50 protein-coding genes (1 of these 50 running past the window's edge) are annotated in these 57,671 nt (G+C 58.9%); 18 read left to right on the top strand and 32 right to left on the bottom strand.

The window, feature by feature from the left end; translation table 11 throughout:
• The 4 genes from AAFX04_06015 to AAFX04_06000 form a co-directional block, all read left to right on the top strand.
• On the top strand, positions 1–1,060 hold the 3' portion of the coding sequence (locus AAFX04_06015; GenBank protein ID MEO1044976.1) for a type III PLP-dependent enzyme. The gene continues 131 nt to the left of window position 1, outside the view; 1,060 of the gene's 1,191 nt are visible here — the last part of the coding sequence; the start codon falls outside the window, past its left edge; the stop codon is at positions 1,058–1,060.
• 92 nt (positions 1,061–1,152) lie between these two features.
• Complete coding sequence (locus AAFX04_06010; protein ID MEO1044975.1) at positions 1,153–1,578, top strand: MAPEG family protein; 426 nt, start codon at positions 1,153–1,155, stop codon at positions 1,576–1,578.
• A gap of 31 nt (positions 1,579–1,609) precedes the next feature.
• Positions 1,610–2,047, top strand: coding sequence for an MAPEG family protein (locus AAFX04_06005; GenBank protein ID MEO1044974.1), 438 nt, complete (start codon positions 1,610–1,612; stop codon positions 2,045–2,047).
• A 95-nt stretch (positions 2,048–2,142) separates the two neighbouring features.
• Positions 2,143–3,102, top strand: a complete 960-nt coding sequence (locus tag AAFX04_06000; GenBank protein MEO1044973.1) for a carbon-nitrogen hydrolase family protein — start codon at positions 2,143–2,145, stop codon at positions 3,100–3,102.
• Here the strand turns inward: AAFX04_06000 and AAFX04_05995 are convergent.
• The 7 genes from AAFX04_05995 to AAFX04_05965 form a co-directional block, all read right to left on the bottom strand.
• Positions 3,099–4,310 (bottom strand): class I SAM-dependent RNA methyltransferase, encoded by a 1,212-nt coding sequence (locus AAFX04_05995; GenBank protein ID MEO1044972.1) that lies wholly within the window; start codon positions 4,308–4,310, stop codon positions 3,099–3,101. The genes AAFX04_06000 and AAFX04_05995 overlap by 4 nt on opposite strands.
• A complete protein-coding gene (locus AAFX04_05990) occupies positions 4,310–5,773 on the bottom strand; it encodes an NAD(P)H-hydrate dehydratase (protein MEO1044971.1) in 1,464 nt (487 codons plus the stop codon). The genes AAFX04_05995 and AAFX04_05990 overlap by 1 nt, the downstream gene beginning before the upstream one ends.
• Positions 5,763–6,134: a hypothetical protein gene (locus tag AAFX04_05985; protein MEO1044970.1), complete on the bottom strand. Its 372-nt coding sequence runs from the start codon at positions 6,132–6,134 to the stop codon at positions 5,763–5,765. Before AAFX04_05985 ends, AAFX04_05990 begins: the two co-directional genes overlap by 11 nt.
• A gap of 69 nt (positions 6,135–6,203) precedes the next feature.
• Positions 6,204–7,925: a dihydroxy-acid dehydratase gene (ilvD, locus tag AAFX04_05980; protein ID MEO1044969.1), complete on the bottom strand. Its 1,722-nt coding sequence runs from the start codon at positions 7,923–7,925 to the stop codon at positions 6,204–6,206.
• Between the two features lie 74 nt (positions 7,926–7,999).
• The gene (locus AAFX04_05975) at positions 8,000–8,749 is read right to left on the bottom strand and encodes an N-formylglutamate amidohydrolase (GenBank protein ID MEO1044968.1); all 750 of its coding nucleotides are present in this window, start codon (positions 8,747–8,749) and stop codon (positions 8,000–8,002) included.
• A gap of 1 nt (position 8,750) precedes the next feature.
• Complete coding sequence (locus tag AAFX04_05970; GenBank protein ID MEO1044967.1) at positions 8,751–9,608, bottom strand: 4-(cytidine 5'-diphospho)-2-C-methyl-D-erythritol kinase; 858 nt, start codon at positions 9,606–9,608, stop codon at positions 8,751–8,753.
• A gap of 50 nt (positions 9,609–9,658) precedes the next feature.
• Entirely contained in the window at positions 9,659–11,314 is a 1,656-nt protein-coding gene (locus AAFX04_05965; GenBank protein MEO1044966.1) for an electron transfer flavoprotein-ubiquinone oxidoreductase, read from the bottom strand.
• 172 nt (positions 11,315–11,486) lie between these two features.
• On the opposite strand from AAFX04_05965, the gene AAFX04_05960 reads away from it, so the two are divergent.
• The 4 genes from AAFX04_05960 (at position 11,487) to AAFX04_05945 (ending at position 15,771) form a co-directional block, all read left to right on the top strand.
• On the top strand, positions 11,487–12,308 hold the full coding sequence (locus AAFX04_05960; GenBank protein ID MEO1044965.1) for a uracil-DNA glycosylase family protein: 822 nt from the start codon (positions 11,487–11,489) through the stop codon (positions 12,306–12,308).
• Positions 12,283–14,052 (top strand): lytic transglycosylase domain-containing protein, encoded by a 1,770-nt coding sequence (locus AAFX04_05955; protein ID MEO1044964.1) that lies wholly within the window; start codon positions 12,283–12,285, stop codon positions 14,050–14,052. The genes AAFX04_05960 and AAFX04_05955 overlap by 26 nt, the downstream gene beginning before the upstream one ends.
• The gene (moaB, locus tag AAFX04_05950) at positions 14,042–14,569 is read left to right on the top strand and encodes a molybdenum cofactor biosynthesis protein B (protein MEO1044963.1); all 528 of its coding nucleotides are present in this window, start codon (positions 14,042–14,044) and stop codon (positions 14,567–14,569) included. Before AAFX04_05955 ends, moaB begins: the two co-directional genes overlap by 11 nt.
• 131 nt (positions 14,570–14,700) lie before the next feature.
• Positions 14,701–15,771, top strand: coding sequence for a PA0069 family radical SAM protein (locus tag AAFX04_05945; protein ID MEO1044962.1), 1,071 nt, complete (start codon positions 14,701–14,703; stop codon positions 15,769–15,771).
• On the opposite strand, the gene AAFX04_05940 is transcribed toward AAFX04_05945, so the two are convergent.
• The 7 genes from AAFX04_05940 to AAFX04_05910 all read right to left on the bottom strand — a co-directional run bounded on the left by AAFX04_05940 (position 15,768) and on the right by AAFX04_05910 (position 24,402).
• Positions 15,768–16,304 carry a hypothetical protein gene (locus AAFX04_05940; protein ID MEO1044961.1) on the bottom strand — a complete coding sequence of 179 codons (537 nt, stop codon included), beginning with the start codon at positions 16,302–16,304 and terminating at the stop codon, positions 15,768–15,770. The two genes, AAFX04_05945 and AAFX04_05940, sit on opposite strands and share 4 nt — an antisense overlap.
• 3 nt (positions 16,305–16,307) lie before the next feature.
• Positions 16,308–17,915 (bottom strand): long-chain fatty acid--CoA ligase, encoded by a 1,608-nt coding sequence (locus AAFX04_05935; GenBank protein ID MEO1044960.1) that lies wholly within the window; start codon positions 17,913–17,915, stop codon positions 16,308–16,310.
• Between the two features lie 86 nt (positions 17,916–18,001).
• Positions 18,002–21,523: a DNA polymerase III subunit alpha gene (gene dnaE / locus AAFX04_05930; GenBank protein MEO1044959.1), complete on the bottom strand. Its 3,522-nt coding sequence runs from the start codon at positions 21,521–21,523 to the stop codon at positions 18,002–18,004.
• 88 nt (positions 21,524–21,611) lie between these two features.
• Positions 21,612–21,935, bottom strand: coding sequence for a hypothetical protein (locus tag AAFX04_05925; protein ID MEO1044958.1), 324 nt, complete (start codon positions 21,933–21,935; stop codon positions 21,612–21,614).
• Between the two features lie 52 nt (positions 21,936–21,987).
• Positions 21,988–22,491, bottom strand: coding sequence for a glutathione peroxidase (locus AAFX04_05920; protein MEO1044957.1), 504 nt, complete (start codon positions 22,489–22,491; stop codon positions 21,988–21,990).
• The gene (locus tag AAFX04_05915; GenBank protein ID MEO1044956.1) at positions 22,488–23,171 is read right to left on the bottom strand and encodes an ABC transporter ATP-binding protein; all 684 of its coding nucleotides are present in this window, start codon (positions 23,169–23,171) and stop codon (positions 22,488–22,490) included. The genes AAFX04_05920 and AAFX04_05915 overlap by 4 nt, the downstream gene beginning before the upstream one ends.
• Positions 23,164–24,402: a lipoprotein-releasing ABC transporter permease subunit gene (locus AAFX04_05910; protein ID MEO1044955.1), complete on the bottom strand. Its 1,239-nt coding sequence runs from the start codon at positions 24,400–24,402 to the stop codon at positions 23,164–23,166. Before AAFX04_05910 ends, AAFX04_05915 begins: the two co-directional genes overlap by 8 nt.
• Before the next feature lie 515 nt (positions 24,403–24,917).
• Here AAFX04_05910 and AAFX04_05905 point away from each other — a divergent pair.
• A complete protein-coding gene (locus AAFX04_05905; GenBank protein ID MEO1044954.1) occupies positions 24,918–25,421 on the top strand; it encodes an Hsp20 family protein in 504 nt (167 codons plus the stop codon).
• A 151-nt stretch (positions 25,422–25,572) separates the two neighbouring features.
• Here AAFX04_05905 and AAFX04_05900 read toward each other — a convergent pair whose 3' ends face one another.
• The 4 genes from AAFX04_05900 to tpiA form a co-directional block, all read right to left on the bottom strand.
• Positions 25,573–26,262: a Crp/Fnr family transcriptional regulator gene (locus AAFX04_05900; GenBank protein MEO1044953.1), complete on the bottom strand. Its 690-nt coding sequence runs from the start codon at positions 26,260–26,262 to the stop codon at positions 25,573–25,575.
• A 171-nt stretch (positions 26,263–26,433) separates the two neighbouring features.
• A complete protein-coding gene (locus AAFX04_05895) occupies positions 26,434–28,068 on the bottom strand; it encodes a CTP synthase (protein MEO1044952.1) in 1,635 nt (544 codons plus the stop codon).
• Positions 28,069–28,192: 124 nt separating this feature from the next.
• Positions 28,193–28,609, bottom strand: a complete 417-nt coding sequence (secG, locus tag AAFX04_05890) for a preprotein translocase subunit SecG (GenBank protein ID MEO1044951.1) — start codon at positions 28,607–28,609, stop codon at positions 28,193–28,195.
• Positions 28,610–28,724: 115 nt separating this feature from the next.
• The gene (gene tpiA / locus AAFX04_05885; protein ID MEO1044950.1) at positions 28,725–29,474 is read right to left on the bottom strand and encodes a triose-phosphate isomerase; all 750 of its coding nucleotides are present in this window, start codon (positions 29,472–29,474) and stop codon (positions 28,725–28,727) included.
• 238 nt (positions 29,475–29,712) lie between these two features.
• Between tpiA and AAFX04_05880 the strand changes: the two genes are divergently transcribed.
• The 6 genes from AAFX04_05880 (at position 29,713) to lexA (ending at position 36,428) form a co-directional block, all read left to right on the top strand.
• Positions 29,713–31,656, top strand: coding sequence for a SurA N-terminal domain-containing protein (locus tag AAFX04_05880; GenBank protein MEO1044949.1), 1,944 nt, complete (start codon positions 29,713–29,715; stop codon positions 31,654–31,656).
• Positions 31,656–33,218 (top strand): anthranilate synthase component I, encoded by a 1,563-nt coding sequence (gene trpE / locus AAFX04_05875; GenBank protein ID MEO1044948.1) that lies wholly within the window; start codon positions 31,656–31,658, stop codon positions 33,216–33,218. The genes AAFX04_05880 and trpE overlap by 1 nt, the downstream gene beginning before the upstream one ends.
• A gap of 5 nt (positions 33,219–33,223) precedes the next feature.
• Entirely contained in the window at positions 33,224–33,859 is a 636-nt protein-coding gene (locus AAFX04_05870) for an aminodeoxychorismate/anthranilate synthase component II (GenBank protein MEO1044947.1), read from the top strand.
• Positions 33,856–34,848 (top strand): anthranilate phosphoribosyltransferase, encoded by a 993-nt coding sequence (trpD, locus tag AAFX04_05865; GenBank protein MEO1044946.1) that lies wholly within the window; start codon positions 33,856–33,858, stop codon positions 34,846–34,848. The genes AAFX04_05870 and trpD overlap by 4 nt, the downstream gene beginning before the upstream one ends.
• Positions 34,845–35,639 (top strand): indole-3-glycerol phosphate synthase TrpC, encoded by a 795-nt coding sequence (trpC, locus tag AAFX04_05860; protein MEO1044945.1) that lies wholly within the window; start codon positions 34,845–34,847, stop codon positions 35,637–35,639. Before trpD ends, trpC begins: the two co-directional genes overlap by 4 nt.
• Before the next feature lie 87 nt (positions 35,640–35,726).
• Complete coding sequence (lexA, locus tag AAFX04_05855) at positions 35,727–36,428, top strand: transcriptional repressor LexA (GenBank protein MEO1044944.1); 702 nt, start codon at positions 35,727–35,729, stop codon at positions 36,426–36,428.
• 27 nt (positions 36,429–36,455) lie between these two features.
• Here the strand turns inward: lexA and AAFX04_05850 are convergent, their stop codons facing one another.
• On the bottom strand, positions 36,456–38,666 hold the full coding sequence (locus AAFX04_05850) for a ComEC/Rec2 family competence protein (protein MEO1044943.1): 2,211 nt from the start codon (positions 38,664–38,666) through the stop codon (positions 36,456–36,458).
• A gap of 101 nt (positions 38,667–38,767) precedes the next feature.
• On the opposite strand from AAFX04_05850, the gene gltX reads away from it, so the two are divergent.
• Both gltX and AAFX04_05840 read left to right on the top strand, forming a co-directional pair.
• Positions 38,768–40,150, top strand: a complete 1,383-nt coding sequence (gltX, locus tag AAFX04_05845) for a glutamate--tRNA ligase (protein MEO1044942.1) — start codon at positions 38,768–38,770, stop codon at positions 40,148–40,150.
• A gap of 35 nt (positions 40,151–40,185) precedes the next feature.
• Complete coding sequence (locus AAFX04_05840) at positions 40,186–41,472, top strand: citrate synthase (GenBank protein MEO1044941.1); 1,287 nt, start codon at positions 40,186–40,188, stop codon at positions 41,470–41,472.
• Between the two features lie 182 nt (positions 41,473–41,654).
• Here AAFX04_05840 and AAFX04_05835 read toward each other — a convergent pair whose 3' ends face one another.
• The 4 genes from AAFX04_05835 to AAFX04_05820 all read right to left on the bottom strand — a co-directional run bounded on the left by AAFX04_05835 (position 41,655) and on the right by AAFX04_05820 (position 45,705).
• Positions 41,655–43,091: a HAMP domain-containing sensor histidine kinase gene (locus tag AAFX04_05835; GenBank protein ID MEO1044940.1), complete on the bottom strand. Its 1,437-nt coding sequence runs from the start codon at positions 43,089–43,091 to the stop codon at positions 41,655–41,657.
• Positions 43,073–44,086: a hypothetical protein gene (locus tag AAFX04_05830; protein MEO1044939.1), complete on the bottom strand. Its 1,014-nt coding sequence runs from the start codon at positions 44,084–44,086 to the stop codon at positions 43,073–43,075. Before AAFX04_05830 ends, AAFX04_05835 begins: the two co-directional genes overlap by 19 nt.
• A gap of 34 nt (positions 44,087–44,120) precedes the next feature.
• On the bottom strand, positions 44,121–45,299 hold the full coding sequence (locus AAFX04_05825; protein MEO1044938.1) for a hypothetical protein: 1,179 nt from the start codon (positions 45,297–45,299) through the stop codon (positions 44,121–44,123).
• A gap of 94 nt (positions 45,300–45,393) precedes the next feature.
• Complete coding sequence (locus tag AAFX04_05820) at positions 45,394–45,705, bottom strand: Hpt domain-containing protein (protein MEO1044937.1); 312 nt, start codon at positions 45,703–45,705, stop codon at positions 45,394–45,396.
• 125 nt (positions 45,706–45,830) lie between these two features.
• On the opposite strand from AAFX04_05820, the gene AAFX04_05815 reads away from it, so the two are divergent.
• Positions 45,831–48,131 carry a hypothetical protein gene (locus AAFX04_05815; protein MEO1044936.1) on the top strand — a complete coding sequence of 767 codons (2,301 nt, stop codon included), beginning with the start codon at positions 45,831–45,833 and terminating at the stop codon, positions 48,129–48,131.
• A 28-nt stretch (positions 48,132–48,159) separates the two neighbouring features.
• On the opposite strand, the gene AAFX04_05810 is transcribed toward AAFX04_05815, so the two are convergent.
• Genes AAFX04_05810 through AAFX04_05770 form a run of 9 tightly spaced genes read right to left on the bottom strand, consistent with a single transcriptional unit; the run spans position 48,160 to position 57,619 of the window.
• Positions 48,160–48,468 (bottom strand): DUF1467 family protein, encoded by a 309-nt coding sequence (locus AAFX04_05810; GenBank protein MEO1044935.1) that lies wholly within the window; start codon positions 48,466–48,468, stop codon positions 48,160–48,162.
• Between the two features lie 14 nt (positions 48,469–48,482).
• On the bottom strand, positions 48,483–50,135 hold the full coding sequence (locus tag AAFX04_05805) for a ribonuclease J (GenBank protein MEO1044934.1): 1,653 nt from the start codon (positions 50,133–50,135) through the stop codon (positions 48,483–48,485).
• A 10-nt stretch (positions 50,136–50,145) separates the two neighbouring features.
• Entirely contained in the window at positions 50,146–50,940 is a 795-nt protein-coding gene (locus AAFX04_05800; GenBank protein ID MEO1044933.1) for a type III pantothenate kinase, read from the bottom strand.
• Positions 50,940–51,719, bottom strand: coding sequence for a biotin--[acetyl-CoA-carboxylase] ligase (locus AAFX04_05795; GenBank protein MEO1044932.1), 780 nt, complete (start codon positions 51,717–51,719; stop codon positions 50,940–50,942). The genes AAFX04_05800 and AAFX04_05795 overlap by 1 nt, the downstream gene beginning before the upstream one ends.
• Complete coding sequence (gene nuoN, locus AAFX04_05790; GenBank protein ID MEO1044931.1) at positions 51,685–53,151, bottom strand: NADH-quinone oxidoreductase subunit NuoN; 1,467 nt, start codon at positions 53,149–53,151, stop codon at positions 51,685–51,687. The genes AAFX04_05795 and nuoN overlap by 35 nt, the downstream gene beginning before the upstream one ends.
• Entirely contained in the window at positions 53,151–54,707 is a 1,557-nt protein-coding gene (locus tag AAFX04_05785) for an NADH-quinone oxidoreductase subunit M (GenBank protein ID MEO1044930.1), read from the bottom strand. The genes nuoN and AAFX04_05785 overlap by 1 nt, the downstream gene beginning before the upstream one ends.
• Before the next feature lies 1 nt (position 54,708).
• Positions 54,709–56,700: an NADH-quinone oxidoreductase subunit L gene (nuoL, locus tag AAFX04_05780; GenBank protein MEO1044929.1), complete on the bottom strand. Its 1,992-nt coding sequence runs from the start codon at positions 56,698–56,700 to the stop codon at positions 54,709–54,711.
• A gap of 5 nt (positions 56,701–56,705) precedes the next feature.
• Complete coding sequence (nuoK, locus tag AAFX04_05775) at positions 56,706–57,011, bottom strand: NADH-quinone oxidoreductase subunit NuoK (GenBank protein ID MEO1044928.1); 306 nt, start codon at positions 57,009–57,011, stop codon at positions 56,706–56,708.
• On the bottom strand, positions 57,008–57,619 hold the full coding sequence (locus tag AAFX04_05770) for an NADH-quinone oxidoreductase subunit J (protein ID MEO1044927.1): 612 nt from the start codon (positions 57,617–57,619) through the stop codon (positions 57,008–57,010). Before AAFX04_05770 ends, nuoK begins: the two co-directional genes overlap by 4 nt.
• Between the last annotated feature and the right edge of the window lie 52 nt (positions 57,620–57,671).

The raw sequence follows: 57,671 nt of genomic DNA, 5'->3' as shown, positions 1-57,671 counted from the left end.
CTATGCGGTGAAGGCCAATCCATCACCGGAACTGCTCCGGCATCTTTGGGAAGCCGGCATCACCCATTATGATGTCGCCTCGATTGCCGAGGTCCGGATTGTCGCGGCAACACTGCCACAGGCGGTGCTGTGCTTCATGCATCCGGTCAAGACACGCGAGGCGATCCGCGAGGCCTATTTCACCCATGGTGTCCGCATTTTCGCGCTCGATGGCGAAGATGAGCTGGCCAAAATTCGCACCGCAACCGATGATGCCGATGACCTGACGCTGTGTGTACGCATCCGCGTTTCTTCCGAGCATGCCGAACTCAGCCTCGCCGCGAAATTCGGCGCTATGGGCGATGAAATTACTCCGCTACTACAGGAGACGCGGCAGGTCGCCGACACACTCGGCATCTGTTTCCATGTCGGCAGTCAGGCCATGACGCCGCATGCCTATGTCCAGGCACTGGAGCGTGTGCGCGCGGCGATTGTCGATGCTTCGGTTACCGTCGACATTGTTGATGTCGGTGGCGGTTTTCCGTCACTCTATCCCGATATGACACCGCCGCCGCTGCGCGACTATTTCGCGATTATCGACCGCACCTTCGAGAGCCTTCCGATCAGCTATTCTGCCGAATTGTGGTGCGAGCCAGGCCGAGCCCTGTGCGCCGAATATAACAGCCTGATCGTGCGCGTCGAACGCCGTCGTGGCCAAGAACTCTACATCAATGACGGTGCCTATGGCGCGCTTTTCGATGCCGCGCATATCGGCTGGCGCTTCCCGGTAAAGGCGCTGGGCAATGACAGTAGCGAGCTGACGGCATTCAGTTTTTTTGGTCCAACCTGCGATGATCTCGACCATATGGCTGGGCCGTTCCTGCTGCCTGACACCATTGCCAGCGGTGACTATATCGAAATCGGCATGATCGGTGCCTATGGCGCAGCGATGCGCACCGCGTTCAACGGCTTTGGCGACACGCTGCAATATGATGCCGAGGACGAGCCGATGGCCAGCCTCTATGACGGCAGCGAAACCGGCCCCCTCTCGGCCGACAATGTCGTCAGCTTTTCGCGGTAAACCGGCTCTGGCAACGGTTAATTCGGTTGCAATTGACAATCTATCGCCTTTGACGCACTCAGGGCGACCTTGTCCCTGCGGAGTATCGCGATATGAATACCGCCCTGCTTGTTCCCGCCACTGTTCTTGTGCTGTGGACTCTCGTCATGCTGTTCTGGATGGCCGGAACCCGCCTGCCTGCCCTCAAGAAGATGGGTATCGACATGGCCGCCAAGCCCGGTGGACGGGGGCCGGATGTCGACCCGGTGGTGCCGCCGCAGGTCGCTTGGAAATCGCATAATCACACCCATCTCATGGAACAGCCGACACTTTTCTATGCCACTATCGTGATCCTCACATTGTCCAATGGCGTATCGGATCTCACCATCGGGGTAAGCTGGGCCTATGTCGGACTGCGCATTGTCCACAGCCTGTGGCAATCGCTGGTCAACACCGTGACGGTCCGATTTCTGCTGTTCCTCGCATCGACCTTCTGCCTGATTGCCCTGGCGCTCACCGCCCTGCTCAACATGCTTTGACAGCCCTTTTATCGAATTTCGGGAGAGAATAATGTCCGGATTTATCCTGCAACCTGTTGTCGTTTTGCTCGGCTGGACCATGGTCATGTGGCTGTGGATGTATGCCACCCGCTTGCCGGCAATGAGCAAGGCCAATATCGATGCCGCCAATCTGGTCGGCGGAATTGGCGCTGACCTTGATCAGGTGCTTCCCGCCGAAGTTCAGTGGAAAGCGCATAATTACAACCATTTGATGGAACAACCGACCATCTTTTATGCAACCGCTATCGTGTTGCATCTGGTTGGCCTGGGCACCGGGCTCAACCTGATGCTGGCCTGGGCCTATGTCGGCCTGCGCATCGTCCACAGTCTGGTCCAGGTCACGGTCAACCGGGTTGTAGTGCGGTTCGCCATTTTTGCCTTGTCGAGCCTGTGCCTGATCGCGCTGGTTGTCCATGCCGGAATCGCGGTGCTGATATCGCATGGCTAGAATGTTCTTTCTGCAGGCGTAACATTCTGGCTCCGGTAGCGAACAAAGGGTAAGCTACACGCACTTCTGCCCCGCTCCGGCTACAAGGAATGATCATGCCAAAGACCGTTACCGCCGCCATTGTCCAGGCCGCACCGATACCGCTGGCCATCGGCCATGGCATCGACCAGCTGGTCGAGCATGTTTCCAGTGCGGCGAAAAACGGGGCGCAGATTGTCGCTTTCGGCGAGACTTTTCTCGGCGGCTATCCACTATGGCTCGATGAAGCCTCGGATGCTGCTTTATGGGATCATCCCGGCACCCGGGCGCTGCACCGGATCATGCTGGAAAATGCGATTATCGAGGGCGACGAGAGGCTGGCGCCATTGCAGGAGCTGGTTGACCGTCATGACGTCATGGTGTCAGTCGGGGCACATGAACGCCGCCGCAATAGCCTGTATAACAACCAGATACTGTTCCGCCCGGGACAGGCATCACTCAGCCATCGCAAGCTGGTGCCGACCCATGGCGAGCGGCTGATCTGGATGCGTGGCGATGGCTCCACGCTTGATGTGCATGGCACCAGCGACGGCACCATTGTCGGCAGCCTGATCTGCTGGGAGAATTGGATGCCACTGGCGCGCGCAGCGATGCACAATCAGGGCGAACATATCCATGTCGCCGCCTGGCCGACGGTGCGCGAAAGCTATGCCATTGCGTCGCGCCACTATGCCTTTGAAGGGCGCTGTTTCGTCCTCGCCGCAGGCACGATCCAGCATCGCGACGATCTGTTTGAAGGCCTCGAACGCGTCGGCGGCAATGCCGAGGCGGCAGCGCTGTTCGCACAGATGCCCGAAGGTCAGTTGCAGAGCGGCAATAGCCAGATTGTTGCACCCGATACCGAGGTCATGGCCCAGGCAGGCAGTCAGAGCGAGATCATCACCGCCGAGCTCGATCTGGACCAGATTGGCGAGGCACTGACCTCACTCGACACCGATGGCCATTATTCGCGACCCGATGTCTTCGAACTCAGCGTCAACCGGCGGCCACAGGATGGCGTTGTCTGGTCCGGCTAAGGTGCACTGCGGGTAAATCGAGCGGCCAGCTCGACATGGGTCGACCACAGAAACTGACCAACCGGCTGCACCAGCTCCAGAATCCAGCCAGAATCGCATAACACCCTGGTATCACGCGCAAATGTTGCGGGATTGCAGCTAACATAGACCAGTTTCTTCAGGTCCGATTGCGCAATCTCCTTGACCTGCTCCTTCGCCCCGGCACGCGGCGGGTCAATTATCACCGCATCGAAACGCGATATTTCCCTGGCGCTCAACGGTCGACGGTAGAGGTCGCGATGCTCCGTGAAAATAGGCAGACTGGCACGATTGGCAGCGGCTTTGAGCGCCAATAGCGCATCGCGCCCGGCTTCGGCGGCATAGACTTTGCGGCCATCGGCCAGATTCAGCGCAAATGTGCCGATGCCACAAAACAGATCGGCAATGATCCGGGCATCGCCTATTCCCTGCTGCACTGCCGCGACCAGCGCCGCTTCGCCTTCGATTGTGGCCTGTAAAAAGCTACTCGGCGGTGTGTTGACGGCATGCCCGGCAAAGCTGACCGTCACTGGCTCGGGCTCGTAAAGTGTTTCCCAGCCATCGCCGCGATCGATCACCAGTCGCGCCAGATTCTGTTGGGCAGCGAAACCTGTCAGGCTCTCATATTCGTCAAGACTGTCAGGATTGATATTCTTCAACGCACAGTCAATGCCTTGATCAGCGATATTCAGGTGGAGTGTCAGATTAAGGCGGGGATCAGTCCAGCCCTGCAACAACACGCGCAAAGCCATAACGCAGGCGAACAGATCGGGGTGCAATACCGGGCACTCGGCAATGTTGATCACCCGGTGTGACTGGGCGGTATTGTAGCCGAGATGCAGCGTTTTGCCATGACGAATAGCGCGCAACGATGTGCGTCGGCGGCTGAGCGGCAGCGATATTTTCGGTTCGGCGACAGAGACGTCGATTAACCGCTGCGCCGCCAGCGTATTGGTTACCCTGTCATGCAGAAAGACGGCATAGCTCTGCTCATCGACATGCTGCAGCGAGCAGCCGCCACACAGATCATGATGACGGCAGGGCGGCACGACATGATGCGTGCCATGATCAAGGCCGCCATCATCCCTAACCCGATCACCTGGCGCAGCCCCGGGAACGTGCCGTCCTGACGCGGTGACGCCGTCGCCGCGCGCCGCGAGGCGGATCACAAGGCTGTCCTCTTCGCCCATCAGATTGCGTCTTTCTCCAGACACAATGCTGTTGCAGATGACAGCGCATGGGCAAGCTGCGAAGCCGTAAAGGGCGGTGGCAACAACTGCGCCGCCTTGCTGTGTAGCCATTGTCCCTGTTGCGCCGCCTGATGCGGTTTGCTGCGCGCCGTCGCCAGTCGTGCGGCAATAACTCCAGACAGGACGTCGCCGCTGCCCGCGACAGAGAGCCATTTGCTGCCAAAGGCGTCGATGACAACGGCTTCATCGGGTGCCGCCATGACGGTCAGCGGCCCCTTATGCAGCAGCGCACAGCCAAGCGCATCGGCCAGCATCCGGGTCCGTTCAATCTTGCCCGGCCCTTTTTCGTTGCTCTTTCCATCGAACAGCCGTGACAGCGCGCTGAACTCTCCGCCATGCGGCGTCAGGACGGCACGTCCGGCCATCGTCGCGATATGGTCGTGATTGAGCAGATAGAGCGCATCGGCATCGATGACCAGCCTGGCACCCGCCTCAAGCGCTGCTTCGAAACGCTGTGCGGCACAGTCATCACGCCCCAGCCCGGGGCCGATAACAATCGTGCCAATGCGCGGATCCGCCAGTAATTCATCCAGAGCGACGTCATCTTTGGTGTCGCGCCAGATGATATCGGTGGGCAACTCGCCCGGTGCAGAGCCTTTTCCGGCAATCAAGACATAGCCTGCGCCGGCATGTGAGGCCGCCTTTGCCGCCAATATCGCGGCACCAACCATAGCGCCAGCGACAATCACGACCATGCCACGGCGATATTTATGGCTGTCGGCTTCCGGACCGCTAAATACCGGCCTGGCCAGCGTAACAGGCGCAGTTTCAGGCAATGTGACTGGCAGAGGCACAAGTGATAGTTCACCGCAGATATGCGATCCATATCCTTCAAAATGGGCATATTTATACGCACCGAGTGTGATTGTATGATGATAATGCACCATACTTTCCCTGTCGGCGCCATTGTCGCTGTCTATGCCGCTCGGCAGATCGATAGCGATGCGCCGCTGGGCCCGCTTCAACAACGGTGACGCCATGGCAACCAGTTCCGGAGCAAGGTCGCGATCCTGTCCGGTACCGAACAGTGCATCGACGGCCTGCGGCCTTGGCGTCGCCGCATCCAGCGGTACCGTTTCGCCCTGATAGCGTTTGGACGCCCACAAGCCTGCCTTGCTGCTCGGTTCGTGCATCGCCGCAACCTGCACATCCACACCCTTTTGGCGCAGATATTCGGCAATGACATAGCCATCACCACCATTATTACCGGGACCGCAAAGGACAAGCGTGGGCGTTGTGCCACCAATGCGCCAGATGATTTCGGCGGCACCTTCGCCCGCCTGTTGCATCAGTTCCTCGACCGACACGCCGCTGTCGAACACTGCCTGTTCAGCCGCCTGCATCTCGGCCACCGAGACAATCGCGCGACCGTGCAGATCGCGGCGCAGATGATCAGCCGTCATCTTTGTCTTTATCGGCTACACGCGCAGGCAACTGATAGCGGTCATTCTCGACCTGAACCTCGATACGGTTTTCGCCGATAATGGTGACTATTGCATCATCGGCACCATCCGCCGCCACAAGTGCGCGGCCATCGGTCACCACGAGAAACCGCCGGAATCCGCCATCGGGATGGCGGAAGATCATCTGCTTGCCTTCATCATTGCTCAGCCGCTCGATATCGCAGCTGCGGGTGAATTCCTCCACGCCGCCAAGAGCACATGACAATGTACCGTCATCTCTGGCCACTGCCGCGGCGGCGCTATCGTTACTGGCATCGCTGCCACCCCCGCCATTATCCGTCACTTCAGTACCACAGCCCATGATCAAAGCACAAAGCACTGACACAGCAAGAATCTTCTTCTCAAATGCCATTATACCCGCTGTCCCCCATCAGATATCCGCATAGACATGCCGCTCTTCGGCAGCCCCCGGATGCGTTACCGCGCCATCGGCAGCGGGTCCAACATTTTGCGCATAGCGCCACAACGCACCCGAACCATAGTCATTGGGATGTTCCTGCCAATGCTGTCGCCTTTGCGTCAGCTCTTCCTCATCGACATGCAGATCGATGGTGCCGGCTTCGGCATCGATGCTGATCGGGTCGCCATCCTGAACCAGCCCGATCGGTCCGCCCATCGCAGCTTCCGGCCCGACATGGCCAATACAGAAACCGCGCGTAGCGCCGGAAAAGCGGCCATCGGTAATCAGCGCAACCTTTTCCCCCATGCCCTGGCCATAAAGCGCCGCAGTCGTCGCCAGCATCTCGCGCATGCCGGGGCCGCCGCGCGGTCCCTCATTGCGGATGACGATAACACAACCCTCGGCGATATCCCGCGCCTCGACCGCAGCAAAGGCATCCTCTTCACACTCAAAAACCCGGGCCGGGCCGGAGAAGCTGAGCGTCTGCATTCCGGCGATCTTCACAATCGCCCCCTCGGGTGCCAGCGAGCCCTTCAGCCCCACAACACCGCCGGTCGGCGTGATCGGCGTCTTGACGTCATAGATCACTTTCTGGTCGGGATTCCAGCTGACCTCATCGATATTCTCGCCCAGCGTCTTCCCTGTCGCGGTGATACAATCCGGATGCAGCAGATTTTCGCGCATCAGGCTCTTCATCACCATATAGACGCCGCCGGCCTCGTGCAGATCACGCGCGACATAGCGACCGCCAGGTTTGAGATCGGCAATATAGGGGGTTTCGCGGAACATCGCCGCAACGTCTTCAAGGCCGAAGCGGATGCCCGCCTCATGCGCCATGGCTGGCAGATGCAGCGCTGCATTGGTCGACCCACCAGTCGCCGCAACCACACGTGCGGCATTTTCGAACGCCTTACGAGTACAGATGTCGCGCGGACGCAGATCATCGGCGAGCAATTGCATCACCTGCTCGCCAGCGGCGCGGGCGATCTCTTCGCGCGATTTATAGGCTGCAGGCACCATATTGCTGCTTGGCAGGGACAAACCAATTGCCTCACCGACACAGGCCATGGTGTTGGCGGTAAACTGGCCGCCACAGGCGCCGTGACCGGGGCAGGCAACCTTTTCCAGCGCAATCAGCTCGGTCAAAGGGCAATTTCCGGCAGAATGCTGGCCCACCGCCTCAAACACATCAACCACAGTGACATCCTCACCGCGATAGACACCGGGCAGGATCGATCCGCCATAGACGAAGATCGCCGGAATATTGAGCCGCAGCATCGCCATCATCATGCCCGGCAGACTCTTGTCGCAGCCGGCAAAACCGACCAGCGCATCGTAACAATGGCCGCGCACCGACAGTTCGACCGAGTCGGCAATCACCTCGCGGCTGACCAGCGAGGCCTTCATCCCCTGATGCCCCATGGCAATGCCATCGGTGACGGTAATGGTGTTGAACCGCCGCGGCATACCGCCCCCGGCATTGACACCCTCACGGCATACATCCGCCTGGGCATCGAGCGTGGTGTTGCACGGGGCACTGTCATTGCCCGCCGAGACCACACCGACAAAAGGCCGGGCAATCTCTTCCTCGGTCAGACCCATGGCATAATAATAGCTGCGGTGCGGTGCGCGTTCCGGGCCGACCGAGACATGGCGGCTGGGCAGCGTGTTTTTGTCGAATGTCTTGCTCATAGTGGCTATCCTAAGCAAGGCAGTGATGAAAAAACAGCGCTAAAGCGTATGGCATAGCACATTAGCCTATCCGCTTACGCCTCTAGCAACAGCGCCTGCACTATCGCCTCGGCCATGGCACCGACATGATCCGCCATGACCGCCCGGCCAGCGGCATTGGCAAGCCGGTCCTGGCGTATCTCCAGACCGAGACAGGCAATGCCATTGCGATCGCCATGACGAGATATCGAACTGTTATAAATCTTCCCCGAATAGGGCAGCTGATCACCAACCGGGATATCGACCGAATGAAAATAATCCAGCGCCACTTGTCCTGCACGATCATCATCATCATACATGATCCCGATATGCCAGGGTCGGCTCTGATGCTGCTGACTGTCGAGCTTCGATGCAAAACTGTGCAAGAAGATCAGTAGCTTCGGGTTGATACTGGCGATGATCTCGCCGATTCTTCGATGATAGCTGTCATAATAACGATCAAGCCGTGCTTCATGCGCTGTCTCGTCGAGCCGGTTGCCGGGAATTTCCACCGCATCGCTGGCATGGGGAATGACATCGGGATCATCGCGATGGCGGTTCAGGTCGACCACCAGCCGCGAAGCGCGGGCATTGGCGACGGCACAGCCAAAACGCTCGGCCAGCAGCATCGAAAGCTGTTCTGTACCGAGATCGACTGCACGGTGCGTCTGCATGACATAGGGCGCCAGACCCAGTTGAATATTGTCGGGCACATGGTTCGAGGCATGATCGCCAATGATCAACAGCGATTCCAGCAATGCGCCCTTCCGTGCCGCCATATGCTCAACCGGTTCAAAATGTGCCATATCAGCCGCTAAAGTCATGATCGACACTGTGGGTTGCCAGCATCCAGTATTCGGGAAAGCGCGCGGCTATATCAGCCGCCGCGCGGTCCCTGACGACGGCATCACGATAAAGGGCAAAGCAGGTCGCACCAGAGCCCGACATACGCACCAGTTCTGCGCCGGTTATATCAAGCGCCTCCAATATGCCGGTAATGGCCGGGCACTGGTTTATGGCTGATGGCGTCAGGTCATTGCGTGTGGTGCCGGATAATTCCGCTATGCTCGGCTGCGTTGGCAAAGGACCGCGATCCTCTCGGTCCCAGCCCTGGAACACTGCCGGCGTTGACACCGTTTGTAGCGGGTTAACCAGCAATATCGGGGTGCGATTGGGCAGGATCGAGGGTGCAAACGTCATCACGTCACCTACCCCGCTCGCAACGCAATAGCGACTATGGATACAGGCCGGGACATCTGCACCCAGCCCGGCGCCGAGAGCGGCAAGCCGCTCCAGCGCCCAGTCTAGCCGCCACAACCGGTTAAGCAGCCGCAGCGCCGCCGCCGCATCGGCCGAGCCGCCGCCAATGCCCGAGGCAACCGGCAGGTTCTTCTCCAGCACGATATGCGCCCCGGATGCTATATTCGTCTCTTCAGCGAGCAACCGCGCCGCGCGCAGCACCAGATTATCGGCAGCGACCGGCAGCCCGGCACCAAAGGGACCTGTTATTGCGAGCGACAGATCGTCAGCGGGCCGCACCACCAGCCTGTCGCCATCGCCGAGAAAACAGAAAAGCGTTTCCAGGTCATGATATCCATCGGCACGGCGCGCCCGCACATGCAGCGCCAGGTTCAGCTTGGCAGGCGCTATCTGGCTTAATTCCACGGTAATTTCCTGTCGCTGGGTCGCTGTCCCGGACTATCCGCAGCCATAGGCTACATATTGGGATAGTTGGGCCCGCCCCCGCCTTCGGGTGTCACCCAGTTGATGTTCTGGGTCGGATCCTTGATGTCACAGGTTTTGCAATGGACGCAGTTCTGGGCATTGATCTGGAACCGCTTCGACCCGTCATCCTCTTCAACGACTTCATAGACACCCGCGGGGCAATAGCGCTGTGCAGGCTCGTCATAGAGCGGCAGATTGTGCGCAATCGGAATCTCCGGGTCCTTGAGCTGTAGATGCACCGGCTGGTCTTCTTCATGGTTGGTGTTGGAGAGAAACACCGAGGAAAGCCGGTCAAAGGTGATCTCATTATCCGGCTTGGGATATTCAATCGGATGCGCATGTTCCTTGCGCACCAAATAGCTGTGATCGGGCTTGTGTCCCATGGTGAACGGCACCCTGATACCGAGATGCTCGAGCCACATGGTGATGCCAGCAAAGAAAGAGCCGAGCAGATCATCAAATTTCTTCACCAGCGGCACGACATTGCGCACCTTGCTGAGTTCGGTCTTGACCCAGCTATTCTCGAACGCGTCGGTATAGGCGGTCAGCTCATCGCTGCTGCGCTGCTGTTGAATAGCGCCAAAGGCGGCTTCTGCCGCCATCATGCCCGACTTCATCGCCGTATGCGTGCCCTTGATCCGCGGTACGTTCAGAAAACCGGCGGAACAACCAATCAGCGCACCACCCGGGAAGGTCAGCCTGGGGATGGACTGCAAGCCGCCATCATTGATCGCACGCGCGCCATAGGACACGCGCTTGCCACCTTCGAGGATCTTGCGGATATCCGGATGCGTCTTCCAGCGCTGCATCTCCTCAAACGGTTTGAGATGCGGGTTCCTGTAGTTGAGCCAGGTGACATAGCCAAGCGCGACCTGGCCATCAGCCTGGTGGTAGAGAAAGCCGCCGCCATTGGCGCCAGCGCCGAGCGGCCAGCCCTGAGCATGAATCACCCGGCCGGGAACATGCTTTTCCGGCGCGATGTCCCACAATTCCTTGATACCAAGACCATAGACCTGCGGTTCACAATCCTTTTCCAGATCGAACTGCTTCTTGAGAAGCTTTGTAAGATGCCCGCGCACACCTTCTGCAAAGAAAGTATATTTTGCGTGCAACTCCAGTCCTGGCTGATAATCCGGCTTCTGGCTGCCGTCACGCGCAATGCCCATATCGCCGGTTGCAACGCCCTTGACCGACCCATCCTCATTATAGAGGATTTCCGCGGCAGCGAAGCCGGGAAATATCTCGACACCCAGCTCTTCCGCCTGTTCCGCCAGCCAGCGGCACATATTGCCCAGCGAGCCTGTATAAGTGCCCTTGTTGTTCATGAAGGACGGCAGCAGAAAGTGCGGAATCTCGAACTTGCGGGTCTTGGTCAGCACCCAGTGCTGGTTATCGGTAACCGGCGTTTCGGCCATCGGGCAGCCCTTGTCGCGCCAGTCTGGAATAAGTTCGTCGAGCGAGCGCGGATCGATCACCGCACCTGAAAGGATATGTGCCCCGATTTCCGAACCTTTTTCCAATATGCAGACGTCGATTTCACTTTCCGCCTCGGCGGCGAGTTGCTTCAGCCGGATCGCCGCGGACAGCCCTGCCGGGCCGCCACCGACAATCACTACGTCATAAGGCATGGACTCGCGTTCGCTCATATTCACTCCCAATTGCCGCCGGAACAGGTGGCAGAAATATCTTATATGTGGTGCGCAATTGCGCTGAACTCAACAATCCGATAGCGAAAAGGAGCGGCTTGACCAAGAGGGTTGTCCCTTCCCTTACGGCAAGGCCTGCTGAAACCGAGAAGCAAAGCGTCCCATCGCCCCTATGACCGAGAATTCTGCCCCTGACCCGTCCTTGCTGACAGCCGATGCGCTGCAAGGCTATTGGCGCTGGTGGCAGGACCTGGGTGTCGATAGCGGTTTTACCGAGACACCCGGTGGGTGGCTGGACGAGCCGGTTAGCGGAACCGCGACTAAAACAACCGAACCCAGGAGCACGTCGCCATCGGCTGCTGCTGCACCAAAACGTGCCCCTAAAGGTGATGCAGCCCCTCCTGCCCCGGACGATAGCAGCATTGCCCTTCCCGAAAGCCTTGAGGCGATGCTGCCATGGTGGGTCGAGAGCGAGGCATTGCAGACCCGCAGCGGAATTGGCCCACGCCTGCCACCGACATTGCGAACAGAACCCAAATTGCTGCTGGTCAGCGACATGCCCTGCGAGGATGACAGCGATGCACTGTTTTCGGGCAGCAGCGGCGCCATGCTCGATGCGATTATGCAAGCGATTGGTCTGTCCCGCGAACAATGCGCTTTTGTCAGCATCCTGCCACAATATTGTGCCGATCCCGAAGCAGAGCTTGCGGCCAGACCGCTCTGGCGCAAATTGGTGGCGCACCAGATGGTGTTGCTACAGCCTCAAACTGTCATGCTATGCAGCAAAATCGCCAATATTGCCGTTACTGGCAATGATCTCGCCGAAAACCGACGTTCGTTACGATTTATTAACCATGATGGCAGCAATATGCCCGCCAGTGCCAGCTTTCACCCGCGCATATTGGCGTCCAAGCCGGCAATGAAACGCGCCGCCTGGAGAGACTGGCTCAGACTGAAGGGGCAGATGGATGTTCAAAGCACTGGCCGGAATTAGTGTCGTCACCCTTGCCGTAAGCCCGGCACAGGCCGAGACAGCGGCGAGCGCACCATCCAGCTACGACTATTATGCATCGGCCGATACCGTCGATCACAACATTCTGTCCCGGACTGAAGAACAGCGAGCCCGCGACTTTTTTATCGCGCTTGATGCCCGTAACTGGCGCCGCGCACAGCAGCTGGCCGATGCCGCGCAAGACGACCTGCTGTCACCGATATTGCGCGCCGAACTCTATCTCGCCGCGCATTCGCCGCGTGTCGAACTCGAACCGCTGATCACGCTGCTAGGCGAAGCGCCCTATATCCCGCAAGCTGATCAGATCGGTCGCCTCGCCACCCGACGCGGTGCGACGCAACTCGGCATCGACGATGCCCGCCGCCGCCTGTCCTATCGCCCCGGTCCGCCTGTGCGCGGCAAGCCGCGACCGGTAAAAGGCGCCAAGGCACTGCACCGGCATCATGCAGGTACCATTCTTGACGCGATCAAGAATGACAATCCCGATCAGGCCATGGCCTATTTCCGCTCTGTTGAAAAAGACATCAGCGAACAGAGCCGTACCGAATGGCTGCAGCGTATCGCATGGTCCTATTATATCGAGAATCAGCCGGCAAAGGCCTTTGATGTTGCCGGTCAGGCGGTGCGGGGTTCCGGCCCATGGCTCGCCGACAGCTACTGGGTCAAAGGCCTGGCGGCATGGCGCCTGGGTCATTACGCCCATGCCGAATATGCTTTTCACCGCACTGGCACCTTCGCCGATAACCCCGAACTGGTAAGCGCCGGCTATTATTGGGCTTCGCGCGCCGCCATGCGTGCGGGACAGCCGCACAAAGTCGAACCAGCACTGCGCGCCGCTGCCCAGCAAAAGGATGCGCTCTACAGCCTGTTGGCGCGTGAAGCGCTGGGCATGTCACTGGCGGCTCCAGCAGGATCGGCAAAACTTACCCGGGCCGACCGCGAGGCACTGGAGGGCAGCCGCAACGCCAAAATGGCGATGGCGCTGGCCGATATTGGCCGTGGCTCGCTTGCCGATGAAATCATCCGCCATGAAGCGCGCCGTGCCCATGGCGTCGATCATGCGCTGCTGGTCAAGCTCGCTGGTCATATTGGCATGCCAACGCTACAGGCATGGCTCGGCCATTATGCACCGGCCAATGCCCGTCTCGGCGACCAGGCCTATTTCCCGACGCCAAGCTGGACCCCGGTCAATGGCTGGAAAGTCGATCCGGCGCTGGTCTATGCCCATGTCTGGCAGGAATCGGCGTTTCGCACCGATGCCGTCAGCCCGGCCAATGCTCGCGGCCTGATGCAGCTGCGCCCCGGCACCGCATCCGACATGGCACGCGCCTACAGCCTTGACATCAGCACCGCCGACCTGACCAAGCCCGAGGCCAATCTGGCGCTGGGCCAGCTCTATCTCCAGTCGCTGAGCAAGAAACCCGAAACCCAGGGTCTTCTGCCCAAGGTCATCGCCGCCTATAATGCCGGCACCACCCCGGTGAGCCGCTGGAACGAGGAAATCAAGGACCAGGACGACCCGCTGCTCTATATCGAATCCATCCCCTATTATGAGACCCGCGCCTATGTCGGCATCGTGCTGCGCAATTACTGGAAATATGAGGCCCAGGCCGGCATTTCCTCTCAAAGCGCTTATGGCCTGACCCAGGGCCTGTGGCCGCGCTTCCCGGATAAGGACGCAGCCAGGATCGCCGGGCTTGATGGAGAACAAGACGGTGGCGATTGACGAGAAGAAGCGCTTTATTCCGGTCAATATCGCGCTGCTGACCGTTTCCGACAGTCGTACCCCAGATACCGATACATCGGGCGACATATTGGCCGATCGCATCATCAACACCGGTCATCACCTCCAGGCACGCGCAATCGAGAAAGACGACAGGAGCAGGCTGGTGGCACGGCTGCACAACTGGATCGACGACCGCATGATCGATGCAGTCATCACCACTGGCGGCACCGGCCTTACCGGACGCGACGTCACCCCCGAAGCGCTCGATCAGGTCAAGGACAAGGATATTCCCGGCTTTGGCGAGATGTTCCGCTGGCTCAGCTATGAGCATATCGGCACATCAACCATCCAGTCGCGCGCCTGCGCGGTGCTTGCCCGCGGCACCTATATCTTTGCACTTCCCGGCTCCAACGGCGCTGTGAAGGATGGGTGGGACGGCATCTTGCGTCATCAGCTAGATAGCCGCTACCGGCCCTGCAACTTTGTCGAACTGATGCCGAGACTGATGGAAGAATAACAGTATCAGACCATTTGTTCTTGTTATGTTCTGATTGACCCTGTATCCCTCAGGGAATGGCAAAACCCGTTCCCGACCCTCATACTGGCAATAGAAAGCCCGCAACATCCCGACCCGACCCAAACCGGGCGGTGCACAAGGGTCGTGGTGCCGCGAGCAATATCGTTTCGGCGCGATTCGATGATCGGCAAGTCGAAGCCGATGGTGACTGGCGTGACGAACAGGCGTTGATCGACGGCGCACCGCCGCGACCGGCGACTCGTGTCACCGTCGAAAAACCCCGTAAGATCATTACCTTCAACAAGTCTCCCGATATTCCTTTTGATCGTTCAATCAACGCCTATCGCGGCTGTGAGCATGGCTGCATCTATTGCTATGCCCGTCCGACACATGCCTATCACAATCTGTCACCCGGCCTTGATTTCGAAACCCGGTTATTTGCCAAGCCCGATGCTGCCGATCTGTTGCGCACGGAACTGGCCAGGCCCGGCTATAGCGTCGCGCCACTGGCGATCGGAACCAACACCGATCCCTATCAACCGATTGAGGGGCGTTATCGCATTACCCGGTCGGTATTGCAGGTCTGTCTCGAAACGCGTCATCCGATTGGCATCACCACCAAATCGAGCCGGGTCACCGATGATATCGATCTGCTGAGCCAGCTGGCACGGATGCAGCTCACAGCCATCGCCATTTCCATTACCACGCTTGATGGTAAGACAGCGCGGATCATGGAGCCACGCGCTCCTGCTCCCCATAAGCGGCTCGAGGCCGTACGTCGGCTGACCGGTGCCGGGGTGCATACCAATGTCAATATCGCCCCGGTCATTCCGGCGATTACAGACCATGAGATAGAGACCATTGCCCAGGCCGCAGCCGAAGCTGGCGCCAAGGGACTGTCTGCCATTCCGGTACGGCTGCCGCACGAGGTTGCGCCACTGTTCGAGGAATGGCTCGACGCGCATTTCCCCGACCGCGCCCAAAAGGTGATGCACATCATCCGGTCGCTGCGCGGCGGTCGCAAAAATGATCCGCGTTTCTTCAACCGCTTTCGCGGGCAAGGCGCATGGGCCGAATTACTCGCCCAACGCATGGCGGCAGTGCGGCACAAATACCGTCTGAACCAGAGCCGCTACACGCTGCGCACCGATTTATTCATTCCTCCGCACGGCCATGGCGCACAGGGGGATTTTGGTTTTTAGCCCTGCCCTGCTGTCAGTTTTACCAGCCATTTTTTCGCCCTTCCGGCAACCGACTTGCGTGTCTCGGATGAAAGCCGTTCCAGCTGGGGTATCAGCCATGCCCTGAGCGCATTGTCCGATTGCGACCATTTGCCCAGAGTCTCCATACTGTTGTTCAGCACGATCCAGTCCGGATGATGGACAAGGTTGCGCTGCATGATCGCTTGAGCACTGGCATGTTGCTGCGTAGTCATGTCTTCGCGCAGGCAATCAAACAGATGCGCCAATGTCCATTGGGCCGAGGCCTGATCAAGCGCGCCGATCTCCTTCAGCAGACGGTCAATATAGGGCACGACCAGATCATGCCGTTCCTTCTCGACCCGTTTGATGGCGCTGGAAGTGCGTAGCCTGACGACTTCGTCGCTACTCTGATAGCAGCGGAAAAGCTCTTCAAACCTTTCCGGCGCGGCCAATAGCTGCTCGACGACCTCAACCGTTCTGCCCAGTGAATTGGGATGGCCGCCTGTGAGCATATCCTCAAAGGCTTCGGACAACAGCTAACCCTCTACGGTCGACAGGACATGATCCTTGAACTGCTCTCGCAGTGCGGTTTTGAGGATTTTGCCGGTCGCCGTGTGCGGCAGTTCCTCAACGAACACCACATCATCGGGCATCCACCATTTGGCGATCTTGTCTGAAAGATAGGCCTTGATGGCATCAGGCTCTAGCACAGCGCCGTCATTGGGCACCACGATCAGCAACGGCCGCTCATCCCATTTCGGATGGGGCAGGCCGATGGCAGCCGCCTCGGCGACACCGTCCATGCCGACAGCTGCATTTTCCAGTTCAACCGAGCTGATCCACTCGCCACCGGATTTGATGACATCTTTCGAACGGTCGGTAATCTGCATCACATTATTCGGGTGGATCACCGCGACATCGCCGGTATCGAACCAGCCATCCTCGGTGAGGGCATCCTCTTCGCCCTTGAAATAGCGCTTGATGATCCATGGCCCGCGTATCTGCAGCCGCCCGCTGGACTCGCCATCGCGCGGCTGGAGATTGCCTTCATCGTCGACCACACGCAGCTCTACACCGAAAGGTACCTTGCCCTGTTTGGTGACAACATCGAGCTGCTCTTCCAGGCTTAGCTCATCCCAGCCCGGCGAGGGCGCCCCCATGGTGCCGATCGGCGAAGTCTCGGTCATGCCCCAGGCATGGTTGACGCGGCAGCCCATTTTCATGATCCGCTCACACATGGCACGCGGCGCGGCCGAACCGCCAATAGTCACCACCTTGAGATGTTCGGGCGCTTCACCGGTTGCATCCATATGCTGGAACAGTGCCAGCCAGACGGTCGGCACCCCGGCGCTGTGGGTCACTTTTTCGCGGTTCATCAGCATGGTCAGAATCCTGGGGTCATTGACCGCCGAATAGACCAGCTTCAGCCCGACAGAGGCAGCAGCAAAGGGAATACCCCAGGCAGCGGCGTGGAACATCGGCACCACGGGCAGCGCCACCGAGGCCGGCGAGAAATCGAACACAGCGGGCTGGATCTCGGCCAGCGCATGGATAACGGTCGAACGGTGCTCGTACAGCACGCCCTTGGGATTGCCGGTGGTGCCGCTGGTATAACAGAGCATACAGGGTTCGCGCTCATCGCCGGTGACCCAGGCAAAATCATCATCCTGGATGTCGAGAAGTGCTTCGAAGCTCTGGACATCGGCACCGGCAGGCGGGTCGTAACAGACATAATGTTCGATGGTGGTCCAGCGGTCCTTCATTTTGTCGATGATCGGCTGGAACATCGCATCATAGAGCAGCACCTTATCCTCGGCATGGTTCATGATATATTCGAGCTGATCCTCGAACAGCCGCGGATTGACGGTGTGGATCACCCCGCCCATGCCGATCGCGCCATACCAGCTTACCAGATGGCGGCTATGGTTCATGCCCAGCGTGGCGACGCGATCACCCTTCTCCAGCCCCATGGCGAGCAGGGCCTTGGCCAGGCGGCGGGCATCGCGCGCCACAGCGCCCCAATCGGTTCGGCTTTCACTGCCATCGGCCCAATAGGATATGATCTCCCTGTCGCCATGCTCGCGTTCGGCATGGTCCAGCAGGTGCATCACCCGCAAATCAAAATCCTGCATTGCGCCCAGCATCATCATCTCCTCACATTTATGGAATTATCGGGCCGCACTTTATCGCTTCCGCTATGCGGCGCAAGTAAGGTCTGGAGCGGCTGCTTTCAGGAAACCGCTTCGGGCCGTGCTGAGCGGATTGCGGCCAGGCTGATATTGTCGAAGCCGGGAAAGCGCCCCAGCTCCTCGACCAGCTCGCTGTCGAGGCGGAAGCGCCGCCCCAGCACCATTTCCACCGCCGGCAGGTCAGGCTGGATCAGCCGCGCCGAAACCTCGCCACGCCCGGCGCCGCGCCGATCCAGTATCTCTGCAAGCCGTGTCAGTGTCGCCGCCTCGCGGGTCTCGAAGCTGAGCTTGAGCCGTGCCGCAGTCTGAAGCCCGTCCAGCGGCTGCGCCGAGCGTACGGTCGCGCGAGGCGGCTGGTCGGGGCTGTTGCTGTCGAGCTCGACATTCAGCAGCACACAGGCGCCTTCTTTGGCCCAGTCGACGAACTGCGGCACCAGATGTTCCTCGAAACAGCTGGCGGAAAACTGTCCCGAACTGTCCGAAAGGTCGAGCATCACAAAATCCTTGCCGCGCCGCGTCTGGCGACGATTGGCACCTTCGACCAGCACCGCCAGCGTTGCCGGGCGGCGCTCGCCTTCCTTGAGCGACAGACCGTCAATCACTGCGGCAAAAGGCCGCGCGCCATTGGCGCTCGTAACAACCTCATAATGGCTGACCGGATGTGCCGAGAAGAAGAAACCGAATGCTTCCTTCTCCTGCGCCATGCGCTCACCCGCCGACCAGTGCAGGCTGTCATCCAGCTTGAGCGTTTGCTGGGTCGCATGATCATCCTCACCAAACAGCGCCGCCTGACCGCTGGTACGCGATTCCTCGGCGGCACCGGCAATAGCCAGCACCGTATCGGCCAGTGCATGAACCGCCGCGCGGTTATGGGTGATCTGGTCGAAAGCACCGGCGGCAGACAGGCTTTCCAGCTGGCGACGGTTGACCAGGGTCGGGCTGATGCGCCCGGCAAAATCGCCCATATCCTCGAACCAGCCGGCATTTTCGCGCTCGGCGATTACCGCCTGCATCGCCTTGCTGCCGACGTTTTTCAGGCCCGCCAGCGCATAGCGCACGGCGAGGCCGTCATCGCCCTTCTGCACCGAGAATTCGGCTTCGGAGCGGTTGATACAGGGCGGCAGGCAGGCGACCGCATTCTTGCGCATATCATCGACAAAAATGGCCAGCTTGTCAGTCTGGTGCATATCGAAGCACATTGAGGCGGCATAGAATTCATGCGCATGATGCGCTTTCAGCCAGGCCGTCTGATAGGCAAGCAGCGCATAGGCGGCGGCATGCGACTTGTTGAAGCCATAGCCGGCAAATTTGTCGATCAAGTCGAACAACTCATTGGCCTTGTCCGCCGCTATGTCATTATGTTCGGCGCAGCCTTTGACGAAAATCTCGCGCTGCGCATCCATTTCGGACTGTTTCTTTTTGCCCATGGCGCGACGCAGCAGATCGGCGCCGCCCAGCGTATATCCGGCCAGGATCTGCGCCGCCTGCATGACCTGTTCCTGATACACGAAAATGCCATAGGTTTCCTTGAGCACATCCTCTAGCAGCGGATGTGGATAGGCGATCTCTTCCTCGCCATTTTTGCGGCGACCAAAGAGCGGGATATTGTCCATCGGGCCAGGGCGATAGAGCGAGACAAGAGCGATAATATCGCCGAAATTGGTCGGTTTGACCGCAGACAGTGTGCGGCGCATACCCTCGGATTCCAGCTGGAACACGCCGACAGTATCGCCGCGCTGGAGCAGCTCATAGACTGCCGGATCATCCCATGTCAGTGCATCAAGATCGACCATGACGCCACGCCGCGCCAGCATCTCGACCGCCTTGTGAAGGACGGAAAGGGTCTTCAGACCAAGAAAATCGAATTTGACCAGCCCTGCGGTTTCGACAAATTTCATATCGAATTGTGTCACCGGCATATCCGAACGCGGATCGCGATAGAGCGGCACCAGCGCATCGAGCGGTCTATCGCCAATCACCACACCGGCGGCATGGGTCGAGCTGTGGCGGGGCAGGCCTTCCAGCTGCATCGCGAGATCGAAAAGACGCTTCACATCCTCTTCCAGGCGATATTGGTCCACCAGTTCCTGCACCGGGCCGTGCGATGATCCGTCCTTGTTGGTTCCGCCCTTGAGTGCGCGGTCCAGTTTCCATGGATCGGTCGGATGGTTGGGCACCAGCTTGCACAAGCGGTCGACCTGGCCATAGGGCATTTGCAGCACGCGACCTGTATCGCGCAGCACCGCCCGCGCCTTCAGTTTACCGAAGGTGATGATCTGTGCCACCTGGTCCTTGCCGTACTTCTCCTGCACATAGCGGATCACCTCACCCCGCCGGGTTTCGCAGAAATCGATATCGAAGTCGGGCATCGATACACGCTCGGGGTTGAGGAAGCGTTCGAACAGCAGACCAAGTTTGAGCGGATCGAGATCGGTTATGGTCAATGCCCAGGCCACGACCGAACCGGCACCCGAGCCACGCCCCGGCCCCACAGGGATGCTCTGTTCCTTGGCCCATTTGATAAAATCGGCAACGATCAGAAAATAGCCGGGAAAACCCATATTGACGATAATGCCGATCTCATAATCGAGCCGGTCAAAATAGGCTTTGCGATCCTCCTCGCTGAGGTCGCTATAGACGCCGAGACGCTTTTCCAGCCCGGCTATGGAGTCTTCGCGCAACTGTTTGGCCTCGCCTTCCAGATCGCCAGCGAGGCTTGGCAGGATCGGTTTGCGCTTGGGCGGGGCAAAGGCGCAGCGCTGGGCGATAACCAATGTGTTGTCGATGGTCTCGGGCAGGTCGGCAAACAGCTCGCGCATCATCGCGCCGCTCTTGATCCAGGCATCGGGCGAACCCTCTGTCCGGTCCTCACTCTCGATATACTCGCCATTGGCGATGCACAGCATGACATCATGCGCCTTGTGAAAGCCGGGCTCGGCAAAGCAGGCCGGATTGGTGGCAACCATTGGCACATCATGTGCATAGGCGAGATCGATCAGTGCCTCTTCAGCGGCTTCCTCGACCGGATCATGGCGTCGCGCCAGCTCTATATAGACGCGCCCGGGCATATGGCTGGTCAGCGTCGCGAGATAGGCTTTGGCGGCATCGCCCTGCTGGTCGGCAAGCAGCCGTGCCAGCGCGCCCTCACCTGCGCCGGTAAGCGCGATCAGTCCCTCGCCATGCCGGGCAAGGCGCTCAAGCCCGATGTGGGGTGGCTGTTCGATGGGCCGGTCGAGATGCGCCGCCGAGACCAGCGCGCAAAGATTCTGGTAGCCGCCCTCATCCTGCGCCAACAAGCAGAGCCAGTCGATCAACGGTGCGCCATTATCGCTGGCACCGGGCCGTGCCACCGCAATATGGGCACCGACAATCGGCTGCACCCCGGCGGCAAAGCAGGCATCGGCAAAAGCCATCGAGCCGTAAAGCCCGTTGCGATCAGTGATGGCAATGGCGGGAAAGCCACGTTTCCTGGCGGCTGCAGCTATGGCGGCGGGATCAATCGCACCATCGAGCATGGTGTAGGAGGAAAATACGCTTAACGGGACGAAGGGATCGCTGGCCATGGTCCCTATGTGCTGAGGCCAGGCGATTCTGACAATATGCGACCCGCTGATACGGGTCGGAATGTGGACAGTTTCGCGTCTCCGGAGCCTATTCGCCCTCGGCGATCTTGCTGCGCACGCTCTTCACCGTCGACCAGGCGCCATAAACGATCAGCGCGCCGAGGAAGAACCACACCCAGAGCGGGATATTCTTGCCGGCAATAGCGAGATAGACATAGGCTGAAACAAAGCAGCTTCCAGCACTCAAAACCGGCAGTACGATCGACTTGCCGGCGCGTTTGTTGCGCACCAGCCAGGCGATAGACAGGGTGAAGAACGGGATAGCGCCGACATAGATGGCGCCGAAGATCAGCGGGTTGACGCCATATTCCGCGCCAAGGCTGTAAAACCATGCCTGCATTGATTCCCACATGTTCCTGTCTCCTGTTGCACTGCCCGGCTATTCGCGTCGGTCATGCATCTGGTTACGCGGCCGAACCGGTTTTTTCGTCGAGCAGCGTCTCGATATCGCGGCGCAGCTGTTCGGGCTTTACCATCGAACCATGGCGCGCCACCACCCTGCCCGCGCGGTCGATTAGGAATTTGGTGAAATTCCACTTGATACCACGGCTGCCCATCAGTCCCGATTGTTGCTGCTTGAGATAGCGCCATAGCGGATCGGCATCGTCGCCATTTACATCCACCTTGGCGAACAGTGGAAAGCTGGTCTGGAAATTCACCGCGCAGAATTGGGCAATCTCTTCATTGCTGCCCGGCTCCTGCCCGCCAAACTGGTTGCAGGGGAAAGCCAGCACCTCGAAACCGCGATCGTGATAATCGCGATACATCTCTTCAAGCGCCTCATATTGCGGGGTGAAGCCACATTGCGATGCTGTGTTGACGATCAGCAGCACCTTGCCGGCATAGTCCGCCATGGCCCGGTCTGCGCCATCGGACGCCTTGACCGCAAAATCATAGAGCGTGGTCATTCGAGTATTCCTTCATGCAGCCGCACCACACGGTCCATCCTGTCAGCAAGCCGTTCATTATGCGTCGCAATCAGCGCTGCGCTGCCCTGACCGCGCACCAGTTCGAGAAACTGTGCCAGCACCACCTCGGATGTCGCCTCGTCAAGATTGCCGGTGGGTTCGTCCGCCAGCACCAGCAGCGGCCTGTTGGCGAGCGCCCGTGCAACCGCGACACGCTGCTGTTCGCCACCGGAAAGTTTGCTCGGCCGATGTTCGTAACGCTGGCCCAGTCCCAGCGCATCGAGCAGTTCATGCGCCCGCGCCTCGGCATCTTCACGTTGCGTGCCACCGATGAGTTGGGGCAGGACGACATTTTCTGTCGCGTCGAAATCGGGAAGCAAATGGTGGAACTGGTAGACAAAACCGAGCCTGGTCTTGCGCAGCTGCGTCCGTCCCTGGCTGTCCAGGCTGCCAGCATCAATACCATCGATAGCAATGCGCCCGCCAAAACCGCCTTCGAGCAACCCCAGTGCCTGCAACAATGTTGATTTGCCGGAACCCGAAGGCCCGAGCAGACCAACAATCTCTCCCGGCTGGATCGTCAGATTGACACCGCGCAGCACATCGATGGTGACATCGCCCTGGGTGAAGCTGCGCGTCACATCGACCAGCTGGGCAACCGGCTGCAGGCTATCAGTCATAGCGCAACACCTGCACCGGATCGGTACTCGCCGCTTTCATCGCCGGGTAAAGCGTCGCCAGAAAGCTGAAAATAATCGCCATGACGACAATCACCGCAACCTCGACCGGATCGGTCTTGCTTGGCAACTCGGTGAGGAAGCGCACTGACGGATCCCACAGATTCTGCCCGGTGATGAACTGCACCGCATTGACCACCGACTGACGGAAGAACAGGAAGACAAAGCCCAGGCCCATGCCTGCCAGTGCACCCAAGATGCCGATCACCGTGCCAATGAAGATAAACACCTTGAGCAGCGATCGGCGCGATGCCCCCATGGTACGCAAGATCGCAATGTCCCGGGTTTTCGAGCGCACCAGCATGATCAGCGATGACAATATATTGAACACCGCAACCAATATGATGATCGACAGCACCACGAACATCGCCACTCTTTCGACCGCCAGCGCCTCGAAGAGATTGGCGTTGAGACTGCGCCAGTCGGCGATGATACCCCGACTGCCAATTTGCGGCACCAATGGTGCCAATATCTCATCGACGCGGTCGGCATCCTCGGTGGTGATCTCGATCATGCCGATCTGGTCGCCGCTGAGCAACAGCGTCTGGGCATCCTCGATCGGCATGATTACGAACGCCTTGTCGAAATCATAGACGCCAATCTCGAATATCGCGCCGATCTGGTAGCTGATCTCTCGCGGTACGGTGCCGAAAGGCGTGGTCCGTCCCTGCGGATTGATGATGGTCATGCGGTCGCCAAGCCGCGCCCCGAGATTCTGGGCCAGACGCGAGCCGATGGCAATGGTGGCATTGCCAGGAGTGATATTGGCGGTGGACCCGGTGACCAGCTTGTCTCTCAGACCGGCAATATCCTCCGGGTCATTACCGCGCACCAGTACGGCCTCGACCCGGCCTTCATAGGAACCCAGTAACGGCTGCTCGATGAGCGGCGAGGCAGAAACCACACCGTCGGTTTCGCGCGCTTGTTTGAGTAGGTCCTCCCAATTGTCGAGACGTCCACCATAGCCCTGGATCAACGCATGGCCGTTGAGCCCGACAATCCGGTCGAGCAGCTCGGCGCGGAAACCGTTCATGACGCTCATCACGATGATCAGCGCCGCAACGCCGAGCATCACCGCGACGAGGCTGATCCCGGCGACGAGGAAGATAAACGCCTCCGACCGTGCGGGCAGCAGATACCGCCGGGCAATAGTCCATTCAAACGGTGAAAGCATGACGTCCGGAGAAACTCCTGGGTGGGAATCATATCAGATGCGCCCGGTTCGCACGAACAGCGCAAAAGTGCAATTCACTGTTGCTCAATGAACACAATGTTAAGCAAAATGGGCCGGACCGGACATTTCCTGCTGGTCAAATGCACAATATTCCGGAATCAATGCGCATACGAGACTTCGAACACGCATTCGAATTTTCGGGGAACGGACAGGCGGTTTGGGGAAGCTGCTTGTCCAAACGATACGGTTTCCGGTCTCCGCCTTATGGCGTCGCAGTAAAGAAATCGTCACGGGACGCCTGGTCGCTCACGCGATCAGGCGTTTCGTTTATCCCTCCTCAGGGGACTATTCTATGCAGAAACATGTTTATGTTTCAGCCTTTTAATACCTCTTGAAATCCGTAAAATTTACACCAGATTATAATCGTGCCGCCAATATGGGGCACATTTTCAAACCTGTTCGCCGCGGGGCCGGAATGGACCAAGGCGAATGAATTGCTCTTTGGAGGATTAGTGATGACACGTTTTGATTTCACCCCCTATCGCCGCACCACGGTTGGCTTTGACCGGCTGTTCGACCTGCTGGAGAATCACCAGCGCAACGGCAATGGCGACAACTACCCCCCATTCAACATCGCCCGGCTCGATGATGGTCAGTATCGTGTGACACTCGCGGTTGCCGGCTTCAAGACCGATGAAATCGAGATCACTGCCCAGCAGAACCTTCTGACCGTAACCGGCCGCAAGTCCGAAGGCGACGGCACAGACGGCGAATTCCTGCATGTCGGCATCGCCAACCGCAATTTCGAACGGCGTTTCGAACTCGCTGATTTTGTTCGCGTATCCGATGCCCGACTCGCTGATGGTCTGCTCGCCATCGACCTGGTGCGGGAAGTGCCCGAAGCGATGAAACCGAAGAAAATCGCCATCAATGGCAGTGAAGACAGCGACAAGATCGTCGACATGTCGAACAATGATGATGCGGATGACCATAACGGCGACACCAAGGATGCCGCCTGATCGCTTTCATGAGAACGCCGTCCTGACAATCGGGACAGTCTGAAAATTTAGGGGGTAAGCCCGCAAGAGCTTACCCCCAACGCCGTTTAAGGCGTCTTCACATTGCCGGACCAGGGTCGCAAAAATCCGGCAATGCAAAGCCATGCTTCGATCAGGCTACTGTTTCAGCGATCTCCAACAGCATTTCCCGATCGACAATATGGATATGGCCACTGTCTATCCGCACTACGCCATGATCCGACCATGCAGATAGTTGGCGGTTGATCTGTTCGCGCGACAGGCCGACAAAATTGCCCAGTTCGCTCTGACTCAGCTTCAATTTCAGCCGTCCGCCATCTTCCGAGCCAGAGAGCATCAGCCGCAACAAATAGCGTGCAAGACGCGGACCGGAGGTAAAGGCCCGATCAGCTTCGACTATATCATTGGTCTGGCGCAGTCGGCGTGCAAGAGCCTTCATTAGCTGCATCGCCAGCTGGGGGTAGCTGCCCAATATCTCGGCAAAGGCATCACGAGACAGGGTCAACAGTGTCATATCGCTCAGCGCCTCGGCACTGGCCGACCGTTCACCGCCATCGAGAAAGGCGATTTCGCCAATGACATGGCCGGTCTCAGCATAATCGAGCACGATTTCATGACCATTGCTGGCCACCATGCTGATCCGCGCCATGCCCGAGAGGATGATGTAGAGCTTGTCACCTTCATCGCCCTGACGCAGGATCATTTCGCCCTTTTTGGCAGACAACAGATTGCCACGCAAAATGATTGCCGCAAGAGCATCATCATGGCTCTCGGCAAAAAGGCTGTGCTGTGACAGCAATTCCTGCAATTCATGCGCGTGCATCGCAAAGCCTCCCCGGACTTCATTGCACAGATTAACGGAATATACCGATGCGTGATAGTCTTAGTCTATTATTATTGCCGTTTTCATCCTGTGATCAATAGCATAGCGAAAGAAAAATTGGCCTGGGTCCAATATCGAAATGCAAATATCCCATGAGCTGACAAAAACGGGTCAGACCAACCGGCTCTGTTCAAGCGCCGCAGCAATAAAGCTGGCAAAGAGCGGGTGCGGCGCGAACGGCTTGCTTTTCAGCTCCGGGTGGAACTGGACACCGACAAACCAGCTGAGATCGGGCCGCTCGACAATTTCCGGCAACTCACCATCGGGCGACATACCCGAAAAGATTAGTCCACCCTTTTCCAGTCGATCAATATAGCCACTATTGACCTCATAACGGTGGCGGTGACGTTCTTCTATGTCGCTGGCGCCATAAATGCTGGCCACATGGCTATTCTCGAGCAATTTGGCTGGGTAGCTGCCGAGGCGCATGGTACCGCCAAGATCCCCCCCCTGTTCGCGCTTCTGCAGGCCTTCTTCAGACATCCACTCGGTAATCAGCCCGACAACCGGCTCAGGGGTTTCTCCAAATTCACTGGTCGAAGCATTGTCGATACCGGCCGTGTTGCGGGCCGCCTCGATACACGCCATCTGCATGCCGTAGCAGATGCCGAAAAACGGCACATCATGTTCGCGGGCGAAACGCACCGAGGCGATTTTGCCCTCCCCGCCGCGCTCACCAAATGCACCCGGGACCAATATGCCATGCATCGGTTCGAGTTTTGCAGCGATATCCTCCTCATCGGATTCGAACAGCTCCGCATCGAGCCAGCGTATGTTGACCTTTACCCGATTGGCCATGCCGCCATGGACCAGCGCCTCGTTGAGTGACTTATAGGCGTCTTGCAGACCGACATATTTGCCGACAACGCCGATGGTGACCTCACCTTCGGGATTGCCGTGGCGATCGTTAATGTCATACCAGCGGCTGAGATCGGGGTCCTCGCTGCCATCAAGGCCAAATACCCGCAGCACCTGATCATCAAGGCCTTCGCCATGATATTGCAGCGGCACCGAATAGATGCTGGGCGCGTCGAGCGCCTGGATCACCGCTTCGGGACGCACATTGCAGAACTGGGCAATTTTGCGTCGTTCGCCTTCGGGCAACGGCTTCTCGCAGCGACAGAGCAGAATATCGGGCTGCACACCCAGCGCCGTCAGCTCGCGCACGCTGTGCTGTGTCGGCTTGGTTTTCAGTTCACCGGCAGCGCTGATATAGGGAACCAGTGTGACATGTATCGATAGTGTCTGGTCGGGCTCCAGCTCATTGCGCAGCTGCCGGATCGCCTCGATAAAGGGCAGGCTTTCAATGTCGCCGACGGTGCCGCCAATTTCACACAGCACGAAATCCAGATCATCAATGTCAGCCTGGGCAAATTCCTTGATTGCATCGGTGACATGCGGGATCACCTGCACCGTTGCTCCCAGATAATCGCCACGCCGTTCCTTGGCGATGATGGTCTGGTAGATGCGCCCCGATGTCACATTGTCGGACTGGCGCGATGGCACCCCTGTAAAACGCTCATAATGGCCGAGATCGAGATCGGTTTCGGCACCGTCATCGGTCACATAGACCTCGCCATGCTGATACGGGCTCATCGTGCCCGGATCGACATTGAGATAGGGATCAAATTTACGGATGCGGACCTTGTAGCCGCGCGCCTGCAGCAGTGCGCCCAGGCTTGCTGCCATCAGGCCTTTGCCAAGAGAGGAGACCACGCCGCCGGTGATGAATATATATCGCGCCATGGGAGGAAAGCCTTAGGCCTATGCGCCCGTGTCTGACAAGCAGCCGAATCGCTGTCGGGAAAATTATTTGTGGGCAAATGGCATTTTGCCCAGATGCCCTGGCGGAGACGGATCAGTGACCGGACTATTCTTCGCCCTGTTGACCGCCGTCTTCGCTGTCCTCTTCACTGGCAGGACCATCCTGCAATGCAGCCTCTGCAGCACCGGACAGCGGATCACCGCTAATCGGTGCGCCCGGTGCCAGCGGATCGGCAGGTGCCAATGGATCGGCAGCCGGGGCCGAACGGTCCAGACTTTGATCAATTGTCTCGCCAGAACCCTCTCCGACCGCAAGCACGGCAAGCGCTATGCTCAGTGCGACAAAAATCACAGCCAGGGCCGCAGTGGTCCGGGTCAGCAAGTCGGCCGCGCCACGCGCCGAAACCAGTCCTGCGGGGCTGCCGCCACCGGTCAGGCCGCCACCTTCGGACCGCTGCATGAGTATGACACCGACAAGAGCGGCAGCGACAATCGCCTGTACGACGGTCAGAAAGGTAAACATCTTGGTCCGGATCCTGTAAATCTGCTGCGCCCGTCCACTATCCGGGACGTAGCCCGAGCCGCGGTTGCGCTTTCTGTTGCGGCGCACATAGCGACTTGGCGAGAGGGTTTCAATATCATGTCTGTTGCGCCGCAGCGGCGATGATCGGTGCAAAACTCTCCGCCTTGAGGCTGGCGCCGCCGACAAGCGCACCATTGACATTGTCTATTGCCAGTATTTGCGATGCATTCTCGCCCTTGACCGAGCCGCCATAAAGCAGCCGCACCGCAGCACCGGCATCGCCGAAGCGCGCGACAAGCTGTTTACGGCAAGCGGCATGCATCGCCGCGATTTCGGGTTCACCGGCAACACGCCCGGTGCCTATCGCCCAGATTGGCTCATAGGCGATGGTCAATTGCTGCGGATCGATGTCGCCCGCCAGTGATTCCGCGAGTTGATGGCAGACATAATCTTCCGCCTCTCCGGCCTCGCGCACTTCCAGCGGTTCCCCGACGCATAATATCGCCTCCATCCCGGCTTTTTGCGCCGCCCTAGCCTTGGCAGCGATGATGGTACTCGTTTCGCCTTGATCCTGTCGCCTCTCGCTATGGCCGACAATCACCAGCCTCGCGCCTGCCTCGCACAGCATCGGCGCAGAAAGACAGCCGGTATGCGCGCCGCTGTCATTGTGATGGCAATCCTGCGCCCCGGCATTGGCATGGTCCAGCATATCTGCCAGCGGCGCAATCAGCGTTGCCGGCGGACATATCGCAACATCGACCCCGTCATGCTGTGCCGCTGCACCATCAATGCCCCAGGCCTCTTCCAACGCATCCATAAGGCCGTTCATCTTCCAATTGGCTATGATATATGGCCGCACCGCCACCTCCCCTGTTGTGCTCCTCGCCGGTGCCGGCTGTCCGCGCACCGATTTCCTCGCTGGCGCTATAACAGCGCGGTTATCGCGTGCAAGCAGTCCAGAGTTGCTATCCAGTAGAAGTTGAGCCTCGAGAAGTTCGCATTTTGCGACAGCTTGCACTTGCGGCGACACGATGCCGCTTCTAAAGGCAGAAGAAATCGGGCGCACTGCCCCTGTCACAGATTTAGAGACGGCACATTCTTCCATGATCGGTTTCTTTCGTTCCATCTTCCAGTCCAAAATCGGCCTGTTCCTGACTCTTGCCTTTGTCGGCCTGATCGCTGTGGCCTTTGCCGGCGGTGATGTCACCGGCGGTGCTTTTGGCGGTATCGGCAGTAGCCAGACCGCAGTCACCATCGGCAGCCAGAAAATTTCGACCTCGGAACTGCGACGCCAGGTCGAAAATGCCTATTCACAGGCGCGACAGCAAAATCCGACACTCGACATGGCAGCGTTCATTGCCGGTGGCGGCGTCGACGAAGTTATTCGCCAGATGGTCAACAGCTATGCCATCGCCGAATATGGCAAATCGATCGGCCTTGGCGCGGGCAAGCGGCTGGTCGATTCGGAGATCACCGCACTGGGCGTTTTCCGCAACGCTGCGGGTAATTTCGATGAGGCGACCTACAGGCGGGTACTGGCCGACAATAACATCAATGAAGAGCAGTTTCGTGAGCAGCTCAAGCGCGAATTGCTTGCCGAACAAATGCTCGATCCGATCAATGTCGGCACAGTCGCACCCGATAAGCTGATCATGCCTTATGCATCCTTGCTGCTGGAGGGCCGTCGTGGCCGTATTGCAACGCTGCCATCGGCCGCATTTGTCGATGACAAGCCGGTCAGCGATGACGCGCTCAAGGCTTTTTACACCCAGAATGCGGCGCGCTTCACCCTGCCCGAGCAGCGCAGTATTCGCTACACCGTGTTCACCCGCAATCAGGTGATCGACGATATCACCATCAGCGAGACCGAAATCAAGGAAGCCTTCGAACAGCGTCGTGAGGAATTTTCGGCGCGTGAAACCCGGCTGCTGGAGCAGGTCATCCTGCCTACTGAGGATGGTGCCAAGGCATTGCTGGACACCGTCAATGGCGGTACCTCGCTTGCGGTCGCTGCCGATGCCATCGGCCTTGCATCAAGCGAGATCGGTCAGATTACCAAGGGCGAATTGGCCAGCGAAGCGTCCAACGCCGTTGCCGATGCTGCCTTTGGCACGAATCGCGGCGAGATGGCACCAATCAGCCAGAGCCCGCTGGGCTGGCACGTCATGCGTGTCCTTGATATCGAACAGGTTGCAGAGCGCTCGCTCGACGATGTCAGGGCCAGCCTGGAGAACGATATCCGCGAGGAAAAATCGCGTCAGGCCTTATCCGATTTCACCGTCAGTATCGAAGATCGCCTGCAAAGCGGCGCGACACTCAGCGATATCGCGCAGTCGGAAAAACTAGAGGTCAACACAACGCCGCTGCTCACCGCCAATGGTCAGTCTATTGCCCAGCCCGGTTATCAGATTGAGCCGATTGTGCGCGGTCTTCTGACTGATGCGTTCAAGGTAACGGGCAGGAATGTGGCGCAGATCGTCGAGACCACCCAGGGTCTGGAATTCGTTATCTTTGATGTCAGCGACATCAAGGCCGCCGCGCCGCCGCCCTTTGCCGATAACAAGGAAGCGATTTTGCGGGTCTATCGCATCGTCCAGGGGTCGGAACGCGCCGAAAAGCTGGCGCGCGAGATTGCGGCCAATGCCAAGGATGCGGACTCGTTGATCAGCGCTGTCGCAGCTCGGGACGAACAATTGCCACCGGTGGAGAATGTCGGCGCCAAACGTGCCCAGCTCACCGCAGGTGGACAGCGTGTCCCGCCACCGCTGGCGCTGATGTTCAGCATGCCCGAAGGCAGCTTCAAGGTGCTTGAAGGCCCGAATGACCAAGCTTGGTTCATCGTTTATCTTGAAGCAATTGACCGCGGCGACGCCAGTGGCCGCAGCGATATCGTCAACCGTGTGGCTCAGGATTTCCGAGGTGTATTGGCGCGTGAATATGCCCAGCAACTGATCCAGGCCGTCAAGGACAGCATCGAGGTCAAGCGCAACGAGACGGTGATCAAGTCGGTTATCGATGATTTGACCGGTGCCAACCAGACCGGCTGATGGCACAGGCGTTCAGCGATAACGGTGAAAAGGGGGATAGCAGCGAACAGGAGAAGCTGGCGCGCGTGCGGCTTGAACGCGGCGAGTCTGCTCTGCTCTACCGTCATCTGATTGCCGACACCCACACAGCAGTATCGCTGGCAATGCGGCTGTTTGTGCCTGATCGCGGTGACTTCCTTCTCGAATCGGTCGAAGGCGGAGAAACTCGCGGTCGCTACAGCCTGATCGGACTCGATCCCGACCTGGTTTATCGGGCCGATAATGGTACGGGCTTCATCAATGCCGCGTGGCAGCATGACCGTGGTGCTTTTGTCCGCGACGATAACAACAACGACGCACTCGACAGCCTGCGTTCGCTGGCACAACGGTGCCAGATGGCAGTGCCCGATGCACTGCCGCCGGTGCTTGCCTTTCTGGTCGGCTATTTCGGCTATGAGACCGTCAGTCTGGTGGAGAAAATCACGCGCGCTTCCGAAGCATCGCTGGGACTACCCGACATGGTGTTTGTACGCCCGTCATTGTTGCTGATTCTCGACCGACTCAAGGACGAGATGATACTGGTCGCGCCGCTATGGGCAGACAGGGATGGTGCAGCCGACCATAAGATCAGCGCCGCACTGGAACGGCTGGACGAAGCGGAACGCGGCGTTTCCACGCCACAGCCCGGAGATGCTGTTGACAAGACAGACAGTGCAGAACTGGTCGATATTATCCCACAGCCGGTGGTGCCGCCCGAGCGCTATTGCGAGATGGTGCTGGCGGCCAAGGACTATATCCATGCCGGCGACATTTTTCAGGTGGTGCTGGCCCAGCGCTTCACCGCGCCGTTCCCGCTGCCGCCAATGCAGCTTTACCGCTCGTTGCGGCGCATCAATCCTTCGCCTTTCCTGTTCTATCTCGATCTGCCCGATTTCGCACTGATCGGTTCCAGTCCGGAGATACTGGTGCGGGTGCGCGATGGCGAAGTCACCATCCGCCCGATCGCCGGTACCCGACCGCGCGGCGCCACCGCAGCAGAAGACCGCGCCCAGGCCGAAAGCCTGCTCACCGATCCGAAGGAATGTGCCGAACATCTGATGCTGCTCGACCTTGGCCGCAATGATGTCGGTCGTGTTGCCCGCGCCGACAGTGTGAGTGTAACCGACAGCTTCACCATCGAACGCTACAGCCATGTGATGCATATCGTTTCCAATGTTGTCGGCGAATTGCGCGAGGATATGGACCCTGTCTCTGCCTTGCTTGCCGGCTTCCCCGCTGGCACGGTCAGTGGAGCACCCAAGGTGCGTGCCTGCCAGATCATCGCCGAACTCGAGCCCGAGCAGCGCGGCGCCTATGCCGGCGCGGTTGGCTATTTCGCCCCCGATGGTTCGGTCGACAGCTGCATCGTGCTGCGCACTGCAGTGGTCAAGGACGGCATGATGCACGTCCAGGCCGGAGCCGGTGTCGTTGCCGACAGCGACCCCGATTATGAGTTGCGCGAATGCCAGGCCAAGGCCGGCGCACTTTTCGCCGCCGCCAATGATGCTATCGCCCGGGCGCGTGCAGGAGGCTTTGGCCAATGACCCTCATGCCAAAAATATTGATGATCGACAATTATGACAGCTTCACCTTCAATCTGGTGCATTATGTCATGGAACTGGGCGTGGAAGTCCGGGTCGAGCGCAATGACGCGCTCAGCGCTGCCGACGCGATGGCACTGGAGCCACAGGCGATCATCCTTTCCCCCGGCCCCTGTACCCCCAATGAAGCGGGCATCTCGCTCGATCTGGTTGCCGCCTGCGCCGAAAAAGCATTGCCGCTGCTCGGTGTCTGCCTCGGCCATCAGGCGATCGGCCAGCATTTTGGCGGTACTGTCGAGCGCGGTGGCCTGATGCATGGCAAGACCTCCGCCATCAGCCATGATGGCAGCGGTGTCTTCACTGACCTGCCCGATCCGTTTACCGCGACCCGCTATCATTCGCTGATCGTGGCACGCGCCGGTTTTCCCGACTGCCTGCATGTCAACGCCATCACTGAAGCGGCTGGTGACGGCGAGAGCCTTATCATGGGGTTTCACCACAAGACGCTGCCGATTCATGGTGTCCAGTTTCACCCCGAAAGCATCGCCACCCAGCATGGCCATCACCTGCTGGCCAATTTCCTCGACACTGCCGGCATTGCGCATAAGGGGGCACCAGAGGCTCCGGCAGGAGCCCTGGCATGAACGCAAGAATCCCGCCACTCGGCCAACCACTGTCGACTGAAGACGCTGAAGCGCTGTTCGGCGCAGTGCTCGATGGTGTCTATGCGGCCGAGCAGGTCAGCGAGATACTGGTCACTCTCGCCGACCGTGGCGAGGCGGCATCGGAAATTGCCGGGGCAGCACGGGCAATGCGACAACGCATGGTTCCCCTGGCCGACCCGCCATCTGCTGCGATCGATGTCTGCGGCACCGGCGGTGATGGCAGCAACAGCCTCAATGTCTCGACCGCGGTATCTCTGGTTGTTGCTGCGTGTGATGTGCCAGTCGCCAAGCATGGGAACCGCGCCGCCAGCAGCAAATCCGGTGCCGCCGATACGCTGGAGGCGCTGGGCATTCGTCTCGACCGCACGCCCGAACAGAACAACGCCTTGCTCGCCGATCTCGGCATCGCCTTTCTCTTCGCACCGACGCATCATCCGGCGCTCGGCACCATTGCGCCGATCCGCAGGGCTTTGGGTCGCCGCACCATTTTCAACCTGCTGGGGCCGCTGTGCAATCCAGCCCGCGTCCGCCGTCAGCTGATCGGTGTCGCCCATCCCGATCTGGTGCCCGTCTATGCAGGGGCGGCGCAGATGCTCGATTATGACCGGGTGATGATCGTGTCGGGCATGGAAGGTCTGGATGAGATCTCCATCGCCGGGCCGACACTGATCCATGAATGGCGCGATGGCACGATGCATGAAACATTATTTGATCCCGCAGCCCATGACCTGCTCCTGTCGCCGCTATCGGCGATACGCGGCGGCGATGCCGAATATAATGCCGCAGCGCTGCGTGGCCTTATGGCAGGCGAGAAAAGCGCCTATCGCGATGCGGTGCTGCTCAACAGCGCTGCCGCGCTACAGGTTGCCGGCGAAGCGGATAGCTGGGCCGAGGGACTGGAAGAGGCCGAAGAGGCGCTCGACAAAGGCCTGGCCAATGCCCTGCTTAATTGCTGGAGAGCCGCATGAGTGACCGTCTCAAGCAGATATGCGATGACAAGCGCGCTCATGTCGCCAGGCGCAAGGCAGCAATATCGACAGCCGATATCGACGCCGCCATCGCGGCACAAAGCGCGCCGCGCGGCTTTGCCAAAGCAATGCAGGACAGGGTTGCGGCGGATGAATGGGCGCTGATCGCCGAGATCAAGCGTGCCAGCCCGTCCAAGGGGCTGATCCGCGAGGATTTCGACCCGCTCATGCATGCACAGGATTATCAGAGTGGCGGTGCCACCTGCCTGTCAGTGCTGACGGATGTGCCCTATTTCCAGGGCGCGGATCATTATCTCACCGAGGCGCGCAATGCGGTTGCCCTGCCCTGTCTGCGCAAGGACTTCATGGTCGACCCATGGCAGGTCGGCGAGGCGCGTGCGCTCGGTGCCGATGCGATATTGATCATCGTCGCCGCCTGTGACGATGCGCTGATGCAGGATCTGGCCGCTGAAGCGCAGCACCATGGCATGGACGTGCTGGTCGAGGTGCATGACCGCCCCGAACTCGACCGCGCGCTGATGCTCGATACGCCGCTGATCGGCATCAACAATCGCGATCTCAAAAGCTTCAGGACCGATCTTGCGACCGCCGAGATCCTGGCACCATTGGTGCCGAAGGACCGGCTGGTCATTGCCGAAAGCGGGATTGTACATCATCAGGACTGCGAGCGGCTCGCCAGGGCCGGCGTCTCCGCCTTTCTGGTTGGGGAGACACTGATGCGGCAGCATGATCTGACCAAAGCGACCCGCGCTTTGCTGGGCAAGCACTAACCAGAAACCGCCCATTTCCAACTTCCCCCTTGACCTGATCGCATTTGTTTCATAATTGTTCCCTATTCGTTCAATACGGAGGGACCAATGCTAACCCGTAAACAGCATGAACTGCTCTGCTTCATTCAGGAACGGCTGGAGTCGAGCGGCGTCTCGCCTTCATTCGAGGAAATGAAGGACGCGCTTGATCTGAAATCCAAATCCGGCGTGCACCGCCTGGTCAGCGCGCTGGAGGAACGCGGCTTTATCCGCCGTCTTCCCAACCGCGCGCGCGCCCTGGAAGTGCTGAAGCTGCCCGAAGGCGGACTGACGACATCCGCACCATCGGTCGCTCTGGGTGGCAGCAATGCCCTGCCACCGGCAAATCTGGTTTCGACGGCAGGCGCCGCGCCTTTGGCGGCCAATGACGTGCTGGAGATTCCTCTGCATGGCCGCATTGCCGCAGGTGCACCGATCGAGGCGCTCGAAGGACAGTCCGTGCTTCCGGTCCCGGCGGCGCTGCTCGGCAGCGGCGACCATTACGCCCTGGAAGTCTCTGGAGACTCGATGATCGAAGCGGGGATTTTCGATGGCGATTTTGCGCTGATCCGCCGCACCGATACGGCTCGCGACGGCCAGATTGTCGTGGCGCTGGTGCGCGGTGAGGAAGCGACGCTGAAATATCTGCGGCGCGATCACAAAACCATCCGGCTCGACCCAGCCAATGCCAGTTACGAACCGCAAATCTACCGCGCCGACGAAGTCCAGATTCAGGGCCAGCTCGCCGGACTGCTGCGGCGCTATAATTGATATAGACTTTAAACGATAATGGAGCCGTCATTGCCGTTGGCGAGGGCGGCTCCAGCCATGATCGGAGCGGCTATCGGCAACGCGGTCGATGCGCATTGGCGTATCGAGATAGATTGCCAACCCGCCACTCTGTTGCAGATAGCGGCGATCTGCCTTGAGCAGCCGCGGCCGACAACTGCGCGGCAGGCTGCGTGACGCAATGACGATATCGCTGCGGCTGCAAGCCGCTGCCAGTGCCCGTTTGGGGACATATTCACGATTACGCCCCACCAGTACCGACCATTGGCGCCCTGCCCCGTTTCTGCCTGCCCCGTTTCTGCCTGCCCCGTCTCTATTGGATAAGGGCAGCACGAAGCTGCAAAATTCTTCCGAACAGCGCGCCCCGCGCCATTGGTCGATACCTCTGGGTTGATCCGCAAAAGCGCCCTGTTCGCGCATCATATCGGTGATGAAGGAGGAGGAATCGGGTTTGAGCAGGATGAAATCCCCGCCTTCTGCCCTGTTATTGCGCAATGCCAATTGCGCGCCATCACCGGCAACCAGCAGATCTGGGCGCGGAGCAGCAAGCATGAGGCTAATGGCAATAATCCCGGGGATAGCCGCCAACAGCCGCAATGGACTGCGCAACAGGAACAGTATCAGGCCGGCAATAACTGCCAGCATATAGGTACCGAGCCCAATGGCCGGGAAACGGATGATCGAGCCGGGTGTATCGGAAACGAAATGCGCAATGTCGAGCAACAACGCCAGTGCCTTGCCGCACAACCACCAGAAGGGCGCGCCTGCCCCGAATATATCAGCCAGTAGCGCCACAGCCTCCAGCGGCATGATCACAAAAGTGGTCAGCGGAATGGCGATGATATTGGCCAGCGCGCCATAAATTCCGGCCTTGTGGAAATGGTAGAGCGCGATCGGCATCAAGGTAATCTCGATCACCAGTCCGGTAAGGAACAGCATCAAGGCGAAACGCCCGATGCGATGGCCGATACCGAATTGCGTCTCGTTGCGCGCCGCAGACCAGCGCCGCATAAACGGCGCATCATAAAGCGCGATAATCGCGACGACTGCAGCGAAACTGAGCTGAAAACTTGGCCCGACCAGGGTTTCCGGCCAAATCACCAATATCACCAGCGCGGCAAAACCGATCAGCCGCAACGATAGCGGATCACGCCCCAGCACCAGTGCCAGCAGGATCAGCACCGCCGCTATACAGGCGCGCACCGTCGGCACCGCACCCCCGGTGAATACGGTATAGGCGATGCCAGCCAGTGCACCCGCCACCGCCGCGACCACCGGCAGCCGCCAGCGCAGCGCCAGCCTGGGCGACAGCGCCAGCAGCTTGAGCACCAGCAGGAACACCGCCCCGATCACCGCACTGACATGCAGTCCACTGATTGCCAGCAGGTGCGCCAGGCCGCTGCGCCGCATCGCCTCGGCATCAGCCTCGGCTATGCCGCCACGATCGCCGGTCGCCAGCGTCGCGGCAATCGCACCTTCTGAACCGGAAATCCGTGTCTGAACATGCTGTGACAGGCGGCGGCGCATATCGGCAACACCGCGCCCGCCCGCGCGCTCCATTATCTCCGGGGTAGCCAGTGCGCTGCCGGTGGCGCCGAGACCGGAAAACCAGGCACGCCGGGCAAAATCATAGCCTCCGGGCAGCGCTGGTTCGCCCGGCGGCATCAGTCGCACACGCAAGCGAATATGGTCGTTGACCGACGGATGCAGCGCATCGCCGGGCAACAGCCGTTCAGTCAGGTTGACCCGCACCCGCGCCGGCAGACCCTGTGGTTGCTCGACAGCGATAACGTAGCGCTCAATATTGCGCGCTGCGAGCACCTGCCGATCGATAATCCTGCCTTCAATCGTACCGATCCATGGTTTGGCCAACGGTTTGGCGTCGATCATTTCCGCCCGGATCCAGATGGTCAGCGTCCCCGCTGCCATGATCAGCAATGCTATGGCAAGCCAACGCAGCGAACGCGCCGCCCATGGCCAGCGTGGAGCAGCAAGCCAGAGCGGTATCGCTGCCAGTGTTGCAGTCAGAATCAGTACCAGCCAGTGCTCACGCAGCGGCAGTGCGAACCAGGCACCGATGCCGGTGGCAAAAGCCAGCGGAATAATCAGCGGCCATTGCTTGGCGTCCTCGGTCGCCCATGCGGAAACCCTTGGTTGCAACTGCCGCCAGCGATGCGCGAAATCCGCCCATTTCGGGAATTGTCGGATCGCAATCGCCATGTTAGGGAGCCCCCAATTCTCCAACGTCTTCCGCCGTTTTGATCATGAAAGGAAGTCCGCCGGACCGCAAGGGCCGCGGCAACAGGCTAAAGCTCCATCCTATGACCAGTCCGATCGTAACCCGTTTCGCCCCTTCCCCTACCGGCTTTCTGCATATTGGTGGTGCGCGCACCGCTTTGTTCAACTGGCTGTTCGCGCGGCATCATGGCGGCAAGGCGCTGCTGCGGATCGAGGATACCGACAAGAAGCGCTCCACCCAGGAGGCGATAGACGCGATTCTCGACGGGCTCGACTGGCTCGGACTCGACTGGGACGATGAAACCGTGTTTCAGAGCCAGCGGGCCGAACGCCATGCCGAAGTCGCGCAACAGCTGCTCGACAGCGGTCACGCCTATAAATGCTTCGCCACTGCCGAAGAGCTGGAGCAGATGCGCGCCGAACAGCGCGCCGCCAAGAAGCCGACGCGCTATGATGGCCGATGGCGCGACCGTGACCCATCCGAAGCACCCGACGGAGCGCCCTATGTGGTGCGGCTGAAAACGCCACAATCGGGTCGACTGGTAATCCAGGACGCGGTGCAGGGCGAGGTTGGCTGGCAGGCGGCCGAGCTTGACGACTATGTATTATTGCGTTCGGACGGCTCACCAACCTATATGCTCAGTGTCGTTGTCGATGACCATGATATGGGTGTGACCCATCTGATCCGTGGTGATGATCATCTCAATAATGCTTTCCGCCAGCTTGCACTGATCCGCGCCATGGGCTGGACCGAACCCGTCTATGCCCATATCCCGCTGATTCATGGCAATGACGGGTCAAAGCTGTCGAAGCGCCATGGCGCGCTGGGCGTCGAGGCCTATCGCGATGAGATGGGCATATTGCCCGAGGCCTTGTTCAACTATCTGCTGCGGCTTGGCTGGGGCTATGGCGATACCGAAAAGATCAGCCGCGAAGAGGCCATCAAACTGTTTTCACTTGACAATGTCGGCAAGTCGCCGTCGCGTTTCGACCCGAAGAAGTTGACCAATCTCAACGGCATCTACATTCGCGAAGCCGATGATGCGCGACTGACCGATATCGTCGTACCGATGATCCCGGGTGCTGCCCCCCCATTGCTGAAACAGGCCATGCCGGTGCTGAAGGAACGCGCCCGCTCGCTGCATGAACTGGCAGATGGCGCGAAATTCCTCTTCACCCAAAGGCCTTTAGCGCTAGCCGAGAAGGCAAAAAAGACAGTGGAAGCCGCCCCTGATGGTCTCATAGGCAAAATCCATCAGAAATTGGTCGCAACGGACGACTGGACGCTGGAAAATCTTGAGATAATCGTTAAACAGCTAGCAGACGATGAAGGTCTTGGGCTGGGCAAGGTTGCACAGCCAATGCGCGCCGCCTTAACCGGGCAGAGCAGTTCGCCAGGCATCTTCGACGTCCTAGTTCTTTTGGGCCGCGATGAATCCCTCGCACGCATCGCGGATCAGCTGTGATCTAATGGTATGACCTTATTTGAAGGAGAATTTGCGTGAGCGACAAAAACGCAACGATAAATCTGAACGGCGCCGACATTGATATGCCCGTCCACCAGGGCAGCGTTGGCCCCGAAGTTGTCGATATCCGCAAATTCTACGGCCAGACCGGTGCCTTTACCTATGATCCCGGCTTTACTTCGACAGCCAGCTGTGAATCGGGCCTGACCTATATCGATGGCGGTGAAGGTGTGCTGCTGCATCGCGGCTATCCCATTGGCCAGCTCGCTGAGCATAGCAGCTTCATGGAAGTCGCCTATCTGCTGCTCAATGGCGATCTGCCGAACCAGGGCGATCTGGACGAATTCACCTATACCATCACCCGCCACACCATGCTGCATGAACAACTGATGCAATTCTATCAGGGTTTCCGGCGTGACGCCCACCCGATGGCGATCATGTGCGGTGTCGTCGGCGCGCTCTCCGCTTTCTATCATGACTCGACCGACATTTCCGATCCCGAGCATCGCCGCATTTCGAGCCACCGGCTGATCGCCAAAATGCCGACCATCGCCGCGGCGGCCTATAAATATTCAATTGGCCAACCCTTTCTCTATCCGGACAATTCCCTTTCCTATACCGGCAACTTCCTGCGCATGACCTTTGGTGTGCCGGCAGAACCCTATGAGGTACATCCGGCAATTGAGCGCGCGCTGGACCGGATTTTCATCCTCCATGCCGATCATGAACAGAATGCCTCGACCTCGACCGTGCGTCTTGCCGGTTCGTCGGGCGCCAATCCGTTTGCCTGTATCGCTGCGGGTATTGCCTGTCTCTGGGGTCCGGCGCATGGCGGCGCCAATGAGGCGGCGCTTAATATGCTGCGTGAAATTGGCACGCCCGACAAAATCCCCCACTATATTGAGCGCGCCAAGGACAAGAATGATCCATTTCGCCTGATGGGCTTTGGCCACCGTGTGTACAAAAATTACGACCCGCGCGCGACGGTCATGCAGGAAACGGTGCGTGAAGTGTTCGATGCACTCAAGGTCACCGACCCGGTATTCGAGGTAGCTCTTCAGCTCGAGGAAATGGCACTCAACGACGACTATTTCAAAGAAAAGAAGCTGTTCCCCAATGTCGATTTCTATTCCGGCGTTATCCTGTCAGCCATCGGCTTCCCGACCACCATGTTCACCGCTTTGTTCGCGCTGGCCCGCACCGTTGGCTGGGTCGCGCAGTGGAACGAGATGATCTCCGATCCTGGTCAGAAAATCGGCCGTCCGCGCCAGCTCTACACCGGACCGACCCAGCGTGATTATATTCCACTCGATAAACGCTGACAGTTCTCGCTCATAACCTAAAGTCGATTTCAGTCACGTTGAATCGTCATTGCGAGGAAGGCCGAACTTGTTTCGGGAGACGCGGCAATCCAGAGCCACAGGCGATGGCGCCTGCGGCTCTGGATTGCTTCGCTGCGCTCGCAATGACGAGTTTCAATCTGAGTGAAAAAGAGTCTAACCGCCTATCCGGCCTCGGCGCCCGGCAATTCAACAATGAACCGGGCCCCCTGGCCAGGGGCGCTGTCGATAATGATGTCTCCCTCCATCGCTCTGGCCAGACGGCGAGCAATGTAAAGACCAAGCCCGCTGCCACCATCATCGCTGCGTCCAAGGCGTTCGAATTTGTTGAACACCCGCGCCTGCTGTTCGCGGGACAGACCACTGCCCTGATCCGATACGATAAGCCGCGACACATCGCCATCTTCCTCTGCACGGAGCCAGACCATCGATGATTCCGGGCTGTAGCGAATGGCGTTGCCCAGCAGGTTGAGCAATATTTGCAATATCCGGCGGAAATCACCGCGACACATTACGCTCTCATCTTCCTTGGGACAGTCGAGACGGATATCGCGCGCCGCTGCTTTCATCGCCAGCAAACCGCAGGCACGGCGTGCGACATCGACGAGGTCGAGCACATGGATGTCCAGCGTCTCATCGGGATTGTCGACCTCCTCCAATGCCGAGGCATCGTCAATCAGCGCCAGTAAATGCTCGGCGGCATCGGCGATATTGCCGGCATAGCTGACATAATCCTGGCGCAGCGGGCCATTTGCACGGTCACGGATAGTCTGGGCATTGGCCATGATGCGGCCAACCGGCCCGCGCAGTGCAGGAGCAACCTGATCTGCGAAGAGACGCGTCGGCGCATCGGTCTCTGCGGTCTCAGCACCTTCATATGCGGTTGTTCTTGCCAAGGCTGTCACAGCCAGCCCGTCAACAGGCAGCAAGAGCCATTCGAACATAGCATTATGGTCCAGCGCAAAGATACGGGCGATCCAGCGCTGTGACGGCGTTTCGGTCGACGCCATTACCGCCCCGTCCAGCATCTGCCATGCCGGAAGCTGGCCGCGTTGATAGAGGGTGATCAGATCGCTATCTTCGGCCGGTTGCAGGAATGCGCTCCAGCGTCCGCCCAAAACCCGTTGCAGCTGCGCTGGCAATTGAGGCTGCTGCGCCGCCAGCGCCGGCGTGCACTGGCCGGAAATGATGACATTGTCGGCATCGACATGGAGCCAGGCTTCGGCCTGCAGACGCAGTGCGAATTGTGATGGTATTGGTCCTGTTGCGGTGATGCTCGCGCGCGCTTCTATCTGACTCAGTCGTACGATCGTCTCCGGCTCACCTGGATGCACCGATGCCCAGGCAACAATTTCCTGCCGCCCGGCGATGAAACGCACCTTGCGGTGCAGTTTCATCTCCATGGTGCGCGCCATGGCAACAAGCTGCAGCACTGTCGGCAGCGCCAGGCAACCGCCTTCCTCGCCACCCTGTATCAGGTGATAGTCGACAAGCAGCGGATCGCCGCCGACCACATTGTCCTGCGCATCGAGTATCAGGCAGCCCTCGCCCGCCTTCTCATGGGTGACGGGTGCGACACCATTCATTGCGGCACACCCCATGGCCATCGGTCGAACAGCATCGGTGCGGCCTCGCTTTCATCTTGCATCCAGCGCGCCATATGCTTTTTTGCCATATCCGAATCCTGATCAGCCAGCACCTTGGCAAAGTGACTGGCCTTGCCTGCCGATGCAAACCAGGTCGATGCCATGGGAGTCTCACCCATGATCAGAAGTACATCCTGTGCTGTGGCCCGTCCTGCCAGCAGCGCCAGTCCGAAGATCAGCGGCTCGCGCATCGCGCTGGCCAGTATCAGCGCATCAAAGGGGATAGCGATGTTATCCGCCAGTGCGAGCAGGAACAGTGTTGGACCATAGTTTTGCCAGGCTCCATGGTCGAATGGCTGGTGCGACTGGCGGTCGACGAACATCGCGGCCTGGGCGAGTCGTGCCTGCGATTCATCATGCGTGGTCAGCAAATGCCGGGCAGATTCGCGCAGATCGGCCTCCCTGCCTTCCCTGTAAGCACTGATCTTGTGAGTCAGACGCAAGACAATCCTGCGCCATTGCATCGCCGACAATTCACCGCTTTCCAGATGCATCATCCCGGCATTTTTGAGGAACGCTGCTTGCCTGTTGGTCAGTATCGCCCGGGCATTATCGGTCCATCCCGGCGGTGCTTCGGGGGTATAGCCTGCACTCGCGGCAGCATGGCGCACCAGTTCTGCCTCCCAGGCGCGGCAATAGAGCAGCAACAGCGAAGGGGCATCGACAAAGGCTGAAGCAATCAGGCTTTCCTCATCGGGCAGGCCTTGACGCGTTGCGGCAGAAGAAGTGCCGCCGTCATCAACTCCGTCGATCAGTACCGAACAGGCTCGCACCATGCTGTGCATGAAGCCCGAGAGCCGGGCGCGCATCTGGTCGGAGATCGCAATCAGGTCACTGCGAAACAGCGCCAGCTGCAGTTCATTGGCCATGAAGGCGGGATCGGCGGCGTCTAGCGCCTGCCGCACCGCCTGTTCCGCCGAAATTGGCTGTTCTGGCTGCTCCTCGGTCATCCTGCGGCCATAACAGCGCGTGGTTAAGGGGAGGTTATCCCTTACGTACATTATGCAGCAACAGGCAGGCCGCCTGCACCAGCGTCAACAGGGCAATAGCGGGATATAATGGCCCGCTGATCGCAGTCAGCAGTGCCAGCGCCGATAGCAGGAGCGGATCAAACGCCGACTGCCGCCATATGGGCATGTCCGGCATCCGGATCAACAATCCCTGCATTATCAGCCATATAAGTGCAATATATCCAGCTATAGGAGGCGGCGTTCCCGGGACCAGGAGCAGCATGATAGCACCACAACCAGCCAGTGCGGTGATGAACCCGGATGTAACTATCGGGTTGATGCGCCTTGCCGGCTGATCGACCGCACGGGCCAGGTTGCTGCACAAATATCCGGTATAGCCGCAGACTATGCCCGCAATCGACCAGCTCCAAGCCATAAAGACCAGCAAGGCAAGCAGGAGGATAATACCACCTGCCGCCAGCCACATTGTACGCTGCTGGCGGCGCCACAGCGACAGAGCCGACACCGATGCCAGCGCCCGCAGCAAATAGTTGCTGAGCGGATGGTCCTGCATGGTTTCGGGATTGAGCAGATCGAGGCTGACAGCCTGCGAATCGTCCATCATCTCAATCGGCGTCACCGCGCGACGATCGAGCGTTCTGGCCGGAATCACCGCATTGCGGATTTCGGTCTTCATCGCTGCGCGCAGCAATACCGATTCCAGGCTCCAGTCGGCAGGTACCTCGCTCAGTCCGTCAAGCTGGTCACGCCGGATATGCAGCAGTCCAGCCCAAAGATGGTTGAGATCGAGACGTTCCATCCCGGTTATGGCATCGTCCGCCGGAGCCAGCAGCACAGCAGCGCCATTATTGCCCAGAAAATCATCGAAAACGCTAAGGCTGTGATACATGCTGTCGCCGATCACCAGCAGGCTGTCATCATCCATGAGATGCGCCAGAAGATCGCCAAACTGGCGGATCGTGACCCATTCCAGCCCCAGATCGCGCGCCAGCCTTTCATGCCGCATCAGGTCGCCCGGGACGGTATCGACATGGCATAGCAGTTTCTGCGCCCCGGCACGCGCCGCCAGGCCGATCTGATAGGCAAGCAATGTGTCATTTCCGATCGGGAACAGGCCGCAATAATCACCGCTGCTATCGGCGGCGGTGCGGCACAGTGAAATCAACGCAACCCGTATTTTTCCGGTCTCCATGCAAGCCGCTATCCATGGATTCGCCACAATGGGCAACCTTCAAGTGGTCACAGATAGCCTGTCGCAGTGAAACGGAACCGATGCGTCTATAAGGCTAATTGGAAAGACTGGCGACAAGTCCCTGATAATAATCACGCAGCGCGGCAATCACCACCGGATCGCCCGGCGCGGCACACGCCGCTTCCTCGGCCAGCTCCGCAAGCTGGCCGACCCCGAAGCTCGCGGCGAGTCCTTCAAGGCGGGCTGCAGCGATATGCCAGTTGCCGTCACACCGGGCGCGCGACAACAGATCGATCTGCCGCTCGACACTCTCGGCCAGCGCGCCATGCAACTCGGCCAGCAATTGCGGATCATCGCCTATTGGCGAGGCGCGCAAAAAGCTCAGATCGGAATCCTGGTCCACCATGATGACAGAGATAGCGTGAAGAGATTAAGCAATGCTTTGCATCGCGACCGGGGAAATGAGGACGGAAAAAGCCGTTGGCCGCATCGGGCTTGTGATTGCGCAGCCCGGCTTGTACCATATTAACCATGACGACCGACCGCAAAATATACAGTATCGGCGATAGCGCCGCCGAGAATGATGGCGTTGCAGAGGGCGAAGACAGCCCTGCGACCCTGTCCGGTCCGCCACTGGCCGATGAGACGGAGGAAGATACCGACAACGCCGAAAGTCCCTACGAAACCGTCCTTGATGAAAGATTGCGTGATACACCAACGCTGATATCGGCCATCACATGCAGCCTTCTCGGCCTTGGCTGGACCGCGGCCTGGTTGTGGTCCGGTCGCGAACAATGGATTAATGGTGCCGATATTGCCGCCATCACCAGCTTGATTGCTGGGTGGTCAGGTCCGGTGCTGATCCTTCTGATCATTCACCTGCTCATCAGCCGCAGACGGCGCGCAGATGCGCACTATTTCGAGCGACAGGTTATCGGCATATCCGAGGCCAGCCATCTTCTCGAGGAACGACTGCGCGCCAGCAATGCCGAATTGTCGATGGCCCGCGAATTTCTTGGCAATCAGGCGACACAGCTGGACAGCCTGGGCCGCACCGCCATCGAAAAGCTTACCGAACGTGCCGAGCATGTGCGTGGTATGATCGATGGCAGCGATAAATCAATGCAGTCTATCGCCGATGTGAGTGCAATCGCAGAGCAGAATCTCGATGCGTTGCGCACCAATATGCCGGTGGTAACCACTTCGGCCAAGGATATGGCCAACCAGATCGGCAATGTCGGACACACGGCCAAGACGCAGCTGCGCGACATGGCGACGGGTATGGAACGGGTCAACGCTTTTGGTCAGGCCACCAATGCCCAGATAGACGATCTGGACAGACGGATTTCCGAGGCACTGAAACAGTGGCAGGACCATATTGCCACGCTCGAGGGGACCAGCCAGAGCAGCAGCGACCAGTTGCTCTCCACCAGCAAGGAAGCAGCCGAGGCACTGGAAGCGCAACAGGGTCGGTCGCTGGATGCGCTGCAACAATTTGAACGCAGTTTGCGCGAGCATATCGACAATGCAGGGGCAACGCTGCAACAGAATATCAGCGAATATGGTGATGCCATCGCATCGCTGGCGCAGCAGCGCACCGAGGAGAGCGAGGCGATTGGCGCGTCCATTGCCACCATGGCGGAGCGGCTCAGGGGGATCCGCACAGAACTGACTGCGCTCGACACTGATGCCGCGGATCAGACAGCAAAAATGGCGTTTGCCATCACTGCGCTCAACAGCGAGATAGCCAATGTCAGCGAAACACTCGAAGCGTCACGGCAATCAACCGAACAACTGATCGAAAGAAGCGCAAAGCTGCGTGACCAGGCGAGCTCGCTTTCCGGCGATATTGGCGACACGCTGGACGAGAAAGCGACAGCGCTCGCCGAAACGCTGGCCCAAAGCGCCGAGCATGGCCGTCAGTCACGCGCCGAACTTGACACCATCATGGCGCAAGGGCGCGAAATGGAAAAACTGCTCGAAAACACGGCCCTTTCGCTAACCGATCAGGAACAGCATATCGAGCGGGTGCAGGGTAATTTCGGTGCTTTTGTCGAAGACCACCAGAGCACCCTCGGCACCATCGACAGCACATTGGAGACCATCGGCGCGCACATGGATGCGCTGTCGGACACCAGCAAGACAAGGCTCGCCGAGGCTTTTCAGGATATTCGCGACAATGCCGAGCTACGCCTCGCCGAACTCGAGCAGCGGCTGACCGACATCACCGCAAATCTGGCTGGTACCATGGGTTCACGCAGCGAGGACGTTCTGGAAACAGCGATGCGCAACAAGTCCGAAGAGGTGATCGGCAAGCTCCAACTGGCACTGAACCAGGCATTGGGCGCAACCCGCGAAGCCTCGACCAGCCTGGTTGAGCAGCTGGGCAAGGTCGATGCGCTAACCGCCAATCTGGAAACCCGTGTCGAACAGGCACGCGAGCGCGCCGAACTGCGCACCGATCAGGAATTTACCCGTAACATGGCGCTAATCACCGAATCGCTCAATTCCGCGTCGATTGACATTACCAAAAACCTCTCAAACGATGTCACTGACACCGCCTGGGCCGCCTATCTCAAAGGCGATCGCGGGGTCTTCACCCGACGTGCGGTGCGGCTGCTCAATGCCGGGGAAGTGCGTGAAATCGCCCAGCATTATGAGCAGGAGCCGGAATTCCAGGAAACGGTGAACCGCTATATCCATGATTTCGAGGCGATGCTGCGCGACCTGCTGTCGACACGCAATGGCGAAGCGATCAGCGTCACTCTATTGTCATCGGATATGGGCAAGCTTTACGTCGCACTCGCCCAGGCAATCGAACGTTTCCGCTGACTGTCCTTCGACAGCTTCGCTTCTGCAATCAATATAGCTGAAGAAAACTGCGCTGGCTGATATCGAGGCTGGGCGGTGTGCCAAAAATGTTGAAATCCGCAGCGGAAAGCCAGCCATTGACATAGTTGATATAGAACAGGCCGAAGGCGATAGCCGAGAAGATGGTGGTACGAATAGCCACCAGTCCGGGGCGAAAATTGGCCGGGGCGCTATCGGCCTGGCCCGGAACCTTGGCCACCCCCAGCTCCTCATGCGTCTTGACCCCGAATGGCAGCACAAAGAACAGGGTCAACACCCAGAAAAGCAGGTAGATCGCAATGATCGAGGTCCATTCCATGACCTTTGCCCTTCTTATTCCTGTTCAATGATCAATACATTGACCACAGGTTTCTTTCCGGTCCAGCGTGTCGCCACGCGGCGCACCGCCAGACGGACATCCTCACGCAAGACCGTTATGTCACCCGTCTTTGCTACCCCCTTGCGGCTGAACAGTTTTTGAACTGCCTCTTCGGCCTCGTCGAGAAACAGCTCTTCATCTTCATCCAGCGGAACGCCAAAGGGCATGATCGCGACATTGCCGCTCCGACGGTTATCCGCATCCAACGCAATGGCTACGCTGATTGTTCCATTATAGGCAATTTTTCTGCGCTGGTTCACCGTCTGACCATCGGCCGGAATGATGACATCGCCATCGAGTATAAGCCGACCGCTGCGCACCTGGGCTACCCGCTCGGGATCGCCAGGCGCGAGGCGGATCACATCGCCATTGGTCTGGACCATCGATTGCGCGATGCCGCATTCCTCACCAAAACGTGCCTGTTCGGTTATATGGCGCAGCTCGCCATGCACAGGCACCAATATCTCGGGCCTGATCCACGCATACATTGCCGCCAGTTCGGGCTGGCCCGGATGACCCGAGACATGGATGTGAAACTGCTTCTCGGTGATGATGTTCACACCTTTGGACACCAGATCGTTGATCAGACGACCGATCGACTTCTCATTGCCCGGAATTTCCTTGGTCGAGAAGATAACTGTGTCACCACTGCTCAACTTGATCGGATGGCTGTCAGACGCCATGCGCGCCAGCGCGGCATTGGTTTCGCCCTGGCCACCAGTGGCGATCACCATGGTCTGGTTGCGGTCGAGACTGTCGACGTCACGGAAATCGATGGTCTCGGGAAAATCGAGCAAATAGCCATGCGCCTTGGCGTTTTCCAATATGCGGTGCAACGAACGTCCGGCAAGGCTGATAGTACGCCCGGTTTCCTTTGCGATCCGGCCCAGCGTATCCATACGCGCCACATTGGAGGCGAAGGTAGTGACCACCACCCTGCCCCTGATCCCGGTGATCAGTTCGGACAGTTCACGCCGCACATCCCCCTCGGAGCCCGATGCATTGGGATTGAAGGTGTTGGTGGAGTCGCACACCATCGCCAGCACACCGCCATCGCCTATGGCGCGTAATTCAGCCTCTGTCGACGGCGTGCCAATCAGCGGCTCGTCATCCAGTTTCCAGTCACCGGTATGAAATATCCGGCCATGCGGCGTATCGATCAGTAGCGCATTGCCCTCGGCAATGCTGTGCGCCAGCGGGATATAGCGGAAGCTGAATGGGCCCAGCGCGAAATCCGTATTCTCTGCGATGATATGCAGGTCGAGTTCATCCTGCAGACCTGCCTCTTCCAGCTTGCGTTCGATCAGACCGGCGGTGAAAGCAGTGGCATAAAGCGGCACCCCGAGATCACCGGCAAGATAGGGCAAGGCACCAATATGGTCCTCATGACCATGGGTCAGCACGATACCGAGCAGATCATCAATCCGCTCCTCGACGAATTCGAGATCAGGAAAGACCAGATCGACACCGGGATACTCCCCGCCGGAAAAGGTCATGCCGAGATCGGCCATTACCCATTTACCCTGGCAGCCATAGAGATTGGCGTTCATGCCGATTTCGCCCGACCCACCCAGGGCCAGGAACAGTAATTCGTCTTTCGGTTTCATATCTATCCTGTCAGCTTGCCGCGCCCGGACCAACCCTTGTCGCGAGCAGAGCCAGTCCGAACATGGTCAGGTCCGGCTCGATGGAATCGAATATCTCGGTATGGGCATCGAACAGCACCGCCAGTCCGCCCGTAGCAATGACTTTGGCTGGACGACCGATCTGCGCCTTCATCCTGGCAATCAGGCCTTCCATCAGCGCAACATAACCCCAGAACACGCCGATATGCATCTGTTCTTCGGTGTTGCGACCGAGCACATTGCCATTATCGTCTTCGGGTGCCTCTATGGCAATACGCGGCAACTTCGCCGCGGCGTTGACCAGCGCATCGAGCGAGAGGTTAATCCCTGGTGCGATAATTCCACCCTTATAGGCACCGCTATAGTCGATGAAATCGAGCGTGGTGGCAGTGCCGAAATCGATGATGATCAGGTCGCCATCATGCCGTGCATGCGCACCAATGGCATTGACCGCGCGGTCAGCTCCAAGCGAGTCCGGCTGGTCGACATCGACCAATATGCCCCATTGCACCGGCGGCTTGCCGGCGATCAGCGGTTCAAGCCCGAAATATTTCTCCGACAGCAGCGACAGATTGTGCAGCGCGCGCGGCACCACTGTGGAAATGATCACCGCGTCGATGCCAGTACAATCCAGCCCTTCCAGCTGGAACAGCTGTTGCAGCCATACCGCATATTCATCCGCCGTGCGGCGCGGATCGGTGGAGATGCGCCAGCGGGTTTTCTGTTCCATGTCGTCATAGATTGCGAACACCGCATTGGTGTTGCCCACATCAATAGCCAGCAGCATCAGTTCTTTCCTGTCCCGGTTAGCAGATCGACATCGCCTGCAGTGACAATATGGCTATTCCCATTATAGTCGCGCAAGCGCAAGCTACCGTCCGCCGCCAGACCGTCAAATCGGCCGGTCAGTCTGCCACCATCCGATGCAGTGACAGCCAGCGCAATACCGCGCCCAAGCCCACGTTCCTCCCATTGCTTGATAATGGCGGCCAAGCCCTGCGCTGGATCACGCCACATGACCAGCCTCGCGGCAAAGGCCGTTGCCAACTTCTCCGCCACCTGCGCGGCGGTGGCGGTTTCACCTCTAGCCAGATCATTTAGCGCCATAGTCTCGCGATCGGGCAGATCGGGGGCATGGGTGATATTCATCCCGAACCCGGCCACCACCGCATCACCGCTGCGCTCGAGCAGTATCCCGCCCATCTTCGCCTGGTCGACAAGCAGGTCATTCGGCCATTTGAGCCGCGGCACCGCCACGCCGAGCCAATGCGCCGCACTATCATGGAACGCTAACCCGGCGACCAAAGCCAGCGTCGCGGGGGCCGGTTCGCCCTGCCGCAACCGGATGATGGTGCTGATATAGAGATTGCCCGGCGGACTGGCCCAGTTGCGCTGCATGCGGCCGCGCCCGGCCTGCTGGGCTTCGGCGCGCAGCCATAGGCCCTCAGCCTCGCCCTGCCCGGCGCGCACCAGCATATCGGCATTGGTCGATGCCGTAATGGCAAGTGTTTCGATATGCGGCGCGGCGATCTCAGATCGCCCAGAACAGTGTGCGCGCCGCATCATCGGCATAATGGCCAATGCCCGCGCTCAGCAGATAGCCAAGCGGTGAAATAAAGGCAGCCAGTAGCGTGATGATGATCATGCGCTCAGGTGCTGCACTGTCTGGATCAACGACACCGGCAGGTTCATCAAAATACATCACCTTGATCACCTTGAGATAGTAAAAGGCACCGATAACCGAGGCTGCGATGCCCAGCGCCGCCAGTGGCAACAGGTCAGCCTGCACCGCGGCATCGAACACCAGAAACTTGCCGTAAAAGCCGTAAAGCGGCGGAATACCGGCGAGCGAGAACATAAACATCGCCAGTGCTGCGGCGAGACCCGGGCGCGTCTTGGACAGGCCGGCAATATTGGGCAGCAGCTCGACCGCGCGACCCTCATTGTCCTGCAGTTCGAGAACGCAGAGGAAAGAACCGAGCGTCATCACGACATAGATCAGCAGATAGACAATAGCGCCGCTAGCCCCGGCCTCGGTTGCGGTGGCAAGGCCGATCAGGATGAAGCCGACATTGTTGATCGAACTATAGGCAAGCAGCCGCTTGATATTGGTCTGGCCGATGGCGCCGGCAGCACCGAGGATGATCGAGCCAAGCGCGACAAAGATGATGATCTGCTGCCAGGTGCCTTCAAGGCCGCCAAAGGCTTCGGCCAGCATCCGCATGGTCAATCCCAGCGCGGCCACTTTGGGTGCACTGGCGAAGAAGGCGGTGACCGGTGTCGGCGCGCCTTCATAGACATCGGGTGTCCACATATGGAATGGCACCGCGCTGATCTTGAACGCCAGTCCGGCAAGCACGAATACCAGCCCGAACAGCGCGCCATTGTTGAAATCGCTGCCCAGTGCCTGCTGGATACCATAAAAACTGGTGGTGCCGGTAAAGCCGTAGAGCAGTGACATGCCGAACAGCAATATGCCACTGGCCAGCGCACCAAGGACGAAATATTTGAGTCCCGCCTCGCTCGAACGTTCATCCTGCCGTGCGATGCTGGCCAGCACATAGGCAGCCAGGCTGTTGAGTTCGAGACCGATATACAACGCCAGCAGGTCGACCGCCGAGACCATCATCCCCATGCCGATAGCGGCGAAGATGATCAGCAGCGGATATTCCCCACGCATCGCCTTGCGCGCCTCGAGCCAGCGTGGCGACACGATCAGGGTCACGATGGCAGCGCCATAGATCATCAGCTTCATCAGCGAGCCGAAGCGATCAAGACGATATTGGCCGTAAAAGGCATCGGCACCATCAGCAAAGCTGGGGTTGGTCAAAAAGTCGAGCGCCACCGCCGATGAAGCCATTAGTGCTGTGACCGAAAGAATGCTGACCAGTTTGGTAACCCGGTCACCGCCAAAGGCGACGAACAGCAACAGCACCAGGCTGGAGATAGACAGGATAAGTTCGGGCGCAATCAGCTGCAGCCACAGCGAATAGTTCATCAATGCGCCCCTTCTTCACCATGGCCCTGATCACCATGGTCCTCGGCTGCCTTGGCCGGTGCCGCGCCCATAACCAGTTGGGCATCGCCCACCGGCTTGGCCCGGGCAATGCGCGCCTCCAATGTGGTGATGTCATTGCGCATCGGGGCAAGGAAGCTCTCGGGATAAACCCCCATCCAGAGAACCACGGCAGCAATCGGAGCCAGCAGCGCCATTTCGCGCGGCGACAGGTCGGGCATCGCCTTCACATCATCCTTGGTGAGGTCGCCATAGGCGATGCGGCGATAGAGATAGAGCATATAGCCCGCGCCGAGAATGATACCGGTGGTGCAGACCAAAGCGACAAGGCTCGAGACTTCATAGACGCCGAGCAGCGACAGAAATTCGCCGACAAAACCGCTGGTCCCCGGCAGGCCGATACTCGCCATGGTGAACAGCAGGAACAGGATCGCATAGCGCGGCATGTTGATCGACAGGCCGCCATAGCGGTCAATCTCTCGGGTATGCAGCCGGTCATAGATAACCCCGACACAGAGGAAGAGCGCGCCGGAAACAAGACCATGGCTCAGCATCACCACCATAGCGCCTTCCAGACCCTGACGGTTAAAGGCGAACAGGCCGATAGTCACAATCGCCATATGCGCGACCGAGCTATAGGCGATCAGCTTTTTCATATCATGCTGCACCAGCGCGACCAGCGAGGTGTACACCACCGCGACCATCGACAGGCCGAAGACCAGCCAGATAAATTCGGCCGAGGCTTCGGGGAACATCGGCAGCGAGAAGCGGATAAAGCCATAGCCGCCGAGCTTCAGCAAAACGCCTGCAAGAATCACAGATCCGGCGGTCGGTGCCTGAACATGTGCATCGGGCAGCCAGGTGTGCACCGGCCACATTGGCATCTTGACTGCAAAGCTGGCGAAGAAGGCGAGCCATAGCCATGTCTGCGCCTCGGCTGGGAAGTCATAGTTGAGCAATGTCGGAATATCGGTCGTGCCCGCCTCATTGACCATCCAGAACATCGCGATCAGCATCAGCACCGAGCCGAGCAGCGTATAGAGGAAGAATTTATAGCTGGCGTAGATGCGGTTATCGCCGCCCCAAATGCCGATGATAAGATACATCGGGATCAGGCCAGCCTCGAAGAAGATATAGAACAGGAAGATATCCTGCGCCGCGAAGACGCCGATCATCAGCACCTCCATCAGCAAGAAGGCCGCCATATATTCACCAACACGGGTCTGGATAGCCTGCCAACTCGCGCCGATACAGATCGGCATCAGGAACACTGACAGCATGATCAACATCAGCGAGATGCCGTCTATGCCAAGCGCCCAGCTGAAGCGGTCGAACAGCGGCGCGCTCTCGACAAATTGCCATTGCGCACCGCCAATATCAAAATTGACCCACAGCACAATGCCGAGCACCAGATCAATCAATGTCGCCAGCAGCGCGAACATGCGCGCGGTTCCGGCAGGCACATAGAGACAGACCACCGCGGCAATGGCCGGGACAGCCAGCATCAGCGAGAGAATGGGGAAGCCGAGATCATTCATATCAGTTCACCATCACCCAGCTGATTGCGGCGACAAGGCCGAGCAGCATCACCAGCGCATAGCTGTAGAGATATCCCGATTGCATTTTGACCACCATGCGGCTGCCCATGCCGACGACTGCTGCCGCGCCATTGGGACCGAAACGGTCAATCGTGCCCTGGTCTCCCGTTTTCCAGAACAGCCGTCCAATGGCAAAGGCCGGACGGACAAAGATCAGGTCATAAAGCTCGTCAAAATACCATTTGTTGAGCAGGAAGTTATAGAGGCTGCGCATGCGACTGGCCAAGGCCTCGGCCTTGCCTTCGCCGGTCATATACATCCAATAGGCGGTCGCGAGACCGGCCAGCATCGCAATCGTCGCCGAGAGTTTTACCCAGAGCGGTACCTCATGCATATCGTGCATCAGTCCGGCATTATAGGCGAGCGATCCGCTCCAGAACTCGGCCTCCTCGATAAACGGATGGGTAAAGACATAACCCGCCAGCACCGCGCCTACCGAGAGAACGCCTAATGGGATCAGCATCGATGCCGGGCTTTCATGCGGGTGGTAGCCGCCGGTCTGGTCCGCACCGGCCTCTTCAGGCGTTTTGTGCACACTGTGCTGGATATGCTCGGAATGGATCCAGCGCGGGCTACCCCAGAAGGTCAGGAACATCAGGCGCCAGCTATAGAAGCTGGTGAGCAGTGCGGCGGAAACACCAATCCAGAAGGCAAACTGCCCGGCACCGGTGCCGCTGGCAAAAGCCGCCTCGATAATCGCATCCTTGGAGTGGAAACCGGCAAAACCTGCGTGCAGCCAGTAAACACCAACGCCGGTAATCGCCAGCGTTCCGGCCATCATCGCCCAAAAGGTGATCGGGATATGTTTGCGCAAGCCACCATAGTAACGCATGTCCTGCTCATGGTGCATCGCATGGATGACCGAGCCTGCGCCGAGGAACAGCAGCGCCTTGAAAAAGGCGTGGGTGAACAGGTGGAACATCGCGACATTATAGGCACCGACGCCGGCGGCGAAGAACATATAGCCAAGCTGCGAGCAGGTGGAATAAGCGATGACCCGCTTGATATCCGTCTGCACCAGACCGACCGTGGCGGCGAAGATCGCCGTGGCGGCACCGATAACCGTCACCACCGTCAGTGCCACATCACTTGTCTCGAACATCGGTGACAGGCGGCAGACCATAAACACGCCCGCGGTCACCATGGTCGCAGCGTGGATCAGCGCCGATACCGGTGTCGGGCCCTCCATCGCATCCGGCAGCCAGGTGTGCAGGCCAAGCTGTGCCGATTTGCCCATCGCGCCGACAAACAGCAACAGACAGAGCACTGTCATCGTGTCGAGGCGATAGCCGAGGAAACCGATGGTCGATCCCGCCATGGCCGGTGCGGCGTCGAGGATTTCCGGGATCGACACCGTCTGGAACACCAGAAAGGTGCCGAAAATGCCGAGCATAAAGCCCAGATCGCCGACGCGGTTGACAACAAACGCCTTGATCGCCGCGGCGTTGGCGCTGGGCTTTTTGAACCAGAAGCCGATCAGCAGATAAGAGGCCAGGCCCACCCCTTCCCAGCCAAAGAACATCTGCACCAGATTATCCGCCGTGACCAGCATCAGCATAGCAAAGGTGAACAGCGAGAGATAGGCGAAGAAGCGTGGCTGGTCGGGGTCTTCTTCCATATAGCCCCAGCTGTAAAGGTGCACCAGCGATGACACGCTGGTGACCACCACCAGCATCACCGCCGTCAGCGTATCGACGCGCAGCGCCCAGTCGAACTGCAATGCGCCGGATGACACCCAGGTCAATACCGGCACGACGCTGGCTTCGGCTGTGCCGCCCAGAAAACCGATAAAGATCGGCCAGCTCAGCGCGCAGGAGACGAACAGGGCGCCCGTAGTCACCAGCTTGGCCGGAATATTGCCAATGGCGCGGTTGCCCAGCCCTGCAATGATGGCCGCGATAAGCGGCAGAAAAACGATCAGCTGAATGGTCACGAGGTTCAGCCCTTCATCCGGTTGACGTCTTCAACGGCGATGGTGCCGCGCTTGCGGAAATAAATGACGAGAATGGCGAGGCCGATGGCCGCCTCGCCGGCCGACACAGTGAGTACGAACATCGCAAAAACCTGCCCGGTCATATCACCGAGAAAGGCGCTGAACGCCACCAGATTGATGTTGCACGACAGCAATATCAGCTCGATCGCCATCAGAATGATGATGACATTCTTGCGATTGAGAAAAATGCCGAAAACACCGAGTACGAAAAGTACGGAACTGACGACGAGATAATGCTCTATGCCGATCATAATGTGACCCCCTTGCCGACTTCGGGCTGGGTATTGCGCACCGCATCTTCGGGACGGCGGCCAACCTGACGCGCGACATTTTGCGGCCGCACCCCGACGCGCTGGCGATGCGTGAGCACAATCGCGCCAACCATAGCGACCAGCAGGATTACGCCTGCCGCCTCGAAAAGGAACGGATATTTGGTGTAGAGTAGCTCACCCACGGCCTGGGTGTTGGTGGCACCCTCGCGTGCCGGATTGATCGCATTCTGATCGAGTGTCAGGCTGCCAGCGCGCCAGACGCCGATGCCGACGGTCAGTTCTGCAAAGAATATCACCGCCAGCGCCAGACCAAGCGGCAGGTTTTTCGTAAAACCGGCGCGCAACCTGGCAAAGTCGATGTCGAGCATCATGACCACGAACAGGAACAGCACCGCGACAGCGCCGACATAGACGATAACGAGCAGCATCGCGATAAACTCCGCGCCGACGATAACCATCAGCCAGGCCGCGTTGAAAAAGGCGAGAATCAACCACAGTACGCTATGCACCGGATTGCGCGACATTATGGTGAGCGCGCCTGAAGCAATCAGCACGGTAGCGAACAGATAGAAGGCGAATATCTGCATTTTTTCTCTGTTCCTGTTGACCGTCTGTGCCCGTTTCTGGCGGGTCTCTCAG

The organism is Pseudomonadota bacterium, from assembly GCA_039818985.1.
GTDB lineage: Bacteria > Pseudomonadota > Alphaproteobacteria > Sphingomonadales > Sphingomonadaceae > Alterisphingorhabdus.
The sequence above is the reverse complement of the archived record's forward strand: the minus strand, read 5'-3'. Positions and strand labels throughout refer to the sequence as shown.

Excerpts from the sequence above, each read along its gene's own strand:
- nuoK (MEO1044928.1), bottom strand. The coding sequence starts at position 57,011 with ATGATCGGCATAGAGCATTATCTCGTCGTCAGTTCCGTACTTTTCGTA.
- AAFX04_05900 (MEO1044953.1), bottom strand. The coding sequence starts at position 26,262 with ATGCACGCGCATGAATTGCAGGAATTGCTGTCACAGCACAGCCTTTTT.
- AAFX04_05990 (MEO1044971.1), bottom strand. The coding sequence starts at position 5,773 with ATGACGGCTGATCATCTGCGCCGCGATCTGCACGGTCGCGCGATTGTC.
- AAFX04_05920 (MEO1044957.1), bottom strand. The coding sequence starts at position 22,491 with ATGACCACGCTCTATGATTTTGCGGTCAAGGCGTCCGATGGCGCAGAC.
- AAFX04_05935 (MEO1044960.1), bottom strand. The coding sequence starts at position 17,915 with ATGCTGGGCGCAATGCAGGATTTTGATTTGCGGGTGATGCACCTGCTG.
- AAFX04_06005 (MEO1044974.1), top strand. The coding sequence starts at position 1,610 with ATGTCCGGATTTATCCTGCAACCTGTTGTCGTTTTGCTCGGCTGGACC.
- AAFX04_05850 (MEO1044943.1), bottom strand. The coding sequence starts at position 38,666 with ATGGCGATTGCGATCCGACAATTCCCGAAATGGGCGGATTTCGCGCAT.
- trpD (MEO1044946.1), top strand. The coding sequence starts at position 33,856 with ATGAACGCAAGAATCCCGCCACTCGGCCAACCACTGTCGACTGAAGAC.
- AAFX04_05810 (MEO1044935.1), bottom strand. The coding sequence starts at position 48,468 with ATGGAATGGACCTCGATCATTGCGATCTACCTGCTTTTCTGGGTGTTG.
- AAFX04_05905 (MEO1044954.1), top strand. The coding sequence starts at position 24,918 with ATGACACGTTTTGATTTCACCCCCTATCGCCGCACCACGGTTGGCTTT.
- AAFX04_05910 (MEO1044955.1), bottom strand. The coding sequence starts at position 24,402 with ATGCTTTCACCGTTTGAATGGACTATTGCCCGGCGGTATCTGCTGCCC.
- AAFX04_05800 (MEO1044933.1), bottom strand. The coding sequence starts at position 50,940 with ATGCTGCTGGCTATTGATGTGGGCAACACCAATGCGGTGTTCGCAATC.
- nuoN (MEO1044931.1), bottom strand. The coding sequence starts at position 53,151 with ATGAACTATTCGCTGTGGCTGCAGCTGATTGCGCCCGAACTTATCCTG.
- AAFX04_05995 (MEO1044972.1), bottom strand. The coding sequence starts at position 4,310 with ATGGGCGAAGAGGACAGCCTTGTGATCCGCCTCGCGGCGCGCGGCGAC.
- AAFX04_05925 (MEO1044958.1), bottom strand. The coding sequence starts at position 21,935 with ATGTGGGAATCAATGCAGGCATGGTTTTACAGCCTTGGCGCGGAATAT.
- AAFX04_05795 (MEO1044932.1), bottom strand. The coding sequence starts at position 51,719 with ATGATGCGGCGCGCACACTGTTCTGGGCGATCTGAGATCGCCGCGCCG.
- AAFX04_06000 (MEO1044973.1), top strand. The coding sequence starts at position 2,143 with ATGCCAAAGACCGTTACCGCCGCCATTGTCCAGGCCGCACCGATACCG.
- AAFX04_05815 (MEO1044936.1), top strand. The coding sequence starts at position 45,831 with ATGACGACCGACCGCAAAATATACAGTATCGGCGATAGCGCCGCCGAG.
- AAFX04_05770 (MEO1044927.1), bottom strand. The coding sequence starts at position 57,619 with ATGCAGATATTCGCCTTCTATCTGTTCGCTACCGTGCTGATTGCTTCA.
- ilvD (MEO1044969.1), bottom strand. The coding sequence starts at position 7,925 with ATGAGCAAGACATTCGACAAAAACACGCTGCCCAGCCGCCATGTCTCG.
- AAFX04_05835 (MEO1044940.1), bottom strand. The coding sequence starts at position 43,091 with ATGGGGTGTGCCGCAATGAATGGTGTCGCACCCGTCACCCATGAGAAG.
- AAFX04_05870 (MEO1044947.1), top strand. The coding sequence starts at position 33,224 with ATGCCAAAAATATTGATGATCGACAATTATGACAGCTTCACCTTCAAT.
- AAFX04_05830 (MEO1044939.1), bottom strand. The coding sequence starts at position 44,086 with ATGACCGAGGAGCAGCCAGAACAGCCAATTTCGGCGGAACAGGCGGTG.
- AAFX04_05805 (MEO1044934.1), bottom strand. The coding sequence starts at position 50,135 with ATGAAACCGAAAGACGAATTACTGTTCCTGGCCCTGGGTGGGTCGGGC.
- AAFX04_05985 (MEO1044970.1), bottom strand. The coding sequence starts at position 6,134 with ATGGGCTGTGGTACTGAAGTGACGGATAATGGCGGGGGTGGCAGCGAT.
- AAFX04_05915 (MEO1044956.1), bottom strand. The coding sequence starts at position 23,171 with ATGACTGATAGCCTGCAGCCGGTTGCCCAGCTGGTCGATGTGACGCGC.
- secG (MEO1044951.1), bottom strand. The coding sequence starts at position 28,609 with ATGTTTACCTTTCTGACCGTCGTACAGGCGATTGTCGCTGCCGCTCTT.
- AAFX04_05785 (MEO1044930.1), bottom strand. The coding sequence starts at position 54,707 with ATGAATGATCTCGGCTTCCCCATTCTCTCGCTGATGCTGGCTGTCCCG.
- AAFX04_05895 (MEO1044952.1), bottom strand. The coding sequence starts at position 28,068 with ATGGCGCGATATATATTCATCACCGGCGGCGTGGTCTCCTCTCTTGGC.
- AAFX04_05975 (MEO1044968.1), bottom strand. The coding sequence starts at position 8,749 with ATGGCACATTTTGAACCGGTTGAGCATATGGCGGCACGGAAGGGCGCA.
- dnaE (MEO1044959.1), bottom strand. The coding sequence starts at position 21,523 with ATGGCCAGCGATCCCTTCGTCCCGTTAAGCGTATTTTCCTCCTACACC.
- AAFX04_05880 (MEO1044949.1), top strand. The coding sequence starts at position 29,713 with ATGATCGGTTTCTTTCGTTCCATCTTCCAGTCCAAAATCGGCCTGTTC.
- AAFX04_05965 (MEO1044966.1), bottom strand. The coding sequence starts at position 11,314 with ATGAGCGAACGCGAGTCCATGCCTTATGACGTAGTGATTGTCGGTGGC.
- AAFX04_05960 (MEO1044965.1), top strand. The coding sequence starts at position 11,487 with ATGACCGAGAATTCTGCCCCTGACCCGTCCTTGCTGACAGCCGATGCG.
- AAFX04_05955 (MEO1044964.1), top strand. The coding sequence starts at position 12,283 with ATGTTCAAAGCACTGGCCGGAATTAGTGTCGTCACCCTTGCCGTAAGC.
- lexA (MEO1044944.1), top strand. The coding sequence starts at position 35,727 with ATGCTAACCCGTAAACAGCATGAACTGCTCTGCTTCATTCAGGAACGG.
- AAFX04_05825 (MEO1044938.1), bottom strand. The coding sequence starts at position 45,299 with ATGGAGACCGGAAAAATACGGGTTGCGTTGATTTCACTGTGCCGCACC.
- AAFX04_05820 (MEO1044937.1), bottom strand. The coding sequence starts at position 45,705 with ATGGTGGACCAGGATTCCGATCTGAGCTTTTTGCGCGCCTCGCCAATA.
- AAFX04_06010 (MEO1044975.1), top strand. The coding sequence starts at position 1,153 with ATGAATACCGCCCTGCTTGTTCCCGCCACTGTTCTTGTGCTGTGGACT.
- trpC (MEO1044945.1), top strand. The coding sequence starts at position 34,845 with ATGAGTGACCGTCTCAAGCAGATATGCGATGACAAGCGCGCTCATGTC.
- trpE (MEO1044948.1), top strand. The coding sequence starts at position 31,656 with ATGGCACAGGCGTTCAGCGATAACGGTGAAAAGGGGGATAGCAGCGAA.
- gltX (MEO1044942.1), top strand. The coding sequence starts at position 38,768 with ATGACCAGTCCGATCGTAACCCGTTTCGCCCCTTCCCCTACCGGCTTT.